This is a genomic window from Arthrobacter sp. SAFR-179 (assembly GCF_059414945.1).
In genome coordinates, this window is record NZ_JBPFDM010000003.1 from 258,542 (window position 1) to 316,212 (window position 57,671).

Sequence of the window (57,671 nt, forward strand, 5' to 3'; positions counted from 1 at the left end):
CTTTGGCCGCGGCGGCGAGGAAGTTGCCGCCTGTGTGGCCGCGGGCCTCAAGGTACAGGTGGTGTCCGGCGTCACCAGCGCCATTTCAGTCCCGGCCGCCGCCGGCATCCCGGTAACGCACCGCGAAGTCAGCCACATGTTCACCGTGGTCTCCGGGCACGCACCACTGACGGAGAAGGAGCACCACCACCTTGCCGGCCTGGGCGGGACCATCGTGGTGCTCATGGGCATCGGCACCCTCCACCAGCTGGCGGCGGGCCTGCGCCGCGCCGGCATGCGCCCCGACATGCCCATGGCCGTGGTGGAGCGCGGCTACCGGCCTGGCCAGCGCACCACCATCGCAGACCTCGGCACCATCACCTCCGCCGCTGCCGGCTGCAGCAACCCGGCAGTGCTGGTCATCGGCGAGGTGGTCCGGGTGGCTGAAGCCAACCGGAACCACGCCGCTGCCGCCGCAGACCTGGACAGGCTTGCGGCCTCGCTGCTGGGATCATGAAAGGATTGACCCCCATGACTGCACTTGCACCGGCCGAACCGGCCCAGGCCGAACCGACCCAGGCCGAACCGACGGCGCAGGCCGACGAAGCCACCGATGCCGCGGAGTCGCCGCTGGAGGGGTTCCGCATCGGAGTGACCTCGGACCGGCGCTCGCGCGACCTGATCGAGGCCCTGGAGCGACGTGGGGCTGAGGTGCTGCATGCGCCGGCGCTGAAGATCGCCCCCGTCCAGGAGGACATCCGGCTCATCGAGGACACCAAGGCCATCATCGCCGCCAACCCGGACCTGTGCATCGCCACTACCGCCTACGGCATGCGCCGGTGGTGCGAGGCCGCGGACTCCTTCGGCATCGGCGACGAACTGCTGGAAACGCTCGGGAGTACCCGCATGTTCGTCCGGGGACCCAAAGCCCGCGGTGCGGTGCGCGCGGCCGGCCTTGCCGACGTCGGCATCAGCAGCGACGAAACCACCTCCACGCTGGTGGACATGCTGCTCACCGAAGGCGTGCGCGGCAAAACCGTTGCCATGCAGCTGCACGGCTACACGGATGTGCGCCAGATCGAGCGCCTGCGGATGTCCGGCGCCACCGTCCTCACTGTCACGCCTTACCGCTGGGTTAAGCCGGACGGCGAGGACAAGCTGCCGCGGCTGATCGAGGCCGTCTGCAGCGGGAACCTGGACGTCCTGACCTTCACCAGCGCCCCCGCGGTGGACGCCATGTGGAGCACCGCGCATGAGATGGGCCTCTACAAACAGCTGGTGGAGAGCCTGAAACTGAACGTCACCACCGCCGTCGTCGGTCCCGTAACCGCGCAGCCCCTCCTGGACGCCGGCCTGAGCCCGCTGATCCCGGAGCGGTTCCGGATGGGCGCCCTCATCCGGCTGGTGTGCGAGCACCTGGCGCTGAACCATGTCCGGCGGCTGGACACCCGATCGGGGAACATCGAACTTCGCGGCCGGAGCCTGCGGATCGATGGCCAGGCAGTGGAACTGGCGCCCGCTCCCCTGCTGCTCCTGCGCGCCCTGCTGGGTGCCGGCGGCGCCGTCCTGTCCCGTGAATCACTCTCCGACCTGCTGGAACTCCGTGGCTCCGTGCACGCGCTGGACATGACCGTGAGCAGGCTGCGGTCATCACTGCCCGACGGCAAACTCATTGAAACGGTGGTCAAGCGCGGGTACCGGATCCGCGTCTAATATGTCCGGGCGGGCCGCCCAGAGAGCTGGTTACGGGGAATTGTGTCCGGCGCCGAATGGATGAGAGATGTGTCACGGGTTCTGTTACCGGCCGGTAAATACTGGCGAACACGGGCCCGCGAAACAGCAATGGACAGGTAACACAACGGAAAAAGCGCGCCCCTACGCTGGGTTCCATCACGAAGTTCCGGCCGGTTTCCGGCCACCAGCGAAAGGGCCAGCACATGTCCGCTCCGGCACCCTCAACGTCCACCTCCGCCGCTACCCGCATTGTCATCGCCGGCGCCGGCCCCGCCGCCCAGGCCCTGGTGGCACAGCTCGACCGCGCCCAATTCAACGGCACCATCACGGTACTGAGCAACCGCGACGACACCCCGGAAGAACTGCTGGAACTGGCCATGCTGCCCCAGGTCTCCGTGCGCTTCGGCCAGCCGGCCAGCCACATCGACGCCACCAAGCGCACCGTGGCAACGGCGGATGGCATGGAATTCGCCTACGACCAACTGGTCATTGCCACCGGATCGGCTCCCGTGGCCGCCCCCGTGGACGGCGCCGGACAGTGCCTGAGCTACTCCACGATCGATGACGCCCCACGCATTGCAGACGGAGTACAGGAAGTCGCCCGGCAGCTGGGCCGCCGGCCGGTGGGCATCCTGGTGGGCACCGGCGCAGCGGCAGGGCAGGCCGAAGCGGTGCTCCGGGCCAAGGGGGTGCGGCCCATCCGCACCACCGCCCGGCCCGCCGCCGTCATCCCCGCCGTCGTTTCCAGCGGCTCCGGTTCCCCTCTCGCCTCCTCCGCCGTGGTCTTCGAGGACGGCAGCAGCATGGCCGGCGACCTGGTGGTCCTGGCCGAGGAGCGGGTCTCCCGGGACGGCCTCGCTGCCAGCGCCGGGCTGCAGACCGCTCCCGGCGGCGGCATCGAGATCAGCCGCGACTTCCGGACGTCCGTCCCGGGAATCTGGGCCATCGGTGACGCAGCAGCGTTCGACGGCGTCCGGCTGGGGCTGCTGGTGGCAGCCGCCTCCGCGGCGGGTGCCTGCGCCACCCAGCTGCTGTCAGCGTCGTCGGCGGCACCGGCCCTGCAGGCGGCTGCCTGAGCGGGCCGCCACCGGCACGGTGCGCTGTGACAAGATGGTTCCCGAAACCGAGTCAACGCCGGGCCCACAAGGCCCTTCGAGAGGACCATCATGAGCAACGAAGCCACCGTTCACGCAGGAACCGCTGATCCGGCCGGGACCGCGGACATCGCCTCCTACATCGACCACACGCTGCTCAAGCCCGAAGCCTCGGAGGCTGACGTCCTGAAGGTCTGTGCCGAGGCGGCCAAATACCGTTTCAAGTCAGTCTGCGTCAACCCCATCTGGGTCAAGACCGTCACCACCGCGCTCAAAGGCACGGGCGTCCTCACCTGCTCCGTAGTGGGCTTCCCGCTGGGGGCCACGCCCACCGATGTAAAGTCGTTCGAAGCCCGCGGCGCCGTGCTGGACGGGGCGGACGAGGTGGACATGGTGATCAACATTGCCGCCGCGAGGGCGGGCGACAAGGGTGCCTTGACCGAGGACATCGCGGCCGTTGCCGAGACCGTGCACGCGGGCGGCGCCATCCTGAAAGTCATCATCGAGACCGCCCTCCTCACGGATGAACAGAAGGTGCTGGCATGCCAGGCGGCCGTGGAGGCCGGGGCGGACTTCGTGAAGACCTCCACCGGTTTCAACGGCGGCGGGGCCACCGTGGAAGATGTAGCCCTGATGCGCAGGACCGTTGGCCCGGACCTGGGGGTCAAGGCCTCCGGCGGCGTACGGTCCCTGGCCGACGCGCAGGCTATGATTGCAGCAGGTGCAACACGAATTGGTGCCAGCTCCGGGATTGCCATTGTCAAGGGTGAACAGGGTTCAGCCGCTTACTGACCGGAACCGGAAGCAGCCGCAGAACAAGCCCCGCGGGGCCGAGGAGGAACACATGTCCAGCCAGATCAACGCGTCCAGCCGGGACACGGCGTCCAACGCGGACTCCGTCCGGACCCCGCAGAACGAGAACAACCTCGCCACCAGCGTGATCCTCTTCGTTGTCTGCTTCGTCCTGTTCCTGGGCGCCATCTACTCACTGTCATTCCTCACCCTGGGTAACCCGTGGCCCATGGCCGCCTGCCTGGTCCTGTTTGCGCTGGCATTCTGGATCCCGCAGACCATCCTCGGCCGTTCCGACTCTGCCGGCGAGCACTAAACTCCAAACCCAAGAACGGCACAGCAAAAACGGACCGGCGGACATTGTCCGCCGGTCCGTTGCTGTCTTCAGCCGGCATGGCTCCTTCTGCCGGCATTGCTGCCCGCTGCTGAAAGGCGCTGCCCGCTAGAACCAGAGCCTGATCCACGCGCCCGCGGCGGCGGCCACCCGGCCCCAATGGTGTTGGGCGATGGCCCACCCGGCCATGGACATGCCCACCATGGCGTAGGCACTGACCGGGATCAGTACCAGCCACTCCCGTTTGGAACCGGCGCGCCCCAGCAGGGGCAGGGACAGGGCGCCGTTGGCCCGCCAGACGTTTCGCAGCAGCGGCAGCCGGCGCAGCATTTTCGGTGGCCGGACCACCAGCGGCCACAGCAGCGGCACTCCCCCGGTGGTGATGAGGTCGCCAACGATGTGCACCACCACCCCGATCAGCATGGACGTGGGCAACCAGGTCCACTGGTCCGGCGCGTACACCGTGACCAGACCGGCCATCACCAGTGCGAAGATCCAGTTGGAGATGAAACCGCTCTTGGGAAAAAGCTTCAGCGCCTTGGCCGCGATGTTGATCAGGAACATGCACAGCAGCCCGGCACCTACGGACAGGCGGCCCCAGCCGGTGTCCATGTGCACCTGCGACGCCAAACCGGCCAGGAACACGAAGACCGCGGCACCCAGGATGGAGTGCGTGCCCTGCCGATGGCCCCCGCTGGCGTTTTCAATGCCGCGCGCGATCACGTTGGACAGCGGCGGCAGTGAATGGGCCACCGTGCTTGCCCGGTGGTCCCAGTCGCAGACCAGGGCCGTGCCCGCGGTGGCCATGCCGCCGATGAGGATTCCCGTGGGGTCCAGCGGGTACCAGCCCAGGGTGTAGGGGCCGGTGGACGCAACAGCTACCCACGCCGCGGCTCCCGACGCGGCGTGGTGTCCTCCCATCAAGTCCTAGCTCACCGCCAGCGGGGCGTCGGAGAAGATGTTCCGGATGACGCCGTTGGCCCATTCCAGGATCTCCGCGTCCTGCAGGTCCCGGCCGCCGATCCGCGCTGTCTTTGGCTTGGGGATGAGCACGGCGTCCAGGGCGGGCTTGGACTGCGATCCCGGGTACATCCTGTTCAGGCGCATGGTCTTTGATTCCGGGAGGGTGGCCGGGGAGAACTTGATGAAGTTGCCCTGGAGTGCGACGTCGGACAGGCCGGCTTCGCGGGCACCAACACGGAAGCGTGCCACTGCCACCAGGTTCTGGGCGGGCAGCGGAAGGTCGCCGTAGCGGTCAACGAGTTCTGCCTGGACCTCGTCGATGGCCTCATTGGTGAGGGCCGCTGCGAGCTTCCGGTACGCCTCAAGCCGCAGCCGCTCGCCGGGAACGTAGTCGTGCGGCAGGTGGGCGTTGACCGGCAGCTCGATCTTCATCTCCGCGGCCTTTTCCTCGGCCTCGCCCCGGAAGTCGGCCACGGCCTCGCCCACCAGGCGGATGTACAGGTCGAAGCCCACCCCCTGGATGTGGCCGGACTGTTCGCCGCCCAGCAGGTTGCCGGCGCCGCGGATTTCCAGGTCCTTCATGGCCAGCTGCATGCCGGCGCCGAGCTCGTTGTGCGCGGCCACGGCCTTGAGCCGTTCCAGCGCCACCTCGCCCAGCGGCTTCTCCGACGGGTACAGGAAGTAGGCGTAGGCGCGCTCACGGCCACGTCCCACGCGGCCGCGGAGCTGGTGCAGCTGGGACAGGCCGTACTTGTCCGCGCCGTCCACGATCAGGGTGTTGGCGTTGGAGATGTCCAGGCCGGTCTCGATGATGGTGGTGCACACCAGCACGTCGAAGCGCCGCTCCCAGAAGTCAACGATGATTTGTTCCAGGCGGCTCTCGGACATCTTGCCGTGCGCCACCTCCACCCGTGCCTCGGGCACCAACTCGCGGATCTTGGCGGCCGTCCGTTCGATGGTGGACACCCGGTTGTGGACCAGGAACACCTGGCCTTCACGCATGAGTTCCCGCCGGATGGCGGCGGAGGTCTGCTTGTCCGTGTACGGGCCCACGTAGGTCAGCACAGGATGCCGTTCCTCCGGCGGGGTGGCCAGGGTGGAGGTTTCCCGGATCCCTGTGAGCGACATTTCCAGGGTGCGGGGAATCGGGGTGGCGCTCATGGCCAGGACGTCCACGTTGGTGCGCATCTTCTTCAGCGCTTCCTTGTGCTCCACGCCGAACCGCTGTTCCTCATCGACGATCACCAGGCCCAGGTCCTTGAACTCGAAGTCCTTGGACAGCAGCCGGTGCGTGCCGATCACCACGTCGACCGCGCCGCTCTTGACGCCCTCTGCCGTTTCCTTGGACTCCTTGGCGCTCTGGAACCGTGACAGCGGCTTGACCCGCAACGGGAACCCGGAGAACCGCTCGGTGAACGTTTCGTAGTGCTGCTGGGCCAGCAGCGTGGTTGGCACCAGCACCGCCACCTGTTTGCCGTCCTGCACGGCCTTGAAGGCAGCGCGCACCGCGATTTCGGTCTTGCCGTAGCCCACGTCGCCGGACACCAGCCGGTCCATGGGAATCTCCCGCTCCATGTCCGCCTTGACCTCGTTGATGGTGGTCAGCTGGTCCGGCGTCTCCACGTACGGGAAGGCTTCCTCGAGTTCGCGCTGCCACGGGGTGTCAGGGCCGAAGGCGTGGCCCCGGGAGGCCATGCGGGCGGAGTACAACCGGATCAGTTCGCCGGCGATTTCCTTGACCGCCCTGCGGGCCTTGGACTTGGTGCTGGCCCAGTCCGCGCCGCCCATCTTGCTCAGCACGGGGGTGTCGCCGCCCACGTAGCGGGTCACCTGGTCCAGTTGGTCGGTGGGGACGAACAACCGGTCACCGGGTGCGCCGCGCTTGGCGGGCGCGTACTCCAGCACCAGGTATTCCCGGACGCCCTCGCCTCCACCGGCCACCTTGCGCTGGATGAGTTCCACGAACCGGCCAATGCCGTGCTGTTCGTGGACCACGTGGTCCCCCGCCACCAGTTGCAGGGGATCGACGGCGTTGCGCCGCTTGGAGGGCATCCGCCGCATGTCCTTGGTGGACCCGGCCGAGGTCCGGCCCAGCAGGTCGGCCTCGGTGAGCAGGCCCAGCTTGAGGCCGTCCAGGACAAAACCACGGCCGACGGCGGCAGTGGTCACCTCGATGATGCCCGCCTGGGGTTCGTGGTCCAGGCTGTCCACCCGGGCGCAGGGGATGTCATTCTCATGGAACAGCTCGGCCAGGCGCTGGGCCGGGCCGGGACCTTCGGTGGCAACAACGATCCGCCACTGGTCGCGGACGTGGGAGCCGATGAAGTCCATCATTTCGGCCACGTCACCCTGGTAGCCGCGGGGTTCGCGGGCATGCAGGTTCAGCACATCGATCTCGGGGAGCAGTTCCGCATCCTGCGCCAGGGACGTGATGGACCACCAGGACACGCCGTGCTCCAGGGCGGACCCCCGGGTGTCAGCCAAAGAGCGGAAGCTCGCCGAATGAAGCGCCGCACTCGCCTGTGAGCTGAGGTCCAAAGGGGCCGCCCCGCCGTCGGACGCCGTGGACCACGCCGCCTCCAGGAACTCCTCGTTGGTGGCGGCGAGGTCGTGGGCGCGCGTGCGCACCTTTTCCGGTTCGATCACCACGGCGATGGATTCGGCGGGCAACTGGTCAACGAACGGGACCATCGCATCCACCAGCACCGGCGCCAGGGACTCCATGCCCTCCACGGCAATGCCGCCGGCGATCTTTTCCAGCATGTCCGCCGCGGCCGGGAGCTGGGCCTTCAGGGTGGCGGCGCGGGACATGACGGACGGGGTGATGAGGATTTCGCGGCACGGCGGGGCGTGCAGCTCGGTGGGGTGGTGGATGCCGGGAGCGGACAGCGAGCGCTGGTCGGCCACGGCGAACCAGCGCATCTGGTCCACTTCGTCGCCGAAGAACTCCACCCGGATGGGGTGGTCCTCCGTGGGCGGGAAAACGTCGATGATGCCGCCGCGGACGGCGAACTCGCCGCGGTGCGTCACCATGTCCACCCGGGCGTACGCGGCGTCGGCCAGGCTCTTGACGACGTCGGAGAATGGAACCTCCTGGCCCACCTTCAGCGTGACCGGAATAAGGTCGCCCAGGCCCGCCACCACCGGCTGGACCACGGCGCGGACGGGCGCCACCACCACCTGGAGGCGTCCCGCCGTCGAGCTTTCCGGATGGGCCAGGCGGCGCAGCACTGACAGCCGGCGGCCCACCGTGTCCGAGCGCGGCGAAAGCCGCTCGTGCGGGAGGGTCTCCCAGCTGGGGAACTCCGCCACCGCGTCCGCCGGCAGGTAGGCGCGCAGGGCTGCGGTCAGGTCCTCCGCCTCCCGGCCGGTGGCGGTGACGGCCAGCACGACGCCCGGCCCGGTACCGCCGGCCTGTTCCGCCTTGGCGGCGAGTCCGTCCGCCATCTCCGCAAGCAGCACCGGACGAAGTCCCGCAGGAGCGCTGATCTGGTAGTCCTGTCCGCGGACGGCGAATCCCCGGGCGGCCTCGGCACGGACCCGGGCGAACGTCCGGTCCGGTTCCAGCGCGCGGCGCAGTCCGTCCAGCGACGGGGCTGGGGACATTCCGGCACTGCCCTTGCCGGCACCGCTTTTGGCGGCGCGGGACGTTCCGGTGCGGGACGTGCCTGTGCTGGATGTGCCGGCGGCGGACTGGCCGGGAAGACTCATGGCAGAAGCTCCTGTGGTGTTCATTGAAGACAAGCAGGCAACGCGAAAACCCGAAATTCGCTGCGAATCCCGGGTACTCCCAGCCTACCGCGCAGGAACGACATGGCAGCGCGGCACCTGTCTTCGCGGGAATGGACCTAGGCTGGCAGGACCCGCACCATATCCGTTCGTAGCCAGCCGTCCGCATGGGCGGCGGCTACGAACCACAACGGACGATGGAACCGCAAGGGACGAACCGCCTGGGGCAAACAGGGTCCGCAGGGACACCGGCCAAGACGAACAGGAGCCAGCATGACTGCAATGAGCGCCCCGCCAACACCGAAGACTGTGCTTGTCACCGGCGCAACCGGGTACATCGGCGGCCGCCTGGTGCCCAAGCTGCTGGAAGCGGGCCACACCGTCAAGGTGCTGGTCCGCTCGCCGGACAAGATTGCCGGCGTACCGTGGCGGGACAAAGTGGACGTCGTTGAAAGCAGCCTTGACGACGGCGACGCGCTCCGGGACGCCCTGGCCGGCGTCGACGTCTTCTACTACCTGGTGCATTCAATGGCTGCCGGGGCAGGATTCGAGGCAAAGGAACAGGCCATGGCGCGGACAGCGGCGGACGCTGCCGACGCCGCCGGGGTACACCGGATTGTTTACCTGGGCGGCCTGCACCCCCAGAACGTGGAACTTTCCACCCACATGCGGTCAAGGGAGGCGGTGGGCAAAGTCTTCCTGGACAGCCCGGTGGACGCTGTCGTCTTCCAGGCCGGCGTGGTGATCGGCTCCGGTTCCGCCTCCTTCGAGATGATCCGCCACCTCTCCGAAACGCTGCCCCTGATGCCGGCGCCCAGCTGGGTGCGCAACAGGATCGAAGCCATCGCCGTGCGTGATGTCCTCTACTACCTGGTGTCCGCGGCGTCGCTGGAGGGCACCATCAACCGCACGTTCGACATTGGCTGCCGGCAGGTGCTGACCTACGCGGGCATGATGAAGGAATATGCCGCCGAAGCGGGCCTGCCCTACCGCGTGGTGCTCGCGCTGCCGGTGCCTGCGCCCAAGCTGGCAGGCATGTGGGTGGCCCTGACAACGCCCATCCCGCTTTCCATGGCCGTGCCGCTGGTCCAGTCGCTGCAGCACGACGCCGTATCCAATGAGCACGATATCGACCAGTACATCCCCCAGCCCGACGGCGGCCTGACCCCCTACCGGACGGCGGTGGCCCTGGCCCTCGGCAAGGAGCGGGACGGCCAGGTGGAGACCACCTGGGCAAACGCCGGCGCCGACTCCGATCCCCTTCCCAGCGACCCCGACTGGGCGGGGCACAAAGTGTACATCGACGAAAGGACCTTCCACGGGGACGTTGATCCGGCCCACGTCTGGACCATCATCGAGGGCATCGGCGGCCGCAACGGCTGGTATTCGCTGCCCCTGGCCTGGCAGGTCCGCGGCTGGCTGGACAAACTGACGGGCGGCGCCGGCCTGCTGCGCGGCCGCCGGCACCCCCACACCCTGGCCGCCGGCGAGGTAGTGGACTGGTGGCGGGTGGAGCGGATCGATCGGGGCCGCCTGCTCCGGCTGAGGGCGGAGATGCGGGCGCCGGGACGGGCGTGGCTGGAGCTTTCGGTTGAGCCCGACGGCGACGGAAGCCGGTACCGGCAGCGCGCCATTTTCTTCCCCAAGGGATTGAGCGGACGGCTGTACTGGCTCGCCGTGCTGCCGTTCCACAGCCTGATCTTCCCGGCCATGGCGCGGAACATCACCGCAGCAGCGCAGAAACTGGCAGATGCGGAGCCCTCGCCGGCCACCCCGTAGGATGTTGGAGGCGTAAATCCTTTCCCCACGTCCCAGGAGGACCCATGGCGCTGAGCGCAACCACTTCCCTTCCGCACCCCGTTGACAGCGTTGCCGCAGTGCTGGTGAATGAAGACTTCCAGCGCCACGTCAGCCAGCTGGTGGGCGGCACCCTGGAGTCATTCACGGTGGACGGCGACACTGCAGGGGCTTTCAACGCCACCTCCGTGCGCACCCTTCCCACCACCCGCCTGCCCGAGATCGCCCGGAAATTCGTGGGTGAGCACCTCAAGGTGACCCAGGTGGAAAACTGGGAAGCCCCGGCAGCCGACGGCTCCCGCCAAAGCAACATTTCACTGAAGATCGCCGGCGCGCCCGTGGATGTCACCGCCGTCCAGCGCCTAGTGGCTGATGCCGGTGGAACCCGGGTGGAGCTTGAGGGCGCCGTCAAGTCCTCTGTCCCGTTCCTGGGCGGCAAGATCGCCGACGCCGCCGAACCCATGGTGGCCAAGGCACTGAACCTGCAGGCCGCACAGGCGCAGGCCTGGCTGGAAAGCCACTAGCCCATGCAGCTCCCCGTCCTCGCCGCGCTGGTCCTGATCCTTGCCGGCGTCTGGTCGCTGGTGGTCTGGCCGCAGTTCCTGCGCCGCGTGGTGAAGGATCCGCGGGCCCGCGACGCGGCAGGCAAGGCCACCCGGTTCCTGACCGTGCATGTGGTGCTGGTGAGCATCTCCATGGTGCTCGGACTCGCCACGGCAGTGATCGGCGTCCTCGGCCTGCTGGGCTGAACCGGTCTTCAGGGCGGAACCAGGCCTGCCCGGCTCAAGCAACAGCCCGGACGTTCTTCCTCTTGGAAGAACGTCCGGGCTGTTTTCGGTTTGGCTTAGGCCGCCTGGTTTAGGGCGTCCTCGGCAGCCACCCAGGAAATCATGGCGCACTTGACCCTGGCGGCGTAGCGGGCAACCCCTTCGAAGGCTGCGGCATCGCCCAGCAGCTCAGGATCGGCGTGGACCTTGCCGCGTGAGCGAAGGACTTCGCGGAAGCTGTCGATGACGTCATGCAGCTCGGCCACGGTCATGCCTTCGGCGAGGTCGCTGAGGACGGACGCGGAGGCCATGGAGATGGAGCAGCCGGCGCCGTCCCAGGCAACCTGCGCCACTTTCCCGTCCTGGACGGCAAGCCGGAGGGTGACTTCGTCCCCGCATACCGGGTTCAGCTGGTGCGACTGCCCGGTGGAGGTGCCCTGCGGCGCTTCCGTAGCGGCGAGCCCGCTGCCGTGGCGGGCCTTGGAATGGTCCAGGATGATCTGCTGGTACAGCTGGTCAAGGCTCATGATCTCAACTTTCGTCGTTTCCGCTAGGCGCGGAAGTAGGCACGGACGCCGGCTACGGCTTCAAGGAAGCGGTCCACGTCGTCCGTGGTGTTGTAGAGGTAGGCGCTGGCCCGGGTGGTGGCGGTCAGTCCAAGCCGGCGGTGCAGCGGCTGGGCGCAGTGATGTCCCACGCGCACTGCGATGCCCCGGGAATCCAGGAACTGCCCCACGTCATGGGCGTGGACGCCTTCGACGTCGAACGCGGCAAGGCCGATCCGTTCCTTTCCGGCTGCCGGACCCAGGACACGGATGCCGGGGATGGACTCCAGCCCCGCCACCATGCGCTGGCCCAGTCCGGCTTCCCAGGCATGGATCCGGTCCAGCCCGGTTTCGGTCAGGTAGTTCGCTGCGGCCGCGAGGGCCACTGCCTGGGAGATGCGCTGGGTGCCGGCCTCGAAGCGCTGGGGTGCCGGCAGGTATTCGGCCCGTTCCATGGTGACGGTGGTGATCATCGACCCGCCGGTCAGGAACGGCGGGAGGATGTCCAGAAGCTCCTGCCGCCCGTACAGCACGCCAATTCCCGTGGGGGCGAGCATCTTGTGGCCGGAGAAGACCGCAAAGTCCACGTCGAGTGCCTTGACGTTCAAGGGCAGGTGTGGCGCTGACTGGCAGGCGTCCAGGACAACCAGGGCGCCGGCTGCGTGGCCGAGGGCTGCCAGCTCCTTTACCGGGTTGATGATTCCCAGGACGTTGGAAGCATGCGTGAAGGCAAGGACCTTGGTGCGCGGGCCAATAATCCCGCCGGCCTGGTCCATCCGGAGGTTGCCGTCGTCCCCGATCGGGATGTAGCGGAGCGTGGCGCCGGTGCGGAAGGCCAGTTCCTGCCATGGAATCAGGTTGGCATGGTGCTCCATTTCGGTCACCACGATCTCATCCCCCGGCCCCAGTGCCAGTTCCCCGAGCCGCTGGTCGCCACGGCCCTGCGCAGCCCAGAGCCCGGCATTGGACAGCGCGTAGGAAAGGAGATTCAGTCCCTCCGTGGCGTTCGAGGTCCAGATGGTTTCCTCGTAATCGGCACCGATGAAGTCCGCTATGGTCTGCCGGGCATCTTCGAAGACTTCGGTGGCCTCCACGGCAAGGTGGTGGGCGCCCCGGTGCACGGCAGCGTTGCGCTGCTCGTAGAATTCCTGCTCGGCTTCGATGACGCTGACGGGGTTCTGCGACGTGGCCCCGGAATCGAGGTACACCAGCGGTTGTCCGTTCACCAGCTGGTTGAGGACCGGGAAGTCATTGCGGATGCGCAGCACCTCGGCGTTATCCATGACAGGTACGGCACGTTCCAGTGTGGCTGGCGTTGATACTACGACCAAAACGAACTCCTTGGGCTGCCAATGTCTGACACCCAATTGTCCCACACACGGCTGTGGCGGCCGCCCGGGAGGGGCGGCCGCCACCGCTGCCCCGGGCTTCAGCCGAGGGAGCAGAGGGCCGGCGACGGCTGGGGGGAGAGTCTCGGTCTCAGAAGACTCTGACGTCGCCGGCCCCGTCTTGACCCGGTCCCTGGGGACCGGAAGTTGAGAGGGCCTCAATGTCTTGTGTGGCTGCTCCGCGGCTTCCGTTCCGCCGCTTTGCTTTGCCTCCTTAAGTACATCCCGTGGGGCCCTTCCGTACACGAGTAGGGTGTACTCGAATCCCGGCAGGCGCACTACGGGGGTAGGTTCTCCCGGACACCATCCGCCGTGGCGTATGGACCCATATGGCCCGACGGCGGCCCGGCGGTGGGTTTCCCGGGGCAGTCACCAGGCGCGCCGGGCAGCCATCGGCGGCACGTTCCGACCAACGGTCCATCGGCAGGTTAGCGGGCAGCGGTGCGGCGGCACAGCAGCACGCAGGCACGGCAGCGCGGCGGCACAGCAGCGTGATGGCACAGGGTTGCGGCAGAGGCGCTCGACGGCCAGGGACTACTTTGGCAGGGCCGCTTCCAGCTCATCGCGGCTGCGGACCCCGAGCTTGACGTAGGTGCGGTACAGGTGGCCTTCCACGGTGCGGACGGAGACCATGAGCCGCTGCGCGATCTCGCGGTCGGTCAGGCCCTGCACTGCCAGCTCGACGATGTCCTGTTCCCGCCTGGTAAGCCGCACTGTGGGCGCCGCGGCGATGAAGCGTCCTTCACGGAACCGCTCCCCCAGTTCGTGGTCGCACTTTTCGCGCTGGGCAACGGCCTGCCGTGAGCGGCGGCGTTCCCCGGCCTGTTCCAGGATGGTGCTGGCACGGGCGTAGGCTTCACGGGCGAGGTTGACGAAGCCTGCCTCCTCCAGCGAGGCAGCCGTAGCCATCAGGGTGTCGCCGTCGGCATGTTCCCAGGCGGTGGCCAGGGTGAGCAATGCCTCTGCCCAGCGGCCTTCCACGCCACGCGCTGTGGACTGCACCAGGGGAATCACGGAGGGGTCCCCAAGGTCCCAGCACATGGTCAGGATTTCAAGGAAGTTCCCTGTCCTGGCGGAGGCCTCGGTGGTGGTCATCAGCGTCTGCAGCGCGGCCAGGCCCTTGCCGTCACGAATCAGGTATTCGGCGGCCGCTGCCATGTAGGCTTCGGCAAGGAGATCGTGCGCCGGCCAGCCGGCGTCGGCGTCCTTGTGATCCTGTTCCAGGCGCTGTGCCTGCTCGGTGTCGCCTAGCCTGGCTGCAGCGTAGAAGCCAAGCGCGGTGCCGAAACGATACAGCTGCAAGGGATCGTTGAGCCGGAGCGCCTCCACGGCGGGCAGCAGGACCTGATAGGCGCGTTCCATCCGGCCCTGCCGCAGCAGCGAGTATCCCCGCAGCAGTTGCAGGCTGCCGTTGAACGTGGCGGCGCCGGCTGCGTGTCCGGCGGCGTAATGGTTGATCTCCCGCTCCGCGGACTCCCATTCACCCATTGCGAGGTAGTCGGACACGAGCCGTCCCAGGACAAACTCGGGAAAGAAGAACAGGCTCCCTTCGAGCGGGGGAAGTTCAGAGGCTGCCAGCAATGCGGCCTCCAATCCCTGGACGGGGCGCCCCGCCGAGACGAGGGCATGGGCCAGGAGACCCTCGGCCAGGGCGCGGAGGGGCTCCCCGGCTTCTGCCGGGTTCTGCTTCCGCATCGCGTCCACTTCATTGTTCAGAGCCTGGAAGTTCACCTCCGCACCAAGGTGCAGCAGGCGCAGGAGTCCCTCCTGCCAGCTCGTGTCGCCGGGTCCGGAAAGCGGCGCGTGCTGTTCCACGTCCTCTGCGGTCATCCCCAGGGGATGGCCGCTGGCCTGATGGGCCCAGACGCGGAGCAGCAGGACGGCCGGTCCCTGGGGGTCGTCAGCGAGCGGGAGCCAGCATTCGTCAAGGAGGGCAGCGGCTTCCTGGTACGCACCCTCGTTATACAGCGCCCGCGCCTGGATGGCCTGGGCCAGCGGAACCATGGCGGGATCCTGGATCCGGGCCGCAATGGAACGTGCGCTGTGGTTGCGGAACCTCAACAGGGCCTCTTTGGCCGCTGCCAGCATCTCGTCGTCACTGACCCTGACGCCGCACTCCAGGGCCCACTCCACGGCCCGCAACCGGCCCTCCCCCTGCAACTGGGTGGGGTCCTGGCGGGCCTTGACCTTCTCCAGCAACTGGAGGCTGCGGGATACCGACACGGTGTTCCTGATGGCGCCGGCAAAGAGCCCGTTCCAGATGGAAAGCTCGGCGGGGATGCCGGGCGCTTCGACGATGATCTGCTGGTCCAGCAGGGACCGGACCACTGCCGCCCCGCTGATGTCTTCGATGACCTTCCTGCCGACAGGTCCGGCAAGGGCGATGAGTTTCAGGGCTTCCTGCTCCTCAGTGCGGCGGCGGAGATGGTCTTTGGCAACCACGCCTGCCAGCCGGGCCCCGTCCGCGGGCAGTTGGCCCAGCAGCATCCAGATTCCGTTGCGCTTGGCGAGGACGCCGGCTTCAGCGGCGTCGTGCAGCAGGGCGTCCAGGATCCGGGGGTTGCCGCTTGATGCGTTCCATATGGAGTCCACTGTTGCTGCGGGCACGGTCCCGTCAAGGACGTGGGCCAGGACCTCTTCAATCTGTTCCCGGTTGAGGGGCCGGAGGTCCACGCGTTCTGCCAGGCCGTCATACCAGAGTTGGTCCAGCGGCTGCGGCAGGCCCGGCCGTGGCCTGGCGGCGGCAACCACTGTTGCCCACCCGGCGGATATCACTTCAGCCAGCACCCCTGCGGAAGCGTCATCCAGGTGGTGGGCATCGTCCACTGCCAGCAGGACCGCTCCCCCGTGGCCGGCCTTGAGCTTCTCGAAGTATGACCACATGGAACGCAGCACCGCGACGGGCGAGACGGACTCCTCGGCAGTGAGTTCCCCCGTGTAGGGGGTCAGGACCCCGAACGGCACCCCGGCCAGGGCCGAACTGGCGTGGATGCGCAGTATTTTCATGTTGCCGGCAAGGCGCTCGGTCACGGCATCAGTGACGGCCGACTTTCCAATGCCCGGGCCGGCCATGATGAAAACGGCCCGGTGGGTTCCATTGCGGACCATGGTGCAGATGCGGTCCACCGGCTCCCTCCGTCCGGTAAGGAGCCGGTGCGCAGTGGCCGGCTTGTGGCCATTAGACGAGTCCAGTCAGATCACCCCTTGAAGTCACGCCAAGCTTGGTGAAGACCTGATACAGGTGGCCTTCCACCGTGCGCACGGAAACACCCATCTCCATGGCGATGTCACGGTTGGAGACGCCGCGGCCGGCCATCCGGGCGATCTGCCGTTCCCGGCTGGTCAGCAGCGGGCTCCCGCTGCTGGGAACGATGGGAAGGTTGGCGACAGTTGCGGCCAGGATGTCCAGCCGCGCCTGCGCCGTCCTCGCCGAAAGCGCGTCCCCGGCCTGCCGCGCAAAGTCCACCGCCAGCGCCATGCACCGGGCCTCAACGGCATCGAGTTCGAGCGTTGCTGCGATTTCACCGCCGGCAAGGAGGGTTTTGGCATCCTTTGTCCTGCTGCCGACGGCGATCAACCGCGAAACTTCCGCCAGCGGACCCTGCCGGTGGCCGGCGATCTCCTCGAGGAGGCGGAAGTCCGCGTCGCTGCCATTCACGGTTGCCGCCAGCAGGTAGATGCCGGCAACCGTATGCCTGCCCGCCTCAAGGTTCCGGCGGGCCCCTTGCTTCAGGGCTGCCACTGCCTCCGAATCGCCCAGCCAGCGCCCGGCCACGAGCGAACAAAAATCGATGATGCTCTCCGTGGCGAACCCTGCCCTGCCGGGTGTCCTCTGCAGTTTGGCCAGGTACTTGCGGGCGGGTGCGGCATTGCCGGTCTGGGCGTAAGCCAAAGCCGTGGCGGCGTAGGCGGTCCGCAGCGCGGCCTGGACTGGCTGCAACTCAAGCTGGGCGGCAGCGGAGATCAAAGGCTCCAGGGCTGCCTCACCGCGGCCGGAGAAGACAAAGGCCACGCCGGCCGCGAGTTCGGTGGCGGCGCTGCGGTATGGAAGCCGGTGGGTCTGCCCCGTGCTGAAGGGGCTGAGGAGGTCGATGCAGCGCCGCCACTGGCCAGTGATCAGCGCGACGAAGTAAGCCTCCCTGGCATAGCGTTCGCGGAGGCCCACAACGTGCGAGGCGTCGGTGAGCTGGCCACCGAGCTTTCGCATGAGCCCCAGCGCATCCATCTCGCGCCCGGTCAGGGCGAGTGCGCTCATCAGGATGACTGCGGACTGGAGCCGGAACCCGGTGTCGGGGTTGGCGGACGGATCGGCCGCCCGCTCGAGTGCCGGGATCATGGCCTCGTAATCGCCCGCATGGGCCTGGTATTCGAACTCACTCAAGGAGATACGGTTTGCCGCAACCGCTGCGGGTTCAGGCCAGGAAGAGTTGTTGTCCGCAGCCTCAAGCCGTTCGCGCGCCGCGGCGAGCAGTTCCCGGACCTTGCCCGCCTGGTCCGGAATGCAGAGCATGACCCGCGCCTTGGCGGCGACCACCTCCGCGTACTCCTGGGGTTCAAGGGCTTCGAGTTCAGGCCGGGAAATGGCATCCAAGGCAGAAAGGGCCTGGTCCGGCATGTCCAGCTGAAGGTACGCCGCAGCCTTTTGCCGTTGCGCCGGTGCCCACCCGGCGTCGGTCCGCTGAACCATCTCGGCGTAGGTCAGGGCGAAGCGGGGGTCGAAGAGCTGGACTGCGGCCTGGGCGGCTGCGAGCGCCAGCGCCGGACTCAGTTCGGCCTCGCACTCATGGGTCCAGGCGGCGAAAGACATGAGCTCTTCCACGGTCATGGCCGCCGGATCCGGCTCCTGGCCGCCCAGCAACATACTGCGCAGCTCCCGGCGCCGGGAGATGCTCAGCCAGGTCCTGACGACGTCTCCGATGTATTTCTCCCGCAGCGACACCCAGCGGTGCTCGGAGTCGTCAATCTCCAGCAGGCCGCCGTCCTCCATGTCCGCAACCACATCCGCGCCGTATATCGCGGTGAGGCCGGCCAGTTCCACCCGCCGGGCACAGGAAAGCATTTCGATGACGTCCCGCGTCGCGGGTGTCTCCCGCGACCAGCGCGAGCGGACGATGTCGTCAAGGCTGGCAGCGCCGTCGAGCACCACCTTGTCCCGCAGCGTCCACACCGAATCTGACAGGACAAGGTTCCCGGAGAGCTGCTGTTCGGTGACCAGGGCTTTGAGCAGCAGCGGGTTTCCGCCCACCATCTGGTGGTAGGTGGTGACCAGGGAGGAAGCGACACGGTGCCCCAGCAATGACAGCAGGACCTGCCGGGTTTGCAGCTCGTTGAGGTTGTTGAGCCTCACCTCCGTCAGCTTCCGCTCCGTCAGCAGCCAATGGAAGTCCGCAGGCAGGTCGCTGGCGTTCGGAGCGACGGCGATGATCTTCGCCGTACCAGTCAACAGGACATTCAACAGCACCCCGGCGCTCATGTCGTCGATACAGGCGGAGGTGTCCAGGGTAATGACGCAGGGCCGGCCCGCGGCGTCACTGCGGATAAGCGAGGTGATGCCACGCAGAATGGCTGTGGGCGAGCCCATGTAGGCCTGCGGCAGCCGGGCCAGCAGGAACGACAGGCAGCCGTACGGGGTATTGGAACCGGAGGGGCCGCTCCGGAGCTGCAGGGACCAGACGTCGGGACCCAGGTCTGCCACAGCCGCGCGCGCAAGGGAGGACTTACCCACACCCCTGGCACCGGTGATGACGGCTCCCAGGGAGTCCTCGCTGGTCAGGGCGGTGCGGACGGCGTCGAGGTTGGCGCTGCGTGCAGGCATGGACCATTGCTGGCCCTCCGGCGCCGCGGAGGTTGACGTGGGCAGCAGGTCACCCTGAGGTGTTGACCCACGTCCCCAGCTGAGTGGCTCGATTGACATGAACTTTTCCCCTACATCCTGCAATAGCGGGATGTAGCCCCATTGCTCCCCCGCATAGGAAGAAGAGTACCCCGTGGCACTGACAAGGAAATAGGGTCAAAGGGAACTTTTACGATTCCGGCTGTTGTGATCCCGACTTGGCCGGGTGGAACCTCTGCTGGGCGGCAGTCAGCCCGTCACGCAGCAGGAGCTCGACGGCATCGGCTGCATCGTCCAGCAGGAAGGGCAATTCCTTCAGTTCCGCAGTGCCGAAATCACGAAGCACGTAGTCAGCGGTGTCCATCCTGCCGGGCGGCCTTCCCACCCCTACCCGGACCCTCAGGTAGTCTTTGGTGCCCAGGGCCTTGGAGATGTCCCGCAACCCGTTGTGGCCGCCCTCGCCGCCACCGAGCTTGAGCTTGACTGTATTGAACGGGATGTCGATCTCATCGTGGACGGCCACCACGTGGTCCGCAGTGATTCCGTAGAAATTGGCCAGGGCGGAGACCGGGCCGCCGGAGACATTCATGTAGCTCATCGGCTTTGCCAGCACCACCCGCGGACCACCGATGCCCAGCCGGCCTTCGAGGACCTGGGCACGGGCCTTGTGGGTCTTGAACCCGGCCCCAACACGGCCGGCAAGTTCATCGAGCACCATCTGGCCCACGTTGTGCCGGTTGCCTTGGTACTGTGCGCCTGGGTTGCCGAGTCCGACGATCAGCCAGGTATCTGTCATGGAGTCAATCCTATGGGGGCGGTCTTGGCGGACATGAAGCCCTGCCTGCGGACATGGCAGTGGCCGGACCCTTGGGGTCCGGCCACTGTCAGGAACTGCCGGGTAATTACTCGGCTGCTGCTTCTTCGGCTGCGGGAGCTTCCTCTGCTGCCTCTGCTGCCTCTGCAGCTTCGGTCTCTTCCTCCGTAGCGGTGGCCTCGGAGATGTTCACCACGAGAGCCTCTGCGTCGGTCAGGAGAGCGGAACCCTTGGGCAGGACCAGGTCGGAGGCGTGGATGTGCTCGCCGGCGCCACGGCCTTCGATGCTGACGACGACGGACTCGGGCAGGTGCGTTGCCTCAGCCTCGAGGGATACAACGGTCAGTTCCAGGTTGTGAACGGTGCCGGGAGCGGTGTCGCCTTCAACGTGGACCGGAACGTCAACCGTGACCTTCTCGCCCTGGCGGACGGTCAGGAGGTCGATGTGCTCGATGATCTGCTTTACGGGATCGCGCTGGACGTCCTTGACCAGGGCCAGGTGGCCTTCACCGTTGATGTCCAGGGACAGCAGGGCGTTGGCGGTGCGGACGGCCAGGGTGGTGGCCTTCGCCGGCAGGGTGACGTGGATGGGCTCTGCGCCGTGGCCGTAGATGACGGCGGGGATCTGGTTGTTCATCCGGGCGCGGCGGGCGTAGCCCTTGCCGAATTCGGTGCGCAGTTCTGCTGCGAGCTTCTGCTCAGACATGGATATCTCCTTGAAAGACTAAACGGTGTTCAGCAAGGGCGGAGGTCTGGTGTGACCTTCAACGCCGGGCGCCGGATGGCGGCCCTTCAAGAAGGCAGTCCTTCAGCTGAAGGACTGTTCAGACCCAGTCGATAACGGAGGCTGTGCCCTCCCTCGCCAAGGTATCGCTGACAATCTTACCAGCGCCGGAACGGAATACTGAAAACGGGTCCTGCCCCACAGCGGCTGGGCGGCAGCCGCCGGGAGCAGGACCCGTCCGGGTGTGGTGCTTAGGCCTTGCCGTCGAAGAGGCTGGTGACGGAGCCGTCGTCGAACACTTCGCGGATGGCCCTGGCAATCAGCGGTGCGATCGAAAGGACCGTCAGCTGCGGGAACTGCTGCGAGGAATTCAGCGGCAGGGTGTTGGTGACCACTACTTCGCGTGCGCCGGACTCGGAGAGACGGCGCGCGGCCGGATCCGAGAAGACGGCGTGCGTTGCGGCGATGATGACATCCTTGGCGCCGGCGTTCTTCAGGACCGTGACGGCGCCGGAGATGGTTCCGCCGGTATCGATCATGTCGTCAATCAGCACGCAGGTGCGTCCCTCGATCTGGCCCACCACGGTCTTGGAGACAGCCTGGTTGGGGACAGTGAGGTCGCGGCTCTTGTGGACGAAAGCGAGGGGCGCGCCGCCCAGCCGCTCAGCCCACTGCTCTGCCACCCGGACGCGGCCGGTGTCCGGGGACACCACGGTGATGTTCTCGGCATCAACGCGGGTACGGATGTAGTCCGCCAGGAGCGGGATGGCCATCAGATGATCCACCGGCCCGTCGAAGAAACCCTGGATCTGGGAGGTGTGCAGGTCCACGCTCATGATTCGGTCCGCACCGGCAGTTTTGTAGAGGTCCGCCACCAGGCGGGCGGAGATGGGCTCGCGGCCGCGGCCCTTCTTGTCCTGGCGGGCGTAGGGGTAGAACGGCGAAACCACGGTGATGCGCTTGGCGGAGGCCCGCTTCAGCGAATCGATCATGATCAGCTGTTCCATGAGGTGGTTGTTCAGCGGTGCGGGGTGCGCCTGGATCACGAAGGCGTCGGTGCCGCGCACGCTCTCGCCGGCCCGGACATAGATCTCGCCGTTGGCGAAGTCGTAGGCATCAACGGGAAGGAGGTCAGTGCCGAGTTCCTTGGCGATTTCCCGGGCAAGCTCAGGATGGGCCCGCCCAGTGGCGAGCACCAGCTTCTTCTCGCCGTGCGCCGTAATTTCACTCATTGTTACTTGCCCTCTTCTGTAGATGCCGGGGTACTTGAGGAGTCTTTGGTGGCCGCCTGGGCCAGTTCGGCGGAGCGGGTTCCCGGCCGGTGCGCGGGGACCCATCCTTCGGCGTTGCGCTGGGCGGCAACGCTCAGCGCCAGCGCGCCTGCCGGTACGTCCTTGCGGATCACCGCGCCGGCGCCGCTGTAGGCGCCGTCCCCCACGGTGACCGGGGCAACAAAGACGGTGTTGGAGCCTGTACGGACGCCCGAGCCGATGACCGTGCGGTGCTTCTTCTCGCCGTCGTAATTGGCTGTGATGTTTCCACAGCCAATGTTGGTGTCCTCGCCGATTTCGGCGTCGCCGGCATAGCCCAGGTGGGACAGCTTGGAACCGCGGCCGATAGTGACGTTCTTGGTTTCATAGAAGGCGCCGATTTTCCCCTTTTCACCCAGCACCGTGCCGGGGCGAAGGTACGTGAAGGGGCCGACGGCGGCGCGCGGGCCGATCACGGAGCCGGAACCGTGGGTGCGGATCACCGTGGCGCCCTCACCCACGGTGACGTCGGTCAGGGTGGTGTCAGGGCCCACGACGGCGTCCCTGGCCACGGAGGTGGCGCCGTGCAGCTGGGTGTTGGGCAGGAGGCGGACGTCCTCGTCCAGGGTGACGGAGGAATCGATCCAGGTGGTTGCGGGATCGACGACGGTGACGCCGGCCCGCATCCACGCTTCCACGGTGCGCCGGTTCAGCTCGGCGCCGAGGGCGGCAAGCTGCACGCGGTCGTTGGCACCCTCCACCTGCCAGCGGTCGGCGGTGACCACGGCAGCCACCCGGCCGCCTGACTCGCGGGCCAGTCCCAGCACGTCCGTGAGGTACTTCTCACCCTGCGCGTTGTCGGTGGTGACCTTGCCCAGCGCCTCGCGGAGCACTGCGGCGTCAAAGGCGTAGATTCCGGAGTTGACCTCCCGGATCAGCCGCTCGGCCTCGGTGGCGTCCTTGTGTTCACGGATGCCGGTAACGGAGCCGTCGTCGCCGCGCAGGATCCGGCCGTAGCCGGTGGCGTCGTCAAGGACTGCCGTGAGGACTGTCACGGCGTTGCCGTCTCGTTCGTGGGTGGCCACGAGTTCGGTGAGCAGTTCCCCGGAGAGCAGGGGCACGTCGCCGTAGGTGACCACGACGGTGCCCGCCAGGTCCTGTTCGGCGTGCAGTGCCTGGAGCGCGGCCTCCACGGCCCGGCCGGTCCCGGGGATGTCGTCCTGGTCCACGATCACTGCCTGCGGATCCAGGGCGGCGACATGGCTTTCCACCAGGTCGCGTTCGTGCCGCACCACAATGGCCAGCCGCTGCGGGTTGATGCTGCGGGCGGCCCGGAGTGCGTGGCCCACCATGGACAGGCCGCCGATTTCGTGGAGGATTTTCGGTGTCCGCGACTTCATCCGGGTACCGGCGCCTGCTGCCAGAACGATTACAGCGGCCGGGCCGGTATTCTCGGGGATCACGTACGGGCTCTCCTTGCTTGATTGTGCTCACGCTGTGCGGCGTCCGGCGGTCAGCCCGCCGGGCACCGGATGCCATCCTCATGATCGCTTTTGCGCAGCAGTTCCGCCCATAGGATTCGAACCTATACTCCACGGCTCCAAAGGCCGGGGTGCTGCCGTTACACCAGAGCGGACCGTGCCGAAGGACTTGAGGCCCGGGCACAAGTCCCTATTTTGCCATGGGTTCAGGCCGCCGCGCGACACGGGCCATTCCGTTCCTGCCGGCCCGGCGGAATCCCGCCGGCGGCAGTGGGGCATGATGGGAAGGTGAGCAACCACCTTCCACGGATGCGGATGACGGGCCTGCAGCGCCGACGCCAGCTGATCGACGTCGGGCGCGGCCTTTTCGCCGTCCGCGGCCTGGACGGGACCACCATCGAGGAAATCGCTGCCTGCGCCGGAGTGTCCAAGCCGGTCATCTACGAACACTTCGGTTCAAAGGAAGGCCTGTACACCGAAGTGGTGGACTGTGAATTCCACATCCTCCTGGATGCGATCACCGCGGCGCTCACCGAGGAAGCCAAACCCCGCGTCCTCGTCGAACGCGCCGCGCTGGCCCTGCTCACCTATATCGAGGAACGCACCGAGGGCTTCCGGATCCTGATGCGCGACGCTCCCCCGTCCCAGCCGGAGGGCGCCTTCTCCACCCTGCTCTCCCACGTCACCGCCCGCGTGGAACACATCCTCTCCGAGGAGTTCTCCCGCCGCGGCCTCAGCGGCGAGGACGGCGCCATGTACGCCCAAATGCTCGTGGGCATGGTGGCCATGACCGGCCAGTGGTGGCAGGACAGCCGCCAGCCGGACAAGCACACCGTGGCCGCGCACCTGGTCAACCTGGCCTGGAACGGCCTGACCGGCCTGAAGAAGGACCCGGAGCTGCAGTCTGAGGGGTAACTGCCTGGTTCCGTCCGCGGCGCACTGGCCCTTCGCCGTCGCTTAGCGCCTAGGTCCCTTCCCAAGGCTCGCAAGCTCGCCTCGGGGCCCTCGGGACGACGCTTACGACGCCATAGGGGCCCAACGGTCGCTGGGCGACCTTATGGACCCGATGGCTCGCGATGCGCTCCTACGCGAAGGTCTCCTGCGCCGCTCGTGCCGGACCTCCCGTTCAGATCGGCGGCCACGCTGGAAGCCGGCGCGACTTTCCGGAGGCGGGCCTTCGGAAAGTCGCGCATCGCGACGTGTCAGGGCTTGAAGGTCGCCCAGCGACCGGAAAGCCCTCTACACGTTGTGTCTAAGCGACGTCGAAGGGCCGGTTCCGGACCCAACCAAGGTGCCTCAGTCGCCCAGGAGTTCGGAGGACTCCAGCCACTCCAGTTCCAGGGTGTCCTTTTCGTCGGCCAGGTCCTTGAGCTGCCTGTTCTGTTCGGCGAGGGCGTCGAAGTCGGACTGCTCCGTGCTCTTGACCATGTCGTCGTGGAGCTTTTTTTCCTGTTGGTCGAGCTTCTTGAGCTGCCGCTCAATCCTGTTGAGGGCCTTGCGGGCGTCCCGCTTCTCGGCTTCGGATGGTCCGGTCCCGCCGGCCGGCTGCTGGCCTTGGCCACCGCTGGTGGCCGGGTTTCCGCCGCCGGTCACGGTGGAACCGGCCAGGGCGGCTTCGCGCAGTTCAAGGTACTGGTCAACGCCGCCGGGCAGTCCGCGAAGCTTCCCGTCGCCCAGCAGCGCCATCTGGTGGTCGGTGACGCGTTCGAGCAGGTAGCGGTCGTGGCTGACCACCACCAGCGTGCCGGGCCAGCCGTCCAGTACGTCCTCGACGGCGGCGAGGGTGTCGGTGTCCAGGTCGTTTGTGGGCTCATCAAGCATCAGCACGTTGGGTTCACCCACCAGGAGCCGCAGGAGCTGCAGGCGGCGCCGTTCACCGCCGGACAGGTCCCTGACCGGCGTCCACTGCTTCTCGTTGGTGAAGCCAAGCTGCTCCACCAACTGGCCGGCGCTGAATTCCTTGCCGCCGACGTTGAAGGAACGCTTTTCCCGCTCAATCACCTCAATGACGCGCAGGTCGGCGACGTCGTCGAGCTCCTTGACTTCCTGGGTGAGGACGGCGGTGACCACCGTCTTTCCCCGCTTCAGCTTGCCGGCGTCGGGCGTGATCTCGCCGTTGAGCAGCTTCAGGAGGGTGGTCTTGCCGGCGCCGTTGACGCCCACCAGGCCCAGGCGCTCCCCCGGGGCCAGGCGAAGGGTGATGTTGTCGAAAAGCTTCCGGCCGTCGTCGCTGCCCTGGAAGTTGAGGGATACGTGCTCGAGGTCCAGCACATCCTTGCCCTGGCGCGCCGTGGCCATCCTGCTCAGGGCCATGGAGTCACGCGGAGCGGGAACGTCAGCGATGAGCGCGTTGGCAGCCTCGATCCGGAACTTCGGCTTGGCAGTACGGGCCGGAGCGCCCCGGCGCAGCCAGGCGAGCTCCTTCTTGACCAGCTGCTGGCGCTTGCCTTCCACCACGGACGCCATCCGGTCGCGTTCCGCGCGGGCCAGGACGTACGCCGCGTAGCCGCCTTCGAACGGGTCCACGATCCCGTCGTGCACCTCCCAGGTCTTGGTGCAGACTTCGTCCAGGAACCAGCGGTCGTGGGTGACCACCAGGAAGGCGCCCTGGTTGGCGCGCCAGCGCGTCTTCAGGTGCCGGGCAAGCCAGGCCACACCCTCGACGTCGAGGTGGTTGGTGGGCTCATCCAGCATGATGACGTCGTGGTCCTCAATCAGCAGCTTGGCGAGGGCCACGCGCCTCTTCTGGCCGCCGGAGAGGGCGTGGACGTTGGCGTGCCAGTCGACGTCGGACACCAGGCCGCCCATGATTTCGCGGATCTGCGGGTTGCGCGCCCATTCGTAGTCGGCCTGGTCCCCCACGATGGCGGCACCCACTGTGAGGTCGCCGTCGAGCACGTCGCTTTGGTCCAGGTATCCCACGTTCACGTCGCCGCGTTTGGTGACCCGGCCGGAATCCGGGGTGGAGCGCAGGGCCAGCAGCCGCATCAGGGTGGACTTGCCGTCACCGTTGCGGCCCACCATGCCGATCCGGTCCCCCTCCTCCAGTCCCAGGGTGATGCCGTCCAGGACGCTGCGGGTTGCGTAGGAAACCGTGAGGTTCTCGCCGCCAAGAAGGTGTGCCAAAGGGAACTGCTTTCTGCTGCCGGACTGTACGTTTTAAAGGAGGGTGTCAGAGATGATGCGCGCGCCCGGGACCGGGCCGTGGACGGGGAGGGCTGTCAGGCCGTAGTGCTGCAGGTCCTCCGCCAGCGCCTCCGCCGCAACGGAGTCATCAGCCAGCAAAGCCACGGTGGGGCCGGAACCGGAAACGATTCCTGCGATGGCCCCATGGGATTCGCCGATTCCCAGCGTATCGCGCAGGGCGGGCGACAATTCAATGGAAGCCCGTTGCAGGTCATTCACCAACACCCGGCTCAACGATTCGGCATCCCCGCCCCGCAGCGCCGTCAGGATCTGCGGATCCACGCTTGTGGGCTCACCCGCATCGACCCCTTCGGACGCCCGCAGCCGGTCCAGTGTCCGGTACACCTCCGGGGTGGACAGGCCGTAGTCGGCCACCACCAGCACCCAGTGGGTCTGCGCCTTGGCCAGTGCCGGGGACAGTTCATCGCCGAGGCCCAGGCCGACGGCGGTCCCGCCCAGGAGCGAGAAGGGGACGTCTGCCCCCAGTTCGGACGCCAGGTGAGCCAGTTCCTCCCGTGACAGCCCGCTGTTCCAGAGCGCATCACAGGCCAGGAGCGTGGCGGCGGCGTCGGCGGAGCCGCCGCCCATCCCGCCGGCCACCGGAACCCGCTTGGTGATTTCCAGATGCACGCCCGTGGCGTGCTCGGAGACGTCAGCCATGATGGCTGCCGCCTTATAGGCCAGGTTGTTGCCGTCCAGGGGGATGTCGACGGCGTCGAGGTCCAGAGTGCTTTCCGGGCTGAGGCTGATGGTGATGCCGGGGGCAGCGGTACTGGTCGCTGCCACTTCCTCATAGAGGGACACTGCGAGATAGACGCTGGCAACGGAGTGGTAGCCATCGGGCCGGAGCGGCCCTACGGCCAGGGAGACATTGACTTTGCCGGGCGCCTTGACCCGGACGGTCCTGGCGGCGAACCGCCCTCTGCCTGCCCTTTCAAGTCCCGCGCTCACGGGCGGTTTTCCCTGGCTTCGGCAATCCTGGCGAACGCGGCAATGTCAATGACCTCGCCGCGTGCGGTGGGGTCGACGCCGGCTGCGAGGAGGCAGCGCTCCGCTTCCGGGGCTCCCCCGGCCCAGCCGGCCAGGGCCGCCCGGAGCGTCTTGCGGCGCTGGGCGAACGCAGCGTCCACCACGGCAAACACCTGCTCACGCGTGGCCGTGGTTGCCGGCGGTTCGCGGCGGGTGAAGGCCACCAGCCCGGAATGGATTTTCGGGGCCGGCCAAAAAACGTTCATGCCGATCACGCCGGCCTTGCGCATCTGGCTGTACCAGGCGGCCTTGACCGACGGCACTCCGTAGGTCTTGGAGCCCGGGCCGGCGGCCAGCCGGTCAGCCACCTCGTCCTGCACCATCACCAGGCCGTGGCGCAGGCTGGGGAAGTGCTGCAACAGGTGCAGCACCACCGGAACCGCCACGTTGTAGGGCAGGTTGGCCACGAGGGCCGTGGGCTCCACGGGCAGCTCGGTGACCTTCATGGCGTCGGCGTGGACCAGGTGGAAGGCGTCGACGGCGGCCGGCCGCCATTCCTGCACGGTTTCCGGCAGCTTTGCTGCAAGGACGGGATCGATTTCGACGGCGACAACTGCCGCTGCCGCGTCAAGCAGCCCCAGGGTGAGGGACCCCAGACCCGGACCGACTTCGAGCACCGTTTCGTCCGGGCCCACGCCCGCTGCGGCCACAATCCGCCGGATCGTGTTGCCGTCGATCACAAAGTTCTGGCCCAGGGTCTTGGTGGGCCTGATGCCGATTTCCTCTGCCATCCGGCGTATGTCGGAGGCACCGAACAACGGTGCGGGCACGGCGGGGATCGGTTCAGTCACCTAGGTATCCTATCCCGCGCGGCACCCCTGCCCTGCCGGATTAACGGCTGTGGCCGGGCCCGGAGTACCCGGGCCCGGCCACGGCCGTTGAGTATGAGCTTGGGCTGTGGATCAGCTGGTTGCTGCCCAGCCGCAGCCCCAGGGCGACAGGCCGCGCTGCGCGTAAACGCGGTTGGCGATGTCGATCTGCTGTGCCTTGGTGGCCAGGCTGGCGTTGGGGGCGTAGGCACCGCCGCCGGCTCCGATCCAGGTGCGGATGTCGAACTGGAGACCGCCGTAGTAGCCGTTGCCGCTGTTAATGCTCCAGTTTCCAGTGGACTCGCACTGGGCAATCTTGTCCCACATGGCTTCATTCATCATGGCCGGTGCTGCCGCTCCGGTGTTTGCGCCGGCAGGTGCCGCAGGTGCGGCCTGCGGAGCAGGCTTGGCCTTGGTGCCGACGGTGACCTTCTCAGTTACGGGCTGCACGGCCACGTTTTCCGAGACCAGGGTACGGGAAGCTTCGCGTCCGTCCACGAGCACCAGCTTGAAGGTACGCTCAAGCTTGCCGGCAGCGCCCGCCTGGGTCACTTCCTTCTCGCCCTTGAGCATGTCCGCGCTTTCGACGGTAACGGTCTCGAAGGGCACCCCTTCACTGGTGACGGCCGTCTGGCTGGTGTCAACGCGGGACACCTTGATGACCATGTTGTTCACCACGTTGGCGTTGGCCGGCTGCGAGGAGCGGTCGTTGGCGCCGAGGGTCACACCGGAATCTTCAAGTACCTTGCCAACGGTAAGGGCAGTAGTGGTGGCCGTGTTCACCTTGCCGTCAGCCACGATGCTGACGGTCTTCGGGGTGGAAATCGAAACGTAGGAACCGGCCAGCGAGAGGGTGGCATCCTTGGGGGCCGAAACAGACGAGGCACTGGCGACGCCGAGTTCGGTCACCAGGTCTTCGACATCCTGGGCCGTGGTGTTGACCGTCTTTTCAGCCCCGTCAAGGCTGACCTTGACTTCCTTGGCCTGGTTGATGTTGATGACCGTGCCGTTGTGGACGGTCGCGTCAAGGGAAGGCGATACGCGGTCGCCGGGCTTCAGTTCCAGGTTGGCGGTCTTGACCACCTGTTCCACTGTTCCGCCAAAGGACTGCACGGACGACGCTTTGCCGTCCACGTTGAGCGTGATTGTTTTGTTATTGCCCACGAAGGCTACGAGGCCCGCGACCAGGCCGCAAAGCACCAGCAGCTGGGCACCAACTTTGATATAGCTGAACTTGCCGTCCGATGTGAAGAACTTGATCACGATTGCCCGTAACTCTCGGTCCATCCGGGCACGGGGAAACGCGCAATAAAATGCCCGGAGCAACCTTGAAAAGGACGGTCCGGGCACCAGTGCGCCGCCACACTCCGCACAGCGGCATGGCCGGATTCTGGGATTCTGGACAGGCCGGGCCGGCTGCAACTGGAGTGAAATTACCCGTTGGCCTTCCCCGACCCCGGCTAATAGTTACCCACTGTAACCGTAGCGTTATAAAGCAGCCAACATTTATGCATACCAGATATGCATCAAGCAGCCAACGCCGGAAGGAACCTCAGTCCCAGGATCCGTATGCCCGCACGGTATTTTCACTGATCGCAGTGCATAGTCCAGCCAGGTCGGAGCCTGTCAATTCTGCCATGCTCCGGACCGTGTACGGGACCATATAGCTGGCGTTCGGACGTCCCCTGTGCGGGTGCGGCGTCAGGAACGGCGCATCCGTTTCCACCATGAGCAGCTCCCGGTCCGCCACGGCGAGCGCAGCGCGCAGGTTCGTGGCATTCCTGAACGTCAGCGTGCCGGCAAAGGACATCCACCAGCCCTGTTCGTTGCAGGTTTTCGCCAGGTCCTCGTCACCGGAGAAGCAGTGGAACACCACCCTGTCCGGTGCCCCCTCTTCCTGGAGCACCCGCACCACGTCGCCGTGCGCGTCCCGGTCGTGGATCTGGAGGGTGAGGTCCAGGCGTTTGGCAATGTCGATGTGCCGGCGGAATGAATACTCCTGGTGGCCCAGTCCCTCACCTTGGGTGCGGTAGAAGTCGAGCCCGGTTTCGCCGATGGCCCGGATCCGGGGATGCGTGGCCAGGCGTTCGATCTCGGCAAGGGCAGTTTCCAGTTCACCGCGGGCCGCATAGTGCGGAGCATCATTGGGATGCAGGGCCACAGCCCCCAGGAGCCGTTCATCCTGGTCCACCGCCTCTACGGTGAACCGTGAGGATTCCAGGTCGCAGCCCACCTGGACGGCGCCCTGCACCCCCACGGCCGCCGCGGCATCCAGCGCAGCCTTGATCCCTACGGGCCCCTTTCCTTCGGGGAAATCCAAGTGGGTGTGGTTGTCCATGACCGGTACCGGCAGGGGCTCGGGCGCGGGCGGGAAATTCTTCCGGCGCGGAGCGTCAGGGTCCGGAGTCCCCCCGTCGGCGGGCACCCGGTAGGCGGCGGGAATCGAGGAATTGCACATCCACCCACACTATCGGCCGAAGGTACCCCTATATTTCCCGGAACTCTCTGTCAGGCACGGCAGTTGTGTTAGTAGTCTGGAACGAACACACGCGCACGCCCACCAAGGGGCGAAGGCAGGCTTGCTGTCCCGTCCAGGTGAACCCCGGGCTGAAAGGTTGCCGATGGAACCCCACCGACGCACTGCCAACAATGCCGGCGCACCGAACCTGAACCTGGCCGGCGTCGCCGATTCCGTCAGCCACCTGAACGGGCACCGGCCGGCGGCCATGGATTCGGGGTCCTTCCACGCCGCGGCGCAGCGCATCCTCACCACGGTCAACACGGTCATCGACGGCAAATCCGATGCCGCCAAGCTGGCGCTCACAGTCCTGCTCGCGCAGGGCCACCTGCTGGTGGAGGACGTGCCCGGCGTCGGAAAGACCCTGCTCGCAAAAACCCTCGCCCGGACCATCGACTGCACCGTCAACCGCATCCAGTTCACCCCGGACCTGCTGCCCTCCGACGTCACCGGCGTTTCCATCTACAACCAGGCCTCCAGGCTCTTCGAATTCCGGCCGGGTGCGGTCTTCGCGAACATCGTCATCGGCGACGAAGTCAACCGGGCATCCGCCAAGACCCAGTCCGCCCTGCTGGAATGCATGGAGGAGCACCAGGTTACGGTGGACGGTACGTCCTACAAGCTGGACGAGCCGTTCATGGTGGTTGCTACCCAGAACCCCATTGAAATGGAAGGCACGTATCCCCTGCCCGAGGCCCAGCGGGACCGGTTCATGGCCCGGATTTCCATGGGCTACCCGGACAAGGCCGCAGAGATCGAAATGCTCGAAACCCATCAGGCGGTCTCGCCGCTGGCCAACGTCTCCCCCGTCGTCACCGCGGCGGACGTGGCGGCGATGACCGCCACCGTCCAGCAGGTCTATGTCTCGGAAGCCGTCAAGGAATACACGGTGTCAGTGGGCAGGGCCACCAGGGAGAGCCCGCTGCTGCGGCTGGGCGCCAGTCCCCGCTCCATGCTGCAGTTGCTGCGCGCCGCAAAGGCCACAGCCGCCCTTGACGGACGCGACTTTGTCCTGCCGGACGATGTGCGGGACGTGGCCGAGTCCGTCCTGGCGCACCGCATCATCCTTGACCGGAAGGCGGCGGGCGCAGGCGAGAGCCCAAACAGCGTGCTGCGGGGCATCCTGTCCCGGCTGCCCGTGCCCCAGGCCCAGAACGGGCAGCCCAACCGGGCCGCGGCCGCCGGCAGCAGGAACCGCTAGGCGCGGACCATGGCCCTGCTGGAGAAGCTTCCGCGGCACCTGTTCACCCTGCGCGGCTGGGGCATGCTCGCAGCCGGGGCGTTCACGCTGGCAGCTGCCCAGGTCATGGGGCGCCGCGACCTCCTGACGCTGGCCCTGCTGCTGCTGGTCCTGCCGCTGGTTTCCCTTGCCGGCATCCGGCTGGTCAAGCCGCGCTTCCGCGTCTACCGCGAATTCAACCCCTCCCCCGTGGAAGCCTCAGCCCCGGCAACGGTGCACCTTGCCGTGGCCAGGACGGGGCCGGGCAGCGGACGCGTGGCGATGGAGGAGCGCCTGCCGGCGCACTTCGGCCAGGCACCTTCCTTCTGGTTCCCGTCCCGTTCCGCCACCGGCGGCACAAGCCGCTACGAGTACCACCTCACGTCCAGGCACCGGGGGCAGTTCAGGATCGGGCCCGTGACAGCCGAGTTCACCGACCCCTTCGGCCTCTCCCTGCACCGCCAGGCCATCGACGACGGCGACGTCCTCACCGTGACGCCTGCCGCCGTCGTCCTGCCCGCCACCGGGCTGGCGGGAGCGCGCGGGAGCGACGGCGTTACCGCCACCCGCGTCCGGGCGAACCCGAGCGATGACGACATCATGACCCGTGAGTACCGCCACGGGGACCCGATGCGCAGGGTCCACTGGCCCGCCACGGCGAGGCACGGATCCCTCATGGTCCGGCAGGAGGAGTCGGTCACCACTCCTGAGGCCACCATCATCCTGGACCACCGGGCCGGTGCCTTTAGTGGCGGCCCCGGCACATCAATGCCGGGCCTGCCCGAGCCGGAGGCGCATGCACCGGCCACCAGCGACACCTTCGAGTGGTCTGTTGTTGCCGCCATGTCCGTCAGCGCGCACCTCGCCGAGCGCAACTACAGTCTTCGGCTGCTGGATACCGGGGGGGAACCGGCGTTCCTCCACTCGCCATCGGCCCCGGAACCGGCCACGGAGGAATTCAGCGGGGCATCCGGCCTGCAGTCAATAGCCGAAAGCCTGGCCGCAATCCACCTGTCCGGGCCGGCCCACCCCCGACGGGACGGACTGCTTCGGGACGCCATCCGCCGGGAGGCCCCGGCCAGGCACGCGGACCGCAGGGGCGATCCGGGGGTGTGGACGCCGGCAGGTGCGGAACAGGGGTCTCCGGCCTTTGATGACCAGCTGATGGACAAGCTGTCCGCCCACCGGATGCGGGGGCCTTTGATCGCCGTGCTGGGACGCATTACCGCCGAGGAGGCCGCCGAACTGGCACCCGCCGCAGCGTACGGCACCAACTCGTTCGCCATCCTGGCGGTGGAACGGCCCACGGATTTCCAGGACGTGCTGGAGGTGCTGAGGCAGGGCGGCTGGCGGGCGCTGGCCGTTGCGCCGACCACCCGGCTTGCCGTCGCCTGGGGCCAGTTGGAGCAGGATGCGGCGCTGCCGGTCTCTCCTGCATCGGAGGTCCGACGCGGAGCGGGGGTGGCCACATGACCATGGCGCCGGCCCGGCCAACGGGGGCCGGTCACGAGACACAGCCGCGTCCTCCGATGCCCGCGGGCCGGATGCGTGCGGGCGCCTATCCATGGGCCATGGCGGCATCCATCACGGTGGCTGTCTGCGGGGCCGCCCTGTCCCTGAATGGTGTCCTGCGCGGCTGGAACTGGTACTGGCCGGTGATGACCACGGTGCTGGTGGTGGCATTCACCCTGGCCGTCCTGCGTTCCGTCCGCGCCCAGCCCCTGCTGGTCACCGCAGGCGGATTCCTGGCACTGGGCGCCGTCCTGACGTTGACGTTCTTCCGCAGCTCCAGTTTCCTTTGGTTTGTCCCCACCGGCGCCACCGTCCCCGAGTTGGACCGGCTGATCCGGCGGGCCAGCGAGACAGTCCTGGCAGAGACAGCCCCCGTGGCACCCAACGCCGGGATCGTCATGGTGGTCTGCGCGGTGCTTGGCCTGGCGGTCATCCTGGTCGACGCACTCTCGGTGCCGCTGGGGATGCCGGCCGCCTCCGGCACCGGCTTGCTTGCCCTGCTGGTGGTTCCGGCCATGATCAAGCCGCAGAGTGTGGGGGTGTGGAGTTTCGTTGCCACCGTGGCGGGATACCTCTTGATCCTTGCCTGCAGCCAGTGGTTTGCACCTGGCGGCAGGTTGCAGGGCGCCTCGGCCAGGAGCCCCGGCCTGCTGCGCAGGGCAATGTTGACGGGCGCGGTTGCCTTGGTGGCCACTCTGCTGCTGCCCCTGGCAATTCCGGGGTTCGACCGCGGCACGTTCCCGCAGGGCTCACGGCTCAATCCGTGGGGCGCCTCCACCGGCCTGAACCCGATGATCACCCTGGGAAGCAGCCTCCGCACGCCGGACGGAAGCGGCAGGATCACCTACGCCACCAATTCGCCCAACCCCCTCTACCTGCGCTCTGTCACGGTGGACAATTTCGACGGCGATTCGTGGGGACCGGACGACCGCACCGCGTCCCGGGTGCCCCTTGACGGCCGGATCGACCCCGGGTACGCGGTCCTGGCCGATGAGCAGGTGCGGCTGGTGACAGCCATCGACGCCGGAGCCTTCACCAGCCCCTACCTGCCGGTCCCGTACCCGCCCGAAACCATCCGCGGGCTGGGCGGTCAATGGACGTGGGATCCTGCCACCCTGAGCATCAAAGGCACCGACACCACCACGCGGAGGCAGGAGTACCTGGTGACCTCGGCAGTACCCAAGCTTTCCGCTGTGCTCCTGGCCCAGTCCTCAGCGCCGGTGCGGGGTATTCCGGACATTTTCACCCGGATTCCGGGCAACGTCCCTGACATCGTCAAGAACACTGCCCGGACCGTGACTGGAGCTGCGGGGACGCCCTACCAGAAGGCCATGGCCATCCAGAAGTACTTGCGCTCGTCCGAGTTCACGTACTCGCTGCAGTCTCCGGTGCAGGGCGGCTACGACGGCAACGGCCTTTCCGTCCTGGCTGACTTCCTGCAGCAAAAGAGCGGCTACTGCATCCACTACGCCTCGGCGATGGCGGTGATGGCCAGGCTCGAAGGCATCCCCAGCAGGATCGCCGTGGGTTATGCCCCCGGCCGGCTGACCGGGGCCACCGTAACCGTGTCCGGCCAGGGCGCCCTCCCGGAATATGAGGCGGATGCGCGCGACGCCCATGCCTGGCCGGAACTGTACTTCCAGGGCCTGGGCTGGGTGCCGTTCGAGCCAACGCCATCGCGCGGGGTGGTCCCGGACTATGCCACCGAGGCCTCCGCACCTTCCGTTCCGGATTCCCTGGGAAACAACGACGGACTCATTCCGGACACGGCACCGGTTCCCGCCGCATCCCCCAGCGCCACCGCGCAGGCCGTCCCCGGTTCCGGCGGCAGCAGCACCGGCGAGGGCGCGCAACTGACGCCCTGGCTCCTGGGTGCGTCCGCCGTGCTGGGCCTTGTTCTCCTGGCGGCTGCCCCGCACTTGGTCCGCCTAGGCACCAGGTCACGGCGGCTGCGTCCAAAGGACCAGGGCCTGGCAGTCGCGCTGGCATGGAATGAGATCAGGGATCTTGGCACCGATTACGGCCTGCCCGCCGCGGACAGCGAGACCCCCAGGGCCTACTCAGCCCGGTTCCGTGCTGAACTGCTGGGCGAGCCCGGCGGCATGGACCAGGACGCGCACCACGCAGTGTCATCCTTCACGTCGGCGTTCGAACAGTACCGGTACGGCCGTCCGGGCGGCGCCGGCGCCCCTGACACCGGCCCCGCCGGCGAGGACATTGCTGCCGGTGTGGCGGCCGTGGAAGCTTCCCTCCGGGCGAACGCCACCCTGCCCAGGCGCTTGTCAGCGGCCTGGCTTCCGCCGTCGGTGACCCGCAGGCTGGGCCTGCTGCTCCGGATGCCGTTCAGTGCGGCTGGCAGGGCCATCCGCAAAGCGGTGCACGCTGTCGCCAGTTTCCGGCTGGTGAAGCCGGTGCAACCGACCACAGGAGGGCGTTCCGGGGCAGGAGCGGCCGACGGCGGCAGCAGGACCGGGCGGGGCTGAACGGGCTGTGCCGGCCGGGGAAGCCCCGGCCGGCACATGAGGGTTGGGTAACCGCCGGAACTAGCCGGCGTAGGGGTCGGCGATGCCGATGTACTGCGTGTAGAGGTATTCCTCGATGCCTTCCAGCCCGCCTTCGCGGCCCAGGCCCGACTGCTTCACGCCGCCGAAGGGAGCGGCGGCGTTGGAGATGACGCCTGCGTTCAGGCCCAGCATGCCGGTCTCGAGCTTTTCGCCCATCCGGATGCCGCGGTTCAGGTCCTTGGTGAAGACGTAGGCCACCAGCCCGTATTCGGTGTTGTTGGCCAGCCGCACGGCGTCGTCCTCGCTGCTGAAGGTGATGATCGGCGCCACGGGACCGAAGATTTCCTCGGACAGGATGCGGGTGCCTTCGGTGACGCCGGAAAGGATGGTGGGCTGGTAGAAGTAGCCAGGACCCTCCACCGGTCCGCCGCCCAGGACGGCTTTGGCGCCAGAGGCAACGGCGTCGGAAACGAGCTCGTGGACCTTGTCCCGGCTCTTGGCGTCGATCAGCGGACCCACCTTGGACTCCGGCTCTGTGCCGCGGGCGGTGGTCATCTCCTTCATCTTCGCGGCGAACTTCTCCGCGAATTCACCGGCAACGGACTCGTGAACGATGAAGCGGTTTGCTGCGGTGCAGGCTTCGCCCATGTTCCGCAGCTTCGCCAGCATGGCTCCGGTCACGGCAGCGTCCAGGTCTGCGTCCTCGAAGACCAGGAACGGGGCATTGCCGCCCAGTTCCATCGAGGTCCGCAGCACGGTTTCGGACGCGTCTGCCAGCAGGCGCCGCCCCACTTCGGTGGAGCCGGTGAAGGAAAGCTTGCGCAGGCGGGAGTCCTTGATCAGCGGCCCGGTGGTGGCCCCCGCCGTGGAGGTGGGAATGACGTTCAGGACACCTGCGGGCAGGCCTGCCTCCTGCATGACGGCAGCGAACAGCTGGGATGTCAGGGGCGTCAGGTTGGCCGACTTCAACACCATGGTGCAGCCGGCGGCGACGGCCGGCGCGATCTTGCGGGTGGCCATGGCCAGCGGGAAGTTCCAGGGGGTGATCAGCAGGCAGGGGCCCACCGGCTTCTTGGTCACCAGGAGGCGGGACTTGCCGTCGGGCGAGACCGAGTAGCGTCCGAAGGCACGGACAGCTTCCTCGGAGAACCAGCGCAGGAACTCGGCACCGTACGTCACTTCACCGCGGGCTTCGGCCAGCGGCTTGCCCATTTCCAGGGTCATCAGGAGGGCGAAGTCTTCTGCGCGCTCGGTCACCAGGTCGAAGGCCCGGCGGAGGATTTCCCCGCGTTCGCGGGGCGGGACCTTTGCCCAGTACTCCTGGGCGGCTGCGGCAGCATCCAGGGCTGCCGCACCGTCCTCGGGACCGGCGTCGGCAATGCTCAGCAGCACCTTCCCGGTGGCGGGATCCTCGACGTCGAACGTCTTGCCTGATGCGGCGTCGCGCCACTCACCATTAATGAGCAGCCCGGTGGGAACGGAGGCCAAAAGCCGGGTTTCGCGCTCGGCGGTAACAGCCGGCTGTGCAGTGACAGTCACGATGACTCCCTCGTCAGTAGGGTTGTGGCAGCCCGTGGCCGCGGCCGAAGTGACCGGGATCATGGGGCTGATTAACAGCCAGACTACTGCGGGCCACTCCCCCGGTCTACGCCGTTGCGCACTGCGGAATCACAGCCTCGCTGTGCACCTGCACAGGAACCGGAAGATGGGTTGGGGGCTGGCTACCGGGCGGCAAGGACAGCGGAATAGAGCTCCCGTTTGCTGACCCGGACATCTTCGGCGACGGCGGCGACGGCCTCCTTCAGCCGGATGCCCTGGGCCACCAGTTCGTTGACCGCGGCCACGTGGTCTTCCGGGGTACCGGCTGCCTGTTCCGGTGCCCCGCCGAGCACCACGGCGATCTCGCCGCGGACCTCCGTGTCCTCAGCCCACTGGAGCAGTTCGCCCACAGTGCCGCGGACCACTTCTTCGTAGGTTTTGGTCAGTTCCCGGCACACTGCGATGCGGCGGTCCGGTCCGAACCGCTCGCGCAGCGCGCGCAGCATGGCTTCCAGCCGGTGCGGTGCCTCAAAGAACACCATGGTGCGCCGCTCCCCCGCAAGGTCCGCCAGGCGGGAGGCCCTTTCGCCGGCCTTGCGGGGAAGGAACCCCTCGAAGCAGAACCTGTCCGTGGGCAGGCCGGACAACGCCAGTGCAGTGAGGACCGCGGAGGGCCCGGGAACCGCGGTGACGGGAAGTCCCGCCGCGATGGCACCCTCCACCAGCCGGAAACCCGGATCAGAGACCGCCGGCATCCCGGCGTCGGTGACCATGAGGAGTGTGCTGCCGGCACGCACCTGGTCCAGGAGTTCAGAAGTCCTGGTGGCCTCATTGTGCTCGTGGTAGCTGATGACGCGTCCCGCGACGGCAACGCCCAGGCTTTGCACCAGGCGGTGGAGGCGCCGGGTGTCCTCGGCGGCCACGATGTCCGCGGTGCCCAGCAGTTCCACCAAACGGGCGGAGGCATCTCCGGTGTTTCCGATGGGAGTGGCGGCAAGGACGATCCGCCCAGTGGTCGCAGGGGCGGTTTCGGAAAGGGAGCTGGGGTTGGGGTCCACCTCCCAAGCCTACTGCCGCCGGGTCTTCCAGCCGCAAAAGGTAGCATGGGGCTCGTGACGCAGACCTCGACGCGGCCCACGGGGCCCGGAAAGCCCGGCCCGGCGGAATCCCCTGACGGAACCGGCGCCACCGGGACGAAGCCTGCAGGGAAGGTTGCCCGCCCCTGGATCAGCCGGCCTGATGAGGCGTTTACCGTCGAGGCCCTGAGGGCAAGGCTGATGGGGGCCGGCACGTCCTGGCGGGACTATCCACCGACGCTCCGGCTCTGGTTCGTCCTGGTCCCGGTCCTGACGGCAGTGGCCGGCGGCCTCCTCCGCTTCATCCGTCTTGAGGTGCCGCACAAACTGGTGTTCGACGAAACGTACTACGTCAAAGACGCCTACTCATACCTCATCAGCGGCTACGAACGCAGCTGGCCGGACAAGGCAAATGATTCCTTCAACGCCGGCAACCCAGGCGTCCTGCTGAACACACCCGAATATGTGGTCCACCCGCCCGTGGGTAAGTGGATGATCGCAGCCGGAATGTGGCTCTTCGGGCCGGAAAACCCCTATGGCTGGCGTTTCGCCGCAGCCCTCACCGGCACCCTCACGGTGCTGCTGGTCTCCCTGATCGCCCTGAAACTGTTCCGCTCGCTTCCGCTCGCCGGGGCCGCGGGGCTGCTCCTCGCCGTCGACGGCCACCACCTGGTGATGTCCAGGACGTCCCTGCTGGACATCTTCCTGACGTTCTGGATCCTTGCCGCCTTCGGCGCCCTGCTGATGGACCGCGACGACGGGCGGCGGCGCCTGGCAGGACGGCTGGCCCGGACCGCTGCCGGGAACGGCGGGCAGCCCCCGGCCAGGGCGCTGCTGTCCGGGCCATGGCTGGGCGTGCGCTGGTGGCGGGTGGCTGCCGGAGTCTGCCTGGGCCTGGCGGTGGGCACCAAGTGGTCCGGCCTGTTCTTCCTCGCCGGATTCGGCCTCCTCACCGTGCTGTGGGACCTCAACGCCCGGCGCGTGGCGGGCATCCGCGGCTGGATCAGCGGCGGCGTGATCCGGGACGGAATTCCCGCATTCACCGCCATGGTGCCCGTGGCAGCAATCGTCTACTCCGCCACCTGGACGGGCTGGTTCCTGTCGGACAACGCCTACTTCCGCCACTGGGCTGAGACCAACCCCTCAACGGAATGGGGCTGGCTGCCTGACTCCGTCCGGTCGCTTGTCCATTACCACCTCGAAGCGTACAAGTTCCATCAGGGACTGAGCTCCGAGCACCCCTACCAGGCAAGTGCGTGGAGCTGGCTGGTGATGGGGCGGCCAACGTCGTTCTTCTATGAATCCCCGCCCCAGGGCACCCCGGGCTGTGCCGTGGAAAAGTGCACCTCCGCCATCCTGTCCGTCGGGAACCCGCTGATTTGGTGGGGCGCGGCCATCTCCCTGGTGGTCCTGCTCTTCTGGTGGGCGGGACGCCGGGACTGGCGGGCCGGGGCTGTGCTGGCCGGCGTCGGAGCGGGCTACCTGCCGTGGTTCATGTATCCGGAGCGGACCATGTTCTATTTCTACGCGGTATCCTTCGAACCGTTCCTGGTCCTGGCACTGGTGTACTGCCTGGGACTGGCCCTGGGCCGGGCCACGGACCCCCCGTGGCGCCGGCGCTCCGGGATGTACCTGGTGGTCCTGTTCCTGGCGGCGGCAGTCCTGCTGTCGGCGTTCTTCTACCCGATTTGGGCCGCAGAGGTCATCCCCTACGTCGACTGGAAGGTCCGGATGTGGATGCCGTCCTGGATCTAGGGCAGGATGGCAACAGAGACCTGAAGGAGCCGCTGCCGCGGCATGGCAGCGGAAACGGAGACCGGCTGTGAGAGAAGCGAGCACGGAACTGCTGGTTGAGCTTGACGCCAACAGCAACGTGACTGACCTGCTGCTGGAGCAGCACGCCGCCAACCCGGCCCACGCACTGTACCGCCGGAAGGGCCCCAACGGCTGGGTGGACGTCACGGCGCAGAAATTCCTCCAGGACGTCAGTGCCCTGGCCAAGGGGCTCATCGCCGGCGGCCTGGAGCCCGGCGACACGGTAGCCGTCATGTCCCGCACCTCGTTCGAGTGGACGCTGGTGGACTTCGCCATCTGGTTCGCCGGCGGCGTCACGGTGCCCATCTATGAAACGTCCTCCGCCAGCCAGGTGGAGTGGATCATCAAGGATGCAGGGGTCCGCCGCGTCTTTGCCGGAGACCGCGCCACAGTGCAGCTGGTAAGCGGCGTGGTGGCCGGTTCCGCCGAGCTCAGCGACCGCCTGGTCAACGTGGTGCGGATGGATTACGACGGCGAGGCTCCGGACCTTGCCAGCCTCACCGCTGCAGGCACCGGAGTCAGTGACGCTGAACTGGAACGTCAGCGCAGCCGTGCAGGGCTGGCCGACCTCGCCTCATTGGTGTACACCTCCGGCACCACGGGCAAGCCTAAAGGGTGCGAGATTACGCACGGGAACTTTGCCTTGGTGGCCAGGAACGTCGTTGCGTTCCTGCCCGAAATCCTGCAGGAGGACCAGGCCCGCACCCTGATGTTCCTGCCGCTGGCCCACGTGCTGGCCCGCGCCGTCCAGGTGGTATGCCTTACCGCCGGGGCAACCCTGGGCCACACCCCGGGTGCCGCCCAGCTTCTGGAGGACCTCGGAACGTTCCGGCCCACCTTCCTGCTGGTAGTGCCGCGCATCTTTGAAAAAGTCCGGGCAACTGCCGCGCATAAAGCCGCTCTGGCGGGCAAGGGCAGGCTCTTTGAAGCCGCAGCAGCCGCCGCCATCGACTACTCACGCGAACAGGACCGGCACAACCGCGGCGAGGGCCCGGGCCCGGGCCTGCTGAGCCGGATCAGGCACGGCGTGTACGACCGGCTGGTCTACCCGCGGTTGCGCCAGGCGCTGGGTGGCGAGGTGGGATACACCGTGTCCGGCGCCAGCCCCCTGGCTTCCGAGGATGCCCATTTCTTCCGTGGCGTGGGCATTCCCGTCCTGGAAGGGTATGGACTGACCGAGACCACGGCGCCGTGCACTGCCAATACGCCCTCCCGCACCAAGGTGGGAACAGTGGGCATCCCCATTCCGGGCACCACCATCCGCGTGGCCGAAGACGGTGAAATCCTGGTCAAGGGAATCGGCGTTTTCCGGGGCTACCATGCCAATGCCGAGGCGGACGCCGAGGCGTTCGTGGACGGGTTCTTCCGCACCGGAGACCTTGGGGAACTCGACAAGGACGGCTTCCTCACGGTCACGGGGCGCAAGAAGGACCTCCTGGTCACGGCGGGCGGCAAAAACGTGGCGCCCGGGCCGTTGGAGGAGAAAATCCGCAGCCACCAACTCGTGGGGCATGCCGTGGTGGTGGGCGACGGCAGGCCGTTCGTGTCAGCCCTGCTGACACTGGACCCTGAGGGGGTTGCCAACTGGCGGTCTGAGCGCGGGCTGCCGCCGCTCCCCCTCAGCGAAGCCGCGGCTGACCCGGGCATCCTCGCTGCCCTGCAGGAGGCAGTGGACCTGGCCAACCAGATGGTGTCCAAGGCGGAGTCGGTGCGCACGTTCAGGCTGCTGGACGCCGAGTTCAGCGTGGAGTCCGGTCACCTGACACCATCCCTGAAACTGAAGCGGTCCGCCGTCGTTCAGGAGTTCCAGGCGGAGATCGCCGGCATCTACGGCTGATCAGGCGCTTACTGGTTTGCCTGTTCCTGATCTGCCCGTGCCGGCTTGGGCGCCAGGCCGCGGCGGCGGCGCGTCGGCCAGGTGAGCACCAGGGTCACGACGGATGCCAGGAGTACCAGGCCGGCGATCACGATGCCGGCGTCAATCCAGAACTGGCTGGGGAACAGCCGGATCAGGGTGTCGTCCAGGCTGAAGGTCCAGGATCCGTCGGCGAAGAAGACCCGGTGGAATTCGGTGAAGAACTGCTGCCAGCCCAGTACCGCCAGCGTACCGAGGCCCAGGATCAGGGCCAGCGTGATGATCGAGCCGGCGAAGAGGCCGCGCCGGATCCCGCCGTTGCTGCGCCTGCGCAGGTAGAGGATGGCGATCAGCGCGAGGAGGAGCAGCAGTGCACCTGCGCCAAAGGTGGACAGGATGACCGCTTTGACATCGGCCATGTGGCTGACTTCGCCGTCCTTGAAGAGCTTCTCGCCGCCGCGGTGCACCAGGTCGCCCAGGTACCGGGGGCCTGCCCAGTTGCTCAGGTAGTCCACGGCGTAGGAGCCGTACGTCATCCTGTCGTCCGTGCTGAAGCCGTACCCGTCCCCGGGGAAGCCTGGACGGTTGTACTCCACCCAGAGGAACAGCGGGCTGGTCACGGCCCGGACGGCCAGGATCAGCAGGATCAGCGGGTAGATGATGGCCAGCAGGACCTGCATGACGCGTGGCGCCACGGGCTTGGCATTGGCGGCGCTTTCGCGCTGGGCGTTGCGGCGCTCCACTTCCTCCTCGGGGGGACGGACGTGCAGGGCCGAGGTGGGAAGGGGTTCCTTGAAGACCGGCGAACCGGCGCTGCCGCCGGTCCCAGCCGGGGAGGGGTCCGCGGCGGACGTTCCCCCAGCGGACGTGCGGGCGGTGCCGGCTGCGGCGGCCGCGGAGGATCCGACGGCGGCTTCCGCAGCCTTGCGGTCGGCCCGGCTTCCGGGCTGGGCTGTTGCGGTCCCTGCCGCTGGCAGGTTCCGTCCGGCTTTCTCCCCGTCCGGCTCCTCCGGGGCAGACCCACCGGGACCGGACTTGTCCGCGGCGGGCTTGTCCCCCGAGGGTTTGTTCCCCGCAGGTTTGTCCCCGGCGGCGGGATTGTCCCCCGAGGGTTTGTTCCCCACAGGTTTGTCCCCGGCGGCGGGCGTCAGCCAGGAAAACGCGGGCTCGTCGGAATCCCCGGACGTATCCAGGAAAGGTTCCGGCTGCGGCGCGGCGCTTTTGGCGCGGGCCGGTGTCTCGTCATTCACAGCAGCGTCACTTCCGTTGGGTTCCGCACCGGTCCCAGTCAGCCGGTGCGATTCATTCTGCAGACGAGCCTACCGTCCGGAAGTTCCGCTGGGCGAGGAACCACCCCGGCGGGATTACAACGATTCAGGCAGCGATTTCCGTGTACCCGGCGTCTTCGCTGCGGAGGTCGCCACGCTCCCCGGCCAGGAAAGCCCGCCTGCCCAGCAGCAGGACATACAGCCAGTACGAAGCGAGAACCACCGCCCCGATGCCGATCCTGGCCCAGGCCGGCAGCGGGCTCGGAGTGACGAACCCTTCCACAAGGCCCGAGACAAACAGCACCACCACCAGCCCCAGGGCCACCGTGATCAGCGACCTGCCTTCCTCCGCCACGGCCCTGCCCCGGGTCCGCGGCCCCGGCGAGACCATCGCCCAGAAGATCCGAAGGCCTGCGGCGGAGGCAACGAAGACGGCGGTGAGCTCCATTAGGCCGTGCGGCAGGATGTAGCTGTAGAAGACGTCTGATTTGCCGGCGGACGCGAAAATCCCGGCTGCGATGCCCACTCCCTGGGCGTTGCTGAACAGGATCATCGGCACCCAGACCCCAGTGATGCCCAGTGCCACCGCCTGCGCACTGATCCACGCATTGTTGGTCCACACGGCACCGGCAAATGACGCTGCCGGGTTCTCCGAGTAGTAGTTGATGAAGTCCTCATTCACGTATTGGGCGGCAGCGGTTTCGGAAGCCACGGCCCGGAGCGCTTCGGGGGACGTCCCGATCCAGGCGGCGTAGGCGGCAGCGATGAGCACGAAGGCGCTGCCGCATGCCAGGGTCAGCCAGGTCAGCCGGTACAGCGCGGCAGGCAAGGCCACAACGAAGAACCGTGACAGGTCTGCCATGGCGTTTGAACGGGCGCCGGTAAAGCGGGTCCGTGCCTGGGCCAGGGTGGCCGAGAGCGAAGCGGAGAGCCCGCTTTCCGGAGCCACGGAACGGACCAGCGACAGGTGGCCGGACGTGGACTGGTACAGCGCCAGCAATTCGTCGGCCTCGGCACCGGTGAGCCTGCCTTTTCCGGCAAGCTCCTGCAGGCGCGCCCACTTGTCCGCATTAACGGCGGCGAAGGCATCCATGTCCACGGCTACAGCCTAGCGCCAGGCACTAGACTTTGACGGTCTGCACCATGTGGTCGTCCGAACCACCAGATGCGAAGGGCAGGGACGCAGCGTGAGCCCGATAATTACCGGCGAGGCGGTGGTCCTCGAGCTCCGTCCGGCGAGCTTCGCCGCGCGGGCCCTGGGCCTTGCCATTGATCTCGTCGTCCACGTGGTCCTGCTCGTACTGATCATGATTGGCCTGTCCGCCGCCGGCGCGGACCTCGATGAGGCAGCCGCGCGCGCTCTTGGCCTGGCCGCCGTCGTATTCTGCCTGGTGGTGGTGCCGGTGGGCGTCGAGACCCTGAGCCGTGGCCGGTCGCTGGGCAAACTGGCCACAGGCCTGAGGGTGGTCCGTGAAGACGGCGGCGCCATCCGGTTGCGGCATGCACTGATCCGCGGACTCACCGGGTTCCTCGAGATCTACCTGACGTTCGGCGGGCTTGCCCTCGCCGTGGCCCTCTTCAACGACAAGTCCAGACGGCTCGGCGACCTTCTGGCTGGCACCTACGCCGTGCGCAGCCGGGTTCCTGCCGACCAGGCGATCCGCGTTTTTGTTCCACCCCAGCTGCAGGCGTGGGCTGCAACGGCGGACATTGGCCGCATCCCCGACGCCACCGCCCGCAGGGCCGCCCAGTTCATCCGCCAGGCGGGCCGGATGGCGCCGCTGTCCAGGGCCGGGATGGCGGAGGCCATCGCTGCGGAGCTTTCCGCCCACGTAGCCCCGCCCCCACCGCCGGGCACGGGCGCCGATGACTACCTGGCCGCCGTCGTCGCCGAACGGCGGAACAGGGAGTTCACCAGGCTGTCCCTGTCACGCCGGCGGAACACGGAGACGGGACACCGGCTCCAGCGGCTGCCGTTCGTCGGCTGACTTAGTTGTCGTACTCGCTCCACGGGATGTTCCAGTCGCCGAATCCGTCGGTGTTCGCCGCGTAGTCACCCTCGGTGTTAATGATCTGGACCACGTCGCCGGTTCCCATGTTGTCGAATACCCATGCCGCGCCGTCGGGCAGGAAGCCGATGCAGCCGTGGGACACGTTGGCGTTCCCAATGAACGGGTAGGCCGACTCGAGGGCCTGGTGGATGTATGCGCCGCTCAGGGTCAGGCGGATGGTGTACTCAACGTCCGCTTCACCGTAGTAGGCAGGATCATCGGGCTTCAGTCCGATGCTGGCCGCCCTGAAGTGGTCGTAACGGTTCTTCTCCATCAGCACCGCGTATCCCTTTGCTGACGGGAAGCGCTTGTCCCCCATGCTGACGGGCAGGGTCTTGACGGGCTGGTCGTTGACGCTGAGCGTGAAGGTGTGTGCCGTGGCATCGGCGATGGCCACCTTCTTGTCTCCAATCGAGACATTCACCTTTTTGTTGAAGTTTGCGATCTGGCCGTTGCCCAGGTCAACGCCGAAGAGCTGCATGTCCATGGTGACCGTTGAGTTCGCAGTCCAGAAGTTCTCCGGGCGGTAACGGACCATGGTGTCGCTGTACCAATGGAAGGCTCCGGCCTGTCCCGCAGTCGTGGTGATCTTGATGGCCTTTTCCACGGCGGCACGGTTGGTCACGGGCTCGCTGAAGATGATCTGCAGGGGCTGTCCCACCCCCACCTTCATGCCGTTCAGCGGGTAGATGGCGGCATCTGCCTCATGTGAGCTTGTCACGGTGTTGAAGGACTGCGTGGTGCTGGTCTCGCGTCCTGCGCCATCCTTGACCACGTACGTGTAGCTGTATTCGGTGTTGAATTCCAGGGGTCCGGTGGCGGACCACGCCGTCCCGCCGGCGTTGATGCTGCCGTCAATGGTCTTGCCTGCAGTGCTGGCCAGGGTGACGCGCTGGATTGTCCCGTTGCCCACTTTCAGGGACACCGGGGCGGCGGGATTCACCTGTTTGGCGCCATTGGCCGGCGCAGTGTCCAGAGTCACCGGCGGTACAACCGGGGAAGCAATGCCGGGGGATGTCCGCAGCGCGGAGCCTGCTTCCGATTCAAGCGGGCCGCCGGCAAGGCCCGGGGCGACGGCGGCGAAGACCCCGCCCACGGCAGCCAGGACACAGACGGCAGCCACGGCAAGGATTTTCTTGGCAGTCCCCCGGCGACGGGGCTTTACATCAGGCTCCATGTTTTCGATCCTACGTGCAAAAAATAACGGCCCGGGCGCTCGATTGCGCCCGGGCCCTTACATGTCAGTAACGATAGTGCTCGGGCTTGTACGGACCGGCGACGTCGATGTCCAGGTACTCCGCCTGGTCCTTGGTCAGTTCCGTGAGTTCAACACCCAGGGCGTCCAGGTGCAGCCGGGCCACCTTTTCGTCCAGGACCTTGGGCAGCACATAGACCTTGTTCCCGTACTCGTGCTGGTCCCGCTTGGTCCACAACTCGATCTGCGCAATGGTCTGGTTCGCGAACGAGTTGCTCATGACGAAGGACGGGTGGCCCGTGGCGTTGCCAAGGTTGAGCAGCCGGCCCTCGGACAGGACAATGATGGAACGCTCCTCGCTGGAGCCTTCATCGAAGACCCATTCGTGAACCTGCGGCTTGATTTCGACCTTCTTGACGCCGGGGATGCGGGCCAGGCCTGCGATGTCGATTTCGTTGTCGAAGTGACCGATGTTGCCCACGATGGCCTTGTTCTTCATGCCGGCCATGTGCTCGGCCATGATGACGTCCTTGTTCCCGGTGGTGGTGATGAAGATGTCACCCTGGGCCAGGACTGATTCCAGCTTGGCCACCTGGTAGCCGTCCATGGCCGCCTGCAGCGCGCAAATGGGGTCGATCTCGGTCACAATGACACGTGATCCCTGGCCGCGCAGCGCTTCCGCCGCGCCCTTGCCAACGTCGCCGTAGCCGCAGACGACAGCGACTTTTCCGCCCATGAGCACATCGGTGGCCCGGTTGATGCCGTCGGGAAGGGAGTGGCGGATGCCGTACTTGTTGTCGAACTTGCTCTTCGTCACGGAGTCGTTGACGTTGATTGCGGGGAAGAGCAGCTTGCCCTGGTCCGCCAGCTGGTACAGCCGGTGGACACCGGTGGTGGTCTCTTCGCTGACGCCCCGGATCGTGGCGGCCGCCCGGGTCCACTTCTGCGGGTCCGCCGCGAGGGAACGGCGCAGCACCTCGAGGAAGATGCCGTATTCCTCGGAATCCTCGGGATCGGCGGAGGGCACGTTGCCGACAGCCTCGAACTCGACACCCTTGTGGACCAGCATGGTGGCGTCGCCGCCGTCGTCCAGGATCATGTTGGGACCCAGCTCAGGGTTGGACTCGGCACCCGGCCAGGTGAGGATTTGTTCGGCGGTCCACCAGTACTCCTCAAGGGTCTCGCCCTTCCAGGCGAACACCGGCACGCCCTGCGGATCCTCAACGGTGCCCTTGCCCACCACAACGGCCGCGGCGGCCTCATCCTGGGTGGAGAAGATGTTGCAGGAGGCCCAGCGGACCTCGGCGCCCAGCGCAGTAAGGGTCTCGATCAGCACCGCGGTCTGCACTGTCATGTGCAGGGAACCGGCGATCCGGGCACCCTTGAGGGGCTGGGTGGGGCCGAACTCCTCGCGGAGGGACATCAGGCCGGGCATCTCGTGCTCGGCCAGGCGGATCTGGTGCCGGCCGGCTTCCGCCAGGGAGATGTCGGCAACTTTGTAGTCAAAAGTCATGGGTGGTCCTTTGCTTGGTCCGGGTCCTGGTCCAGTCCCCGTTCTGCTTTTTCTGTGCGGGCGGATACAGGTGAACTAGTGTCCTGCAGCAGCCGGATCGTGCTGGTCTGACCCTGCCGAGGCTGCCGCGGCGAGCAGTTCCGGAGGCAGCAGCAGCGGGATCCCGTCCTCGATGGCGTACCGGTTCCTGATCCCCGTATCACCGGCGGCAGTGGCCACCAGCTCTTCCCCCTCCTGGACCAGTGGCGAGCCGGTCACGGGGCAACGCAGGACGGACAACAGCTCGGGACTGATCTTTGGCATTTGTTCATGCTCCCTGGCGGGCGCGCTCGCGCCGGTAGCGGAAAAGATGTGCAGCTTCCAGCCTACCGCCAGATGCAGGTCAGGAAGGTTCCCGAAGGACCCGCAGGTGGCCCCGGCGTACCCCTTCAGCGCCTGCCGGAGCTTCAAGGGCGGAATGGTGGCCCCGCTGGGCCGGCGGCTGGGCTTCCGGCGGGAGTGCAGCGGCATCCCGCACGGCGTTGGCGAGCGCCAGCAGGTCATCGGGGCCAGGCTGCTGGGGAGTTGATGGCATGGCCAGGCGCAGTACTTCCCAGCCGCGGGGAACCGTCAACGAGTCGGCATGCTGCTCGCAAAGGTCGTAGCAGTGCGGCTCGGCGTAGGTGGCCAGCGGACCAAGGACTGCCGTGGAGTCTGCATACACGTACGTCAGGGTGGCTACCGCCGACTGGCGGCAGGCTGACCTCGAACACTGACGGATAGCTCCCACGACATCACAGACTACCCCTTCACCGTACAAAAACCGCGCATTGCCGCACGGGCCGACGCGCCCCCGTGCCCGAAGGGATGTATCGCGTAAATCCGCCACCGGGTTTACAGTCGATGTATGCAGTCATCGAACCATGAATCAGGTTTTTCGGTCCGGTTGGCTGACCCGGATGCCCGCGTGGCAACGGGTGTGGAGACCGCTGGCAGGAGCTTCTTCAGGCGGCGCCGGAACCGCCACGGCCGCGGCCTTCGGGGCGAGATCATGCTGCCCACCCATCCCGGGTACCGGACCCGCGCAGACCGCTTTGACGACATGGTGCTGGATTCGGCCCAGCGGCTGCACGACATTTGGGGCAAAACCCTCGACGGCGTGCGCTTTGGTGTGGACGAGATCCCGCCGGACCTTGAGCAGCTGGCCGCCAACGCCTCCACACCTCCCATGGGCTCCTACACTCCCGCTGCCGGTGAGGATGGACCAATGATCACGGTGTACCGGCGGGTGGTGGAGCAGGCCTGCTCCGGTGTGGAAGAGCTCCAGGACCTGGTTCACGACGTGGTGGTGGAACACACCGCGGAGATGCTCGGCGTGGCGCCGGAGACATTGGATCCCGTTTACCGCCGCCGCTACTAAAGCCGCCGGCCGGGAAGCCTTAACCCCTAGTAACCCAATGCCACCGGAACTGTTTCCCGGCCGGCCGCGGCGGCGAGGAAAGCCAGGGAGGAAACGTCGTTGCGGCCGTCCTGCCCCAAGAGCACCGCTCCATAGGCGGCATCACCGGACGCAGACACTACATAGCCCACGACGTCGGCCCCGTCGGCCTGCGCCGGAACGCTGATGGAGGCTGTTGTTCCCCCGGCGATGTCCGCAGCAGCGGCTGCCCGCACCTTTCCATCAGCCGTAATGGCTGCGTAGGTGATGGTGGCCCGGGCATCAAGGGCACCGAACACCAACTGGCGAAGGCCGCCCTTGGGGACGGGAACCACGTGCTGGCTTCCCAGCCGGACGGCGGACGGGGCCCATGCGACATCCGAGGGCTGCCCCGCTTGAAGCCCGCGGCTCATCCGTGCCGCCGCGACGAAGGACACGTCGGACGAGGCCGCCACGGTGTACTGGCCGGCAGGAACCCCGGCCAGGGATACCTCCGTGGTGGACCCCGCTTTTGCGGTGATGACGCCGCCGGAGGGAAGCGCGTGCTGCCCGTCCCGCCCGTACAGCTTGATCTCCACCACGGCATCGGAAGCACCGGGAACGGTCAGTTCAAGGGCGGGCCCCGCGTCCCCGTATCCCGGCTGCCCCGTCAGCGTAGCGAGTCCAGAGGGGTCCTGGATGTCCACGCCCGCCATTACCTGGCGGACTGCAGGCGCAGTCCCCGGGCTAATGAAATCCACGCCGCCGGGGGTGAGGCCGCGCAGGACGCTTTGCTGGATCGACGCGGCAACCGGACCACCCGCGCTGCGGACGTGCACGGTCAGCTGGGACTCGTTGGGTGCCAGGCCGGCGAGGACGACGCTGCGGGTGGTGCCGGGCGCAACCAGCAGGCCGCGGCTGCCCGGAGCCTGGATTTGCCCGCCTGCCCCGAACAGCTCCAGGCTCACGGTGGCGGGTGTGCTGGAGGCGTTGGTCAGGGCGAGCACGGAGGTGCGGCCAACAGTGGTGCCGGCACCTGCCAGCCATTGATCGTTTGAGGGTTGCCCGCATGCGGCCGCGGCACTGCCCTGCAGATCACCGTCGCTCGCGGTGTATTTCATGGCCCCTGCAGCTGAAGCATTCTGGTTTGCAAGGGCATCAGCCCTGAGGACGTTGACCTGGTCCACCGCGCGGTCGGCAACCACTCCGGCAAGGAGTTCCTGGGGGGCGCCGGCAGTGGGCGCCGGACCCGGGTCCTTGGCGATTTCGACGGCGGCTGTTCCGTCGAGGCGCGCCAGCCGGCTTCCGGGCAGCACACCGCCCGCGCTGAGCACCGCGGCACCGACCCTGGTTGCCGCGGTGGCGGACTCGGGCCGGAATTGCGCGTCCGTACCAGCGTCGGTGCCTTCCAGCAGGCGCGCGGGGCCTGGGCAGACGCCGACGCTGGCACCTGCGGGGACCGCGGCTTCCACCGCCTGCATAATGCGGCTGCTCTCAGGATGCGGCACCAATGACCCGGCGGCCACCACGGCACCTCCCCCGGCAAGGATCAGGACTCCCGCGGCAACCCCGGCTACGGATGCTGCCCGGCCCTTGCCGCCGGGCAGCCGGGTAGCGCCGCGGCCCGATGCCTTCCTGCCTGCACCGGCCGTGGCTCCTTCCGGAGCCTGTTTTGCGGCTGGAGCCGTCGTGTCGCCTGCCAGCGGCGGTTTGTTTGCACCCGGCGTTTCGGCGCCTGCCGGTGGCGTCGCCGCAGCCGGTGGGGTGTGGTCATGCATGTTGGTGTTCCTTACGCAGGGAGCCCTCGTCACGGGAGAGGCCGGTCCGCGGCCGTCGGGCCGGCATGGGAATGGCAAGGATCGCCGTCAGTCCTATCACCGTGATCTGTGCGGCGGCCGCCCAGAACGACCAGGGGTTTTCATAACGGACGGTCAGTTGGCCGCCAGCTGCCGGAAGGGTGAACGCCTGGGACCAGCCGGAGGTGGTGGAGGTCAGCTTCCGCCCGTCGACCCAGGCAGTCCAGCCCGGGTCAGCACGCTCGGCAAGTACCACCAAGCGGCCCTCGGCACCTGCCGGGACAGCAGCGTCGACCTCATCGGTCCCGGAGGCCACCAGGGCGGTGGTTGCCCCGCGGGGATCGACAATGCGGACACGGTGGGCAACGTCGGCAGCCTGCAGAACGGGCGGGTTGAGCGGGCTGATCCGCCACAGCCAGCCAACGTCGGTCTGTCCCACGGCCACCAGGCCGGGAACTGCATCCATCCGGCTGGCGGTCAGCTGGGCTGCGGTATCCGCGGAGCGGAGCACCACGAATCCGACACCGAGTTGTTCGAGGTCGGAACGCGGATCCACGCCTTGCCCCGCTACGAGGGTAGCCACAACGCGGCGGACCGCAGTGGTGACGTCGTCGTCCTCACGCACGGCTTCCTCGCCCGGAGCGCCAATGATGTTCCGTGCGGAGGCGATGGACGAGAGGCTGTCCAGGGTGGTGCCGCTCCCGCGCATCAGGGATGCGTTGAAGGTGCCGTCGTCGCCGGTACTGAGCAGGAGGGTGCGCGTCTGCTCGGGACCCTCGCCCCGGTCAATGGCGGTAGCAGGCAGGGAGCGCCCGGGGGCGGCCTCAACCAGCCGCGGGGCGCCCAGGGCTCCCCCGCCCGCGGAAGCGGCTGGACCGGGAACACCTCCCGGCGTTGGGATCGCAGGTGCGGCGGCGGCGCCTGGACGCAGAAGGTTCTGGGCCGACCAGGCCGCCATTCCGGCCAGCGGTCCTGCCAGCAGCACCACCAGGCCCAGGGCGATGCCGGCGCGGGCCGCGGTCCTGGTCCTTGCCGCGCCACCGGAAGTCCGGTCAACCACGGACAGCAGCTGCTCGAATCCGAGGAGGGCTGCAGCGAGGAGGGCGAAGGACGCGGCGGACACGGCCGGTCCGGTGAAAGGAGTCACCATGATCCCTGAATTCAGGCCGGTGGCAACGTGGCTGGCCAGCCATCCGCCGGCCAGTACGATAACCGCTGCCGTCCAGAACCACCTGGCAGTCCCGGCCCGGCGCCCCGGGCTGAGGAGGCCCACCAGGGCAAGGACCAGCACCGGCCCGGCGATGAGCAGCGCCAGCAGCAGGGCCCAGGGCGCTGTTCCGCCAGTGAAGGCAGCAAGCCCCTGGAGTCCCGCGGCCGGGTCGAACGACAGGGGCTGGCCCAGGAGCTGCTGCCACAGCGGGGCGGCATCGAACCCCAGCGGGAGTCCGGGATCCGCCAGCAGTGCCCTCGGCCGGTCAAGCGTGGACAGCGCGAAGGGGACGAATAGGGCCGCGCTGGGTAACAGGGCCCACCACACAGTCCGCCCGCGCCGTCCCAGCAGGAGGCCGCAGAGCACGATGACAACAGCCGCCGGGATGAGCAGGGAGGGAGCCGACGCCGTAGTGACCGCCAGGGCCAGCCCGGCAGCTGCGGCGGCCGTCCAGGAAGGCATGCCGTTGACGCCCGCCTTGGCTGGAGGCAGTTCAGCCGGCCGGCCCCCGAGTGCCGGGGCAGGGTTGAATCGGCCATGGCCTATCGCCGACCCCGTAGCGCGCAGCAGGCCCAGGACCACCAGCGGCAGCATGATGTGCGCAACCAAGGCACCGGCGCGGCCCTGGTTCAGAGCTATCTGGAGTGCCGGCGCGGCAGCCCAAAAGACCGCTGCTACGAACCTGAGCCGGCGGCGCACGGTGACCCCGCCCGCCGCGAACCACGCGGTGAGTCCGGACAGCGGGGCCCCGAGCAGGAGCAGCCATGCCATGGCGGGGTTGGCGTCACCGCCGCCGAAGAGGCCAAGGATCCACAGCACATAGTCAAAAGGGTCGCCGTGGCCGGGAAGGCCCGCGCCGAGGCTGACCCACCAGCTGGAGGCGTTGTGCCAGATGTCCCCGAGGTGGGAGGAAACGGGAATCAGGGCGCCGCCGGCTACGGCCCCAGCGCGGAACAGTCCTGCCAGGGCCAGCAACGAGGCGATGGCTGCAATGATGACGGCTGCAAGGGCGCCGTTACCCACCCAGCCGCGTTTGGTGGTGGCGAGGGCAGCAAAATCATCCGCTGCATCGCCGGTTGGCTGGTGCGCGAGCGGATCCTGAACGAGGTGGTCGCTGCCTGACCCGTCGGATCCCAGCGCCTCCATCAATGACCTGCGGTGGCTCCACACTTCGCGACGAGGTGTTTGAAGCTTGCGGATGACCGACCGGCGGATGCGCCGGGTTCGTTTGGCTGTCCGCCTGGCCCTCGCGACGGCCCCGGGACGGCCCAGGGCAGCGCAGGTGGCCAACAGCTGGGAGATACCATGGCCTGGATCCTTGACCACAACGCTCAGGACCAGCTTGAAGAGGCTGCCCAGCAGTGCACCGATGCCGTGGACGGGCACCATCCAGAGCGGGCTGTGCTTCAGGCGCAGGTGGACCTGCGCCTTCCGGGCGGCGGACGGGTTTCCAAGGGCGTGCGGCCGGTGCGCCACGTGGAAAACGCGGGCTGCGGGGACCACCACGACGCGGTGGCCGGCCAGGCGGTTCCGCCAGCAAAAATCGACGTCGTCGCCGCTGCCGGGCAGGGCAGGGTCGAAACCTCCCAGGTGTTCCCAGATGTCCCGCCGGACAAGCATGCCCGCGGAATTAACGGCGAAGGTATCCGTGCGGCCATCGTACTGGCCCTGGTCCATCTCATCGGCGTCGATCAGGGTCAGCCGCTCGGCCCATCGACTGGTGGAAAGGCCCACATCCATCAGTTTCCGCGGCGAATGCCAGTCCAGCTGTTTACAGCCGGCAACGGTCACCGAAGGCGCCCGCTCCACCGCGCCCAGGAGTTCAGCCAACGCCTCAGGCGCCGGCGACGCGTCATCGTGCAGAAGCCAGATCCACTCGGTCCCGGCAGAGTCAGCGGTGGCGTGGAAGGGCGCCAGTGCGCCCAGCCCGGCAGAAACGGCGGCGCCCATGCCGCCCTTTCCACGGGGGTGGCGGACAACGGCACCCTCACCCAGGGCTCCCTGAAGGAGGCTGTACGAGTCGTCGCGGGATCCGGTATCAACGCCAATGGCACGATCCACGGGCCTGGTTTGGGCCGCCAGGGCCGAAAGGGTTCTGGGCAGATAGGCACTGCCGTTGTGGGCGACCACAACGGCAGTGACATGGACATCCTGAAGAATTAGATTGCTCGCTTCCTTAGCCGCCGGCGCTCGCGCTCGGAAAGGCCTCCCCAGATGCCGAACCGTTCGTCATTGGCCAGCGCGTACTCCAGGCACTGTGACCTGACATTGCAGGCACCACAGACCTTCTTGGCATCGCGGGTGGAGCCGCCCTTTTCAGGAAAGAAGGCTTCCGGATCAGTCTGGGCGCACAGCGCGTCGGTCTGCCAGCCAAGTTCGCCCTCGTCGTCAAAGTCCTGCTGGAGCGGCAGGCCGATCCATACCGGCTGGGCGGTACCCGGCGCAGCCAGTTCCATTGGCGGGTCAAGATCATCTTCCGGCTCCGCACCGCCGTCAAGGAGGGCTTCATGCGCCGCGAGGAAGGCCGTGGCCTGGTCCTCGAGGACACTGCTCGAATTCCTGTTGTACCGCTCTGCAGCATCAGGATCGGCGGGATCGACGTACCAATCGCTCGGCACCCCCCGCGCACGGTATTTTGCCGTTGCCTGACCGGCCACGACGGCATCTTCCTGGATACGCTCTGCTTGCCCCACGGCGACCCTCCTGATGTTTCAGCCACTGCCTGGATACGTGGGCACTCGGTTGTGTGCCGGTATTTGCGCAATTGCTTTAGTTACCTAATTACACGTGTGTAACTAGGGCGAGTCAAGCCGTTGCCGGGATAATAGACAGTCGGGGCCCGTAAGTTTGTGTACGCCACGCCCGGGATTTCCGTCGGTCCGGGCGTGGCGGATGCGGCGGGACGACCTCCAGCTGCAAAAAAGCCCTGAACTCTCTGCAACGGCGGGAAAAATACCCGGTCCAGGCGTAAATAGCAAGTACGCTTAGCAACGAGGGTGATTAATATCACTCGCAGCTTGTGCGGACCGAGGCGCCAACCGCACCCATGACCGGAAACTCCCGAAGTGGCAGGATGAAGCCATGACGACTATCCCCGCCATCGACCTGATGGGCAGCCTCCGCTCCGGCAACTCCACTGCACCCCGCCTGACCTGGTACGGGCCGGACTCAGAGCGGGTGGAACTATCGGGAAGGGTCCTGGACAACTGGGTGGCCAAGACCAGCAACCTGCTGCAGGACGAGCTGGACGCGGAGCCGGGCATGCGCCTGCGGCTGGCGCTTCCGGCTCATTGGAAAGCCCTGGTTTGGGCGCTGGCGGGCTGGCAACTGGGACTGGAAACCGTGCTCGACGACGGCCCGGCAGACTTCCTGGCCACGGACGATCCCAGCGGCGCCGGGGATCAGCACGACGCCGTCATTGCAGTTGCGCTGCCGGCTCTCGCGATGCGCTGGACCGGGGAGCTTCCCGCGGGCTGCCTCGACTACGCCGCCGAGGTACGTTCCCACGGGGATGTGTTCATGCCGCACTCCGATCCCGATCCGTCGGCCTGTGCGGTCCGTACCCACGATGGGCGCGCCATCCTGCACAGCCAGCTGGCCAGCGGTTTCGCCCTCCACCATTCGGAAGGCGCCAGGGTCCATGTTCCTGCGGGCCATGGGCTGGAATCCGCTTTGGCCAACGCGTTGGGAGCCTGGCAGCAGGGCGGCTCGGTGGTTCTGACCCACGCTGATGTGGCGCTTACCGACAAACTGCTCGCGGACGAACGCATCCACGGCAGCTAGCAGTGGCCCAACCTACGACTGGGGGCCGCCGTCGGCCGGAGTGGGGGCCGGACGCTCGGCGGCACGGGAGGGCTCCCTGTGCGGGTGGGCTTCGATGAGTTCGTGGTCGTGGGAGAACTCCGGTTCCTGGTCCAGTTCCTCGTTGAACACCAGGAAGCGGTACGCGAAGAAGCGGACCACCGTGGCAACCAGGATGCCCGCCACACCCGCCAGGAACAGCAGGTTCTTGTCGTCGATGCCCATCCCGTACTTTGCCAGGGCGGTGAAGCCGGTGGAGATGCCGATGCCAATGCCGTTGATGAGGACGAACATGGCGAACTCGCGGAGCACGTTGGCCTGGCGGCGGTGGCGGAACGTCCAGAATCGGTTGGCCACCCAGGAGAAGACTGTGGCGACGGTGGCCCCCACGAAGCGGGCCTTCGCCTCACTGTCAGACATGGGACCGTGCATCAGGTAGTAGGTCAGCCCGTTGTCAATGACAAAGGCCACGCCGCCTACCGCACCGAACTTGGCCACCTCGCGCCAAAAGAGTGAGGCGAGCCCCCGGATACGATCTGCAAGTGCGTTAAACATGACCCTCCATGGCCGTGATGAACTGTGGGCCGCTCGGCCAAATGACTATTTTAGCCCCCAAAGCTTTGAGCCGGTGCTGTCCGGCGGCCGGCGGTTGTCCCAGCGGCGTAAAATCTCCTCCCCCTGCCGGGCCGTAAAAGCGGGATTGGGCGCCTCTTCGGTAGGCTGGCAGATGTGACTTTTCCAGTGATAGGCGTGGTTGGCGGCGGCCAGCTCGCGCGAATGATGGCCCCTGCCGCTACAGCACTCGGCTTTGAACTCCGTGTCCTCGCCGAGGGCGACGACGTTTCCGCAGTGTCGGCGGTACCCGCCACACCCGTGGGCGACTACAAGGATCTGCAGACGCTGCTGGACTTTTCCAAGGGCCTGGACGTGATGACGTTCGACCATGAGCACGTGCCAACGGACCACCTCCGTGCCCTGCAGGAGGCCGGCGTCAATGTCCAGCCCGGACCGGACGCCCTGGTCCATGCCCAGGACAAGCTGGTCATGCGTGCCGCCATCGACCGCCTGGAACTGCCCAACCCCGCCTGGGCGTCTGTGGCGGATGTCGCCGCGCTGGTCCGTTTCGGCGACGAAACCGGCTGGCCCGTCGTACTG

Annotated in this window: 45 protein-coding genes and 1 tRNA gene (2 of these 46 running past the window's edge); 18 read left to right on the top strand and 28 right to left on the bottom strand. The window is 67.2% G+C overall.

The genetic code is table 11. The features are described 5' to 3' along the window. The 5 genes from cobA to ACR65K_RS08080 form a co-directional block, all read left to right on the top strand. Positions 1 to 496, top strand: the final stretch of a protein-coding gene (gene cobA / locus ACR65K_RS08060; RefSeq protein WP_440152150.1) for a uroporphyrinogen-III C-methyltransferase. The gene continues 536 nt to the left of window position 1, outside the view; the window shows 496 of its 1,032 coding nt (coding positions 537-1,032); its start codon lies beyond the left edge, outside the window; it ends in the stop codon at positions 494 to 496. Between the two features lie 14 nt (positions 497 to 510). Further along, entirely contained in the window at positions 511 to 1,692 is a 1,182-nt protein-coding gene (locus tag ACR65K_RS08065) for a uroporphyrinogen-III synthase (protein ID WP_440152151.1), read from the top strand. A gap of 224 nt (positions 1,693 to 1,916) precedes the next feature. Then, positions 1,917 to 2,789: an FAD-dependent oxidoreductase gene (locus ACR65K_RS08070; RefSeq protein ID WP_440152153.1), complete on the top strand. Its 873-nt coding sequence runs from the start codon at positions 1,917 to 1,919 to the stop codon at positions 2,787 to 2,789. A 90-nt stretch (positions 2,790 to 2,879) separates the two neighbouring features. Beyond that, a complete protein-coding gene (gene deoC / locus ACR65K_RS08075; RefSeq protein ID WP_440152155.1) occupies positions 2,880 to 3,599 on the top strand; it encodes a deoxyribose-phosphate aldolase in 720 nt (239 codons plus the stop codon). 52 nt (positions 3,600 to 3,651) lie between these two features. Continuing rightward, a complete protein-coding gene (locus ACR65K_RS08080; protein WP_056332263.1) occupies positions 3,652 to 3,915 on the top strand; it encodes a hypothetical protein in 264 nt (87 codons plus the stop codon). A 126-nt stretch (positions 3,916 to 4,041) separates the two neighbouring features. Here ACR65K_RS08080 and ACR65K_RS08085 read toward each other — a convergent pair whose 3' ends face one another. Continuing rightward, positions 4,042 to 4,854, bottom strand: a complete 813-nt coding sequence (locus ACR65K_RS08085; protein WP_142030685.1) for a metal-dependent hydrolase — start codon at positions 4,852 to 4,854, stop codon at positions 4,042 to 4,044. Between the two features lie 6 nt (positions 4,855 to 4,860). After that, entirely contained in the window at positions 4,861 to 8,502 is a 3,642-nt protein-coding gene (mfd, locus tag ACR65K_RS08090) for a transcription-repair coupling factor (protein ID WP_440152316.1), read from the bottom strand. 396 nt (positions 8,503 to 8,898) lie between these two features. Between mfd and ACR65K_RS08095 the strand changes: the two genes are divergently transcribed. Genes ACR65K_RS08095 through ACR65K_RS08105 form a run of 3 tightly spaced genes read left to right on the top strand, consistent with a single transcriptional unit; the run spans position 8,899 to position 11,171 of the window. Then, positions 8,899 to 10,404 carry an SDR family oxidoreductase gene (locus ACR65K_RS08095; protein WP_440152157.1) on the top strand — a complete coding sequence of 502 codons (1,506 nt, stop codon included), beginning with the start codon at positions 8,899 to 8,901 and terminating at the stop codon, positions 10,402 to 10,404. Positions 10,405 to 10,448: 44 nt separating this feature from the next. Further along, positions 10,449 to 10,946, top strand: a complete 498-nt coding sequence (locus ACR65K_RS08100; protein ID WP_056332268.1) for a DUF2505 domain-containing protein — start codon at positions 10,449 to 10,451, stop codon at positions 10,944 to 10,946. Positions 10,947 to 10,949: 3 nt separating this feature from the next. After that, positions 10,950 to 11,171 (top strand): SCO4848 family membrane protein, encoded by a 222-nt coding sequence (locus ACR65K_RS08105; protein WP_440152158.1) that lies wholly within the window; start codon positions 10,950 to 10,952, stop codon positions 11,169 to 11,171. Positions 11,172 to 11,266: 95 nt separating this feature from the next. On the opposite strand, the gene sufU is transcribed toward ACR65K_RS08105, so the two are convergent. The 9 genes from sufU to ACR65K_RS08150 all read right to left on the bottom strand — a co-directional run bounded on the left by sufU (position 11,267) and on the right by ACR65K_RS08150 (position 23,379). Beyond that, a complete protein-coding gene (gene sufU / locus ACR65K_RS08110; RefSeq protein ID WP_056332273.1) occupies positions 11,267 to 11,716 on the bottom strand; it encodes a Fe-S cluster assembly sulfur transfer protein SufU in 450 nt (149 codons plus the stop codon). A gap of 23 nt (positions 11,717 to 11,739) precedes the next feature. Next, a complete protein-coding gene (locus ACR65K_RS08115; protein ID WP_440152160.1) occupies positions 11,740 to 13,065 on the bottom strand; it encodes a SufS family cysteine desulfurase in 1,326 nt (441 codons plus the stop codon). A gap of 591 nt (positions 13,066 to 13,656) precedes the next feature. Continuing rightward, positions 13,657 to 16,194, bottom strand: coding sequence for a LuxR C-terminal-related transcriptional regulator (locus ACR65K_RS08120; RefSeq protein ID WP_440152317.1), 2,538 nt, complete (start codon positions 16,192 to 16,194; stop codon positions 13,657 to 13,659). A 106-nt stretch (positions 16,195 to 16,300) separates the two neighbouring features. Continuing rightward, positions 16,301 to 19,036, bottom strand: a complete 2,736-nt coding sequence (locus ACR65K_RS08125; protein ID WP_440152162.1) for a helix-turn-helix transcriptional regulator — start codon at positions 19,034 to 19,036, stop codon at positions 16,301 to 16,303. Between the two features lie 109 nt (positions 19,037 to 19,145). Then, positions 19,146 to 19,751, bottom strand: a complete 606-nt coding sequence (gene pth / locus ACR65K_RS08130; RefSeq protein WP_440152163.1) for an aminoacyl-tRNA hydrolase — start codon at positions 19,749 to 19,751, stop codon at positions 19,146 to 19,148. A gap of 106 nt (positions 19,752 to 19,857) precedes the next feature. After that, positions 19,858 to 20,475 carry a 50S ribosomal protein L25/general stress protein Ctc gene (locus ACR65K_RS08135; RefSeq protein WP_440152165.1) on the bottom strand — a complete coding sequence of 206 codons (618 nt, stop codon included), beginning with the start codon at positions 20,473 to 20,475 and terminating at the stop codon, positions 19,858 to 19,860. 269 nt (positions 20,476 to 20,744) lie between these two features. Further along, a complete protein-coding gene (locus ACR65K_RS08140; protein WP_056332285.1) occupies positions 20,745 to 21,725 on the bottom strand; it encodes a ribose-phosphate diphosphokinase in 981 nt (326 codons plus the stop codon). A gap of 2 nt (positions 21,726 to 21,727) precedes the next feature. Then, positions 21,728 to 23,206: a bifunctional UDP-N-acetylglucosamine diphosphorylase/glucosamine-1-phosphate N-acetyltransferase GlmU gene (gene glmU / locus ACR65K_RS08145; protein ID WP_440152167.1), complete on the bottom strand. Its 1,479-nt coding sequence runs from the start codon at positions 23,204 to 23,206 to the stop codon at positions 21,728 to 21,730. A 101-nt stretch (positions 23,207 to 23,307) separates the two neighbouring features. Continuing rightward, positions 23,308 to 23,379, bottom strand: a tRNA-Gln gene (locus tag ACR65K_RS08150). Between the two features lie 133 nt (positions 23,380 to 23,512). On the opposite strand from ACR65K_RS08150, the gene ACR65K_RS08155 reads away from it, so the two are divergent. After that, positions 23,513 to 24,139: a TetR/AcrR family transcriptional regulator gene (locus ACR65K_RS08155; RefSeq protein WP_440152168.1), complete on the top strand. Its 627-nt coding sequence runs from the start codon at positions 23,513 to 23,515 to the stop codon at positions 24,137 to 24,139. 381 nt (positions 24,140 to 24,520) lie between these two features. Here the strand turns inward: ACR65K_RS08155 and ACR65K_RS08160 are convergent, their stop codons facing one another. The 5 genes from ACR65K_RS08160 to ACR65K_RS08180 all read right to left on the bottom strand — a co-directional run bounded on the left by ACR65K_RS08160 (position 24,521) and on the right by ACR65K_RS08180 (position 30,706). After that, positions 24,521 to 26,350 carry an ABC-F family ATP-binding cassette domain-containing protein gene (locus ACR65K_RS08160; RefSeq protein ID WP_440152170.1) on the bottom strand — a complete coding sequence of 610 codons (1,830 nt, stop codon included), beginning with the start codon at positions 26,348 to 26,350 and terminating at the stop codon, positions 24,521 to 24,523. Positions 26,351 to 26,383: 33 nt separating this feature from the next. Next, positions 26,384 to 27,361 carry a 4-(cytidine 5'-diphospho)-2-C-methyl-D-erythritol kinase gene (locus ACR65K_RS08165; protein WP_056332291.1) on the bottom strand — a complete coding sequence of 326 codons (978 nt, stop codon included), beginning with the start codon at positions 27,359 to 27,361 and terminating at the stop codon, positions 26,384 to 26,386. Further along, a complete protein-coding gene (gene rsmA / locus ACR65K_RS08170) occupies positions 27,358 to 28,230 on the bottom strand; it encodes a 16S rRNA (adenine(1518)-N(6)/adenine(1519)-N(6))-dimethyltransferase RsmA (protein ID WP_056332293.1) in 873 nt (290 codons plus the stop codon). Before rsmA ends, ACR65K_RS08165 begins: the two co-directional genes overlap by 4 nt. 111 nt (positions 28,231 to 28,341) lie before the next feature. After that, complete coding sequence (locus tag ACR65K_RS08175) at positions 28,342 to 29,535, bottom strand: resuscitation-promoting factor (protein ID WP_440152173.1); 1,194 nt, start codon at positions 29,533 to 29,535, stop codon at positions 28,342 to 28,344. A gap of 265 nt (positions 29,536 to 29,800) precedes the next feature. Then, the gene (locus ACR65K_RS08180) at positions 29,801 to 30,706 is read right to left on the bottom strand and encodes a TatD family hydrolase (protein ID WP_440152174.1); all 906 of its coding nucleotides are present in this window, start codon (positions 30,704 to 30,706) and stop codon (positions 29,801 to 29,803) included. A 163-nt stretch (positions 30,707 to 30,869) separates the two neighbouring features. On the opposite strand from ACR65K_RS08180, the gene ACR65K_RS08185 reads away from it, so the two are divergent. From ACR65K_RS08185 to ACR65K_RS08195, 3 genes are read left to right on the top strand one after another with little or no spacing between them, the layout of a single operon-like run. Continuing rightward, the gene (locus ACR65K_RS08185) at positions 30,870 to 31,967 is read left to right on the top strand and encodes an AAA family ATPase (protein ID WP_440152176.1); all 1,098 of its coding nucleotides are present in this window, start codon (positions 30,870 to 30,872) and stop codon (positions 31,965 to 31,967) included. A 9-nt stretch (positions 31,968 to 31,976) separates the two neighbouring features. Beyond that, a complete protein-coding gene (locus ACR65K_RS08190; RefSeq protein ID WP_440152178.1) occupies positions 31,977 to 33,458 on the top strand; it encodes a DUF58 domain-containing protein in 1,482 nt (493 codons plus the stop codon). After that, positions 33,455 to 35,980: a transglutaminase TgpA family protein gene (locus tag ACR65K_RS08195; RefSeq protein ID WP_440152180.1), complete on the top strand. Its 2,526-nt coding sequence runs from the start codon at positions 33,455 to 33,457 to the stop codon at positions 35,978 to 35,980. The genes ACR65K_RS08190 and ACR65K_RS08195 overlap by 4 nt, the downstream gene beginning before the upstream one ends. A 60-nt stretch (positions 35,981 to 36,040) precedes the next feature. On the opposite strand, the gene ACR65K_RS08200 is transcribed toward ACR65K_RS08195, so the two are convergent. Then, a complete protein-coding gene (locus tag ACR65K_RS08200; protein WP_440152182.1) occupies positions 36,041 to 37,540 on the bottom strand; it encodes an NAD-dependent succinate-semialdehyde dehydrogenase in 1,500 nt (499 codons plus the stop codon). A gap of 182 nt (positions 37,541 to 37,722) precedes the next feature. Then, a complete protein-coding gene (gene rsmI, locus ACR65K_RS08205; RefSeq protein ID WP_440152184.1) occupies positions 37,723 to 38,598 on the bottom strand; it encodes a 16S rRNA (cytidine(1402)-2'-O)-methyltransferase in 876 nt (291 codons plus the stop codon). 45 nt (positions 38,599 to 38,643) lie between these two features. Here rsmI and ACR65K_RS08210 point away from each other — a divergent pair, with 45 nt between their 5' ends. Continuing rightward, positions 38,644 to 40,371, top strand: coding sequence for a dolichyl-phosphate-mannose--protein mannosyltransferase (locus ACR65K_RS08210; RefSeq protein ID WP_440152185.1), 1,728 nt, complete (start codon positions 38,644 to 38,646; stop codon positions 40,369 to 40,371). Positions 40,372 to 40,438: 67 nt separating this feature from the next. Then, positions 40,439 to 42,268, top strand: coding sequence for an AMP-dependent synthetase/ligase (locus tag ACR65K_RS08215; protein ID WP_440152187.1), 1,830 nt, complete (start codon positions 40,439 to 40,441; stop codon positions 42,266 to 42,268). Between the two features lie 8 nt (positions 42,269 to 42,276). Here ACR65K_RS08215 and ACR65K_RS08220 read toward each other — a convergent pair whose 3' ends face one another. Continuing rightward, on the bottom strand, positions 42,277 to 43,536 hold the full coding sequence (locus ACR65K_RS08220) for a TIGR01906 family membrane protein (RefSeq protein WP_440152188.1): 1,260 nt from the start codon (positions 43,534 to 43,536) through the stop codon (positions 42,277 to 42,279). A gap of 124 nt (positions 43,537 to 43,660) precedes the next feature. Further along, the gene (locus tag ACR65K_RS08225; RefSeq protein ID WP_200946196.1) at positions 43,661 to 44,653 is read right to left on the bottom strand and encodes a stage II sporulation protein M; all 993 of its coding nucleotides are present in this window, start codon (positions 44,651 to 44,653) and stop codon (positions 43,661 to 43,663) included. A gap of 88 nt (positions 44,654 to 44,741) precedes the next feature. Here ACR65K_RS08225 and ACR65K_RS08230 point away from each other — a divergent pair, with 88 nt between their 5' ends. After that, positions 44,742 to 45,542 (top strand): RDD family protein, encoded by an 801-nt coding sequence (locus tag ACR65K_RS08230; protein ID WP_056332311.1) that lies wholly within the window; start codon positions 44,742 to 44,744, stop codon positions 45,540 to 45,542. Position 45,543: 1 nt separating this feature from the next. Here ACR65K_RS08230 and ACR65K_RS08235 read toward each other — a convergent pair whose 3' ends face one another. The 4 genes from ACR65K_RS08235 to ACR65K_RS08250 all read right to left on the bottom strand — a co-directional run bounded on the left by ACR65K_RS08235 (position 45,544) and on the right by ACR65K_RS08250 (position 49,082). Further along, positions 45,544 to 46,782, bottom strand: coding sequence for a L,D-transpeptidase (locus ACR65K_RS08235; protein ID WP_056332314.1), 1,239 nt, complete (start codon positions 46,780 to 46,782; stop codon positions 45,544 to 45,546). A 64-nt stretch (positions 46,783 to 46,846) separates the two neighbouring features. Next, positions 46,847 to 48,313, bottom strand: a complete 1,467-nt coding sequence (gene ahcY / locus ACR65K_RS08240; RefSeq protein WP_440152191.1) for an adenosylhomocysteinase — start codon at positions 48,311 to 48,313, stop codon at positions 46,847 to 46,849. Between the two features lie 75 nt (positions 48,314 to 48,388). Then, positions 48,389 to 48,616, bottom strand: coding sequence for a Trm112 family protein (locus ACR65K_RS08245; RefSeq protein ID WP_056332930.1), 228 nt, complete (start codon positions 48,614 to 48,616; stop codon positions 48,389 to 48,391). 79 nt (positions 48,617 to 48,695) lie between these two features. After that, positions 48,696 to 49,082: a DUF3499 domain-containing protein gene (locus ACR65K_RS08250; protein WP_307091256.1), complete on the bottom strand. Its 387-nt coding sequence runs from the start codon at positions 49,080 to 49,082 to the stop codon at positions 48,696 to 48,698. A 117-nt stretch (positions 49,083 to 49,199) separates the two neighbouring features. Between ACR65K_RS08250 and ACR65K_RS08255 the strand changes: the two genes are divergently transcribed. Continuing rightward, positions 49,200 to 49,712, top strand: a complete 513-nt coding sequence (locus tag ACR65K_RS08255) for a metallopeptidase family protein (protein ID WP_056332317.1) — start codon at positions 49,200 to 49,202, stop codon at positions 49,710 to 49,712. A gap of 26 nt (positions 49,713 to 49,738) precedes the next feature. Here the strand turns inward: ACR65K_RS08255 and ACR65K_RS08260 are convergent, their stop codons facing one another. Genes ACR65K_RS08260 through ACR65K_RS08270 form a run of 3 tightly spaced genes read right to left on the bottom strand, consistent with a single transcriptional unit; the run spans position 49,739 to position 55,408 of the window. Next, positions 49,739 to 51,487: a DUF5719 family protein gene (locus ACR65K_RS08260; RefSeq protein ID WP_440152193.1), complete on the bottom strand. Its 1,749-nt coding sequence runs from the start codon at positions 51,485 to 51,487 to the stop codon at positions 49,739 to 49,741. Next, positions 51,480 to 54,845, bottom strand: a complete 3,366-nt coding sequence (locus ACR65K_RS08265; RefSeq protein ID WP_440152194.1) for a glycosyltransferase — start codon at positions 54,843 to 54,845, stop codon at positions 51,480 to 51,482. The genes ACR65K_RS08260 and ACR65K_RS08265 overlap by 8 nt, the downstream gene beginning before the upstream one ends. 29 nt (positions 54,846 to 54,874) lie before the next feature. After that, positions 54,875 to 55,408, bottom strand: coding sequence for a WhiB family transcriptional regulator (locus ACR65K_RS08270; RefSeq protein WP_082566716.1), 534 nt, complete (start codon positions 55,406 to 55,408; stop codon positions 54,875 to 54,877). Between the two features lie 388 nt (positions 55,409 to 55,796). Between ACR65K_RS08270 and ACR65K_RS08275 the strand changes: the two genes are divergently transcribed. Then, positions 55,797 to 56,498, top strand: a complete 702-nt coding sequence (locus tag ACR65K_RS08275) for a TIGR03089 family protein (protein WP_440152197.1) — start codon at positions 55,797 to 55,799, stop codon at positions 56,496 to 56,498. A 12-nt stretch (positions 56,499 to 56,510) separates the two neighbouring features. On the opposite strand, the gene ACR65K_RS08280 is transcribed toward ACR65K_RS08275, so the two are convergent. Continuing rightward, positions 56,511 to 57,071 carry a GtrA family protein gene (locus ACR65K_RS08280; protein ID WP_440152198.1) on the bottom strand — a complete coding sequence of 187 codons (561 nt, stop codon included), beginning with the start codon at positions 57,069 to 57,071 and terminating at the stop codon, positions 56,511 to 56,513. A 174-nt stretch (positions 57,072 to 57,245) separates the two neighbouring features. On the opposite strand from ACR65K_RS08280, the gene ACR65K_RS08285 reads away from it, so the two are divergent. Beyond that, positions 57,246 to 57,671, top strand: partial view of a 5-(carboxyamino)imidazole ribonucleotide synthase gene (locus ACR65K_RS08285; RefSeq protein WP_440152200.1) — the 5' portion only. 771 nt of this gene lie beyond the right edge of the window; only the first 426 of its 1,197 coding nucleotides appear in the window; it begins with the start codon at positions 57,246 to 57,248; the stop codon falls past the right edge of the window.

Coding starts and splice junctions, on each gene's coding strand:
- ACR65K_RS08065 (WP_440152151.1), top strand. CDS start 511: ATGACTGCACTTGCACCGGCCGAACCGGCCCAGGCCGAACCGACCCAG.
- ACR65K_RS08070 (WP_440152153.1), top strand. CDS start 1,917: ATGTCCGCTCCGGCACCCTCAACGTCCACCTCCGCCGCTACCCGCATT.
- deoC (WP_440152155.1), top strand. CDS start 2,880: ATGAGCAACGAAGCCACCGTTCACGCAGGAACCGCTGATCCGGCCGGG.
- ACR65K_RS08080 (WP_056332263.1), top strand. CDS start 3,652: ATGTCCAGCCAGATCAACGCGTCCAGCCGGGACACGGCGTCCAACGCG.
- ACR65K_RS08085 (WP_142030685.1), bottom strand. CDS start 4,854: ATGGGAGGACACCACGCCGCGTCGGGAGCCGCGGCGTGGGTAGCTGTT.
- mfd (WP_440152316.1), bottom strand. CDS start 8,502: ATGTCCCCAGCCCCGTCGCTGGACGGACTGCGCCGCGCGCTGGAACCG.
- ACR65K_RS08095 (WP_440152157.1), top strand. CDS start 8,899: ATGACTGCAATGAGCGCCCCGCCAACACCGAAGACTGTGCTTGTCACC.
- ACR65K_RS08100 (WP_056332268.1), top strand. CDS start 10,449: ATGGCGCTGAGCGCAACCACTTCCCTTCCGCACCCCGTTGACAGCGTT.
- ACR65K_RS08105 (WP_440152158.1), top strand. CDS start 10,950: ATGCAGCTCCCCGTCCTCGCCGCGCTGGTCCTGATCCTTGCCGGCGTC.
- sufU (WP_056332273.1), bottom strand. CDS start 11,716: ATGAGCCTTGACCAGCTGTACCAGCAGATCATCCTGGACCATTCCAAG.
- ACR65K_RS08120 (WP_440152317.1), bottom strand. CDS start 16,194: ATGGCCGGCCCGGGCATTGGAAAGTCGGCCGTCACTGATGCCGTGACC.
- ACR65K_RS08125 (WP_440152162.1), bottom strand. CDS start 19,036: ATGTCAATCGAGCCACTCAGCTGGGGACGTGGGTCAACACCTCAGGGT.
- pth (WP_440152163.1), bottom strand. CDS start 19,751: ATGACAGATACCTGGCTGATCGTCGGACTCGGCAACCCAGGCGCACAG.
- ACR65K_RS08135 (WP_440152165.1), bottom strand. CDS start 20,475: ATGTCTGAGCAGAAGCTCGCAGCAGAACTGCGCACCGAATTCGGCAAG.
- ACR65K_RS08140 (WP_056332285.1), bottom strand. CDS start 21,725: ATGAGTGAAATTACGGCGCACGGCGAGAAGAAGCTGGTGCTCGCCACT.
- ACR65K_RS08175 (WP_440152173.1), bottom strand. CDS start 29,535: ATGGACCGAGAGTTACGGGCAATCGTGATCAAGTTCTTCACATCGGAC.
- ACR65K_RS08180 (WP_440152174.1), bottom strand. CDS start 30,706: ATGTGCAATTCCTCGATTCCCGCCGCCTACCGGGTGCCCGCCGACGGG.
- ACR65K_RS08185 (WP_440152176.1), top strand. CDS start 30,870: ATGGAACCCCACCGACGCACTGCCAACAATGCCGGCGCACCGAACCTG.
- ACR65K_RS08190 (WP_440152178.1), top strand. CDS start 31,977: ATGGCCCTGCTGGAGAAGCTTCCGCGGCACCTGTTCACCCTGCGCGGC.
- ACR65K_RS08195 (WP_440152180.1), top strand. CDS start 33,455: ATGACCATGGCGCCGGCCCGGCCAACGGGGGCCGGTCACGAGACACAG.
- ACR65K_RS08210 (WP_440152185.1), top strand. CDS start 38,644: ATGGGGCTCGTGACGCAGACCTCGACGCGGCCCACGGGGCCCGGAAAG.
- ACR65K_RS08235 (WP_056332314.1), bottom strand. CDS start 46,782: ATGGAGCCTGATGTAAAGCCCCGTCGCCGGGGGACTGCCAAGAAAATC.
- ahcY (WP_440152191.1), bottom strand. CDS start 48,313: ATGACTTTTGACTACAAAGTTGCCGACATCTCCCTGGCGGAAGCCGGC.
- ACR65K_RS08245 (WP_056332930.1), bottom strand. CDS start 48,616: ATGCCAAAGATCAGTCCCGAGCTGTTGTCCGTCCTGCGTTGCCCCGTG.
- ACR65K_RS08255 (WP_056332317.1), top strand. CDS start 49,200: ATGCAGTCATCGAACCATGAATCAGGTTTTTCGGTCCGGTTGGCTGAC.
- ACR65K_RS08260 (WP_440152193.1), bottom strand. CDS start 51,487: ATGCATGACCACACCCCACCGGCTGCGGCGACGCCACCGGCAGGCGCC.
- ACR65K_RS08275 (WP_440152197.1), top strand. CDS start 55,797: ATGACGACTATCCCCGCCATCGACCTGATGGGCAGCCTCCGCTCCGGC.
- ACR65K_RS08280 (WP_440152198.1), bottom strand. CDS start 57,071: ATGTTTAACGCACTTGCAGATCGTATCCGGGGGCTCGCCTCACTCTTT.